A 54,238-nucleotide genomic window follows, 5' to 3' on the forward strand; every position below is an offset into this window, starting at 1 on the left:
CAGCCGCAGAACGACGTCCGCGGCGAAGCCGAGGAAATAGGCCACGGCCGCCCGGGTGTTCCCCGCGCCCAGCATCAGCGCCGCGATCACATAAAGACCCACAGCTCCGGCCCACAGCGTCCACACCGGCAGGAAGCCGAACAGGTCTCCTCCCGCCGAGGCCTCGGCCCCCACGCGCGCCGCCGCCGCATCCGGCGCGGCGCCCTCGATCAACGGGGAGATAAACGGCCAGGCCAGCCACCCGGCGTAACCGAGCACGGCCAACATCACCATCAGACGCAACAGCTTCATTTCGAGCCTCCCAACCCGCGTTAACCTTACACCGGTCTGTGGAACCGGCGAAAGAGGGGCGCGAGTCAGCGCGCGCTGGGCAGGGTGATGGAGACTTCGGCGCCTTCGCCCGGGGCGCTGTCGATGGACAGGACGCCGCCCGACTGGCGCGAGAAGGCATAGGCCTGCGACAGGCCCAGCCCCGCCGCGCCCTCGCGGGTGGTGAAGAAGGGCTCGACCGCCCGGGCGGCCAGTTCGCGGTCCATGCCCGGACCGCTGTCGCGGACGCTCAGACGGACCCCGCCCTCCAGCAGGGCCTCAAGCCGCACCGCCACCGAGCCCTGGCCCGCCACGGCGTCGACGGCGTTGCGCGTCAGGCCGGCGACCGCGCCCTCGAAGGCGACGGGATCAAGCCGTACCGGTGCGTCGGTGGACGGTCCCTCGATCATCAGGTCCACGCCTGGCCCGGCCATGGCCCGCAGCCGCGTCTCCATGCCGCGCAACAGCACGCCGGCGTCGAGAACGCGCAGCACGGGCTCGTCATCCCCCTGCGAGAAGGCGGTCAGACGGCGCGTCAGCAGTTCGCCCTTCTGTCCGGCGGCCAGCGCGGCCTGGCCGATGCGGCGCACGCGGACCGGGTCGTCGGCCTGACGCAGCATCATGTCCAGGGCCCCGGTCATGACGCCCAGCAGGGCGTTGAAGTCATGCGCCAGCCCGCCGGTCAGGCGGCCGACATTCTCCATACGGCGGCCGCCCTGGAGCTGGAACTCGGCATCCTGTCCGGCTTTCAGCGCCGCGGCGCGCGCGGCCTCGGCCTCCTCGCGGGCGGCGGCGGCGGCGGCCAGCGCCTCTTCGGCCTGAAGCCGCGCTGCGACGGTCTCGGCGCGCAGGGCTTCGACCTCGGCCGCAGGATCGGCCGCGACGACCTCGGCGACGGGCGTGCCGACATCGTCCGCCTCCGGCGCCGCGCCGGCGCGCTCGCCGGCCAGCAGCAGGGCGTCGACGGCCCCCTCCGCATTGGTCAGCGGCAGGATGGACCAGCGGACTCCCTCGGCGCCGCCTGTTCGCGGAACGATCGCCCCCGCCTCCTCCGCGGGAGCGGACAGGGCGGCCCGCAGCGTTTGCCGGCCTTCGACCCGCTCGCCTTCGGCCAGGAACAGATCGACGAAGTCCCCGGCTGCCTCGTCGCGGCCCAGCAGCAGCAGGGCGGTTTGGTTGGCCTCGCGCACCTGTCCGTCGGTTCCGACAACGACGAGAGCGCTGGAGGCGGCGTCGAACACCCGGCGGGTGAGGGCGTCGGACCGCGCAGCCGGTGCGGGGGCCGCCTCGGGCAGGATGATTTCGGGCGTCTGCAGGCCTTCGCTCTCGACGAGGGCGGCGGTCGAGCCGGTGATCTGGCCCAGCTCGTTCTCGATCGGCATGGCCGTCACCGAGACCAGCATCTTGCGGCGCGAGGCCGGATTGGCCAGCAGATGCTGGAAGCCCTTCACCGTCTGGCCCCGCAAGGCCCGGGCGCTGGGCAGCAGGTCGGGCGGCACCGGGCGACCGTCGGGGAAGGTGATGCCCCAGGTCGCCGAATGGAACCGCAGGCCGATCAGTTCGGCGTCCTTGCGACCCAGCAGCTGGTGCGCGGCGCGGTTGGCGAAGACGAATTTGCCCTGTTTGTCGGTCTCGACCAGGGCGACGGGAATGGCGTTCAGGGTCTCGAACAGCCGCTTCTGCGAATCCTCGGCCATGCGCTGTATCAGATCGAGCTGGTCCGAGGCGCTGCCGTGCTGGGTGCTCTTGCGCAGGGCGAAGAAGATCGCGACCACGGCCGCGAGCCAGCCGAGGCCGGCGAGCGCGGCCCACACCCACATCCAGTTGACCTGGCCTTCGAGAAACATGCGACCCGACTGTCCCGTTCTGGCGCCCCGCGCGCCCTTTCGGGAGACACCCTGCAAACGGCGAACCGGACTGGCCCGCTTTCGCCCCCAAGGCGACTAGCGGGGCTTGATGCCGCGGTCCAGTGGCAGGTGATCAGCAACCGGCCGCGTCCACGAAACGTCGCGCCCCGCGCCGGCCGGCGCTCAGGCCGGCGTCGCCGCGCTGTCAGGGAGCAGAAGGATCCGGCGAACGATGTCTGCGCACCCCAGCATGGGCAGCGGCTGGCCGAACCTGGCTCTCCACTCGCGGTCCAGTTCGACCTCCTCGGCTGTCATCGGTGCATGGATCATGGGGCCGGAAAGACGCAACGCGACGATCTGTTCCGCACGGCGGGAGGTGTTTTTCCAGGATGGCGAACTCACGCCGCCCGGGCGGAAATTGAAAAAGGCCCGATCTGGCGACCGGGCCTCTTCAATCGACTGGAGCGGGCGAAGAGATTCGAACTCTCGACCCCAACCTTGGCAAGGTTGTGCTCTACCACTGAGCTACGCCCGCACTTCAGTCGGAGGCGGGCGTATAGCGGAGCGCCCGCTCTTCTCGCAAGCCCCTCCGATAAAATTACCCCAAAACGCGCTCAGGCAGCGAGCCGCCGCGCGGCGAGCGGTAGCGCCCCGCTCTGCGCGTCAGCGGGGCGCCAGCCGAATGGCGCCGTCGAGGCGGATGCATTCGCCGTTGATGTAGACGTTGCGGACCAGCTCCAGGACCAGGGAGGCGTAATCCGCGGGCGTGCCCAGGCGGCTGGGGAAGGGGATGGCGGCGGCCAGGGCGTCCTGGATCTTCTGGTCCATGCCGGCCATCATCGGCGTCCACATGATGCCGGGCAGGATGGTGTTGCAGCGGATGCCTTCCTGGGCGAGATCGCGGGCGACGGGGAGGGTCATGGCGTAGACGCCGCCCTTGGAGGCCGAATAGGCCGCCTGGCCGATCTGGCCATCCTGCGCCGCCACCGAGGCGGTGTTGACGATCAGGCCGCGTTCGCCGTCGGCCATCGGCTCCAGCGTCACCATGCCCGCCGCCGACTGCGACAGGACGCGGAAGGTGCCGAACAGATTGACCCGCACGGTGCGCTCGAACTGGGCCATGTCGTGGGCGCGGATCTCGCCGGTGTCCTTCTTGCGGCTGACCGTCTTCTGGCCCGTGGCGATGCCGGCGCAATTCACGGTCAGGCGCTCCTGGCCGTGGGCGGCGCGGGCCTTTTCGAAGCCGGCGGCGACCGAGGCGTCGTCGGTCACGTCGACCAGGCAGAAGACGCCGCCGATCTCCCTTGCGATCGCCTCGCCCTTTTCCGCATTCATGTCGAACAGGGCGACCCTGGCGCCCGTGGCCGCGATGGCCCGAGCCGTTCCCTCGCCCAGACCCGAGGCCCCGCCCGTCACCACCGCCGCGATCGAACTGTCGAGTTTCATGGCCGCAGCCCCTATGTTGTGTGAACCTTGAGATTGCCGCGGGGTTTAGCCGCCATGTCCGCCAAAGCCAAACCGATCACGCCCGACGAGGCCCTGGACCCGTCGCGCGCCCTCGTGCCCTCGATCCAGCGGGTCAACGAGGTGCGGGTGCAGAAGGGCTTCTGGCCCAAGATCCGGCGCACGGCCTCGCGCATCCCCTTCGCCGGACAGGCCCTGTCGGTCTGGTTCGCCGCCCGCGATCCCGAGACGCCGACGGCGGCCAAGGGTGTCATGGTCGGGGCGCTGGCCTATTTCGTCCTGCCCTTCGACGCCATTCCCGACATCTTCGCCGGCATCGGCTTCACCGACGACGCGGCGGTGATCGCGGCCCTGATCGCCACCCTCGGCGCCAATATCAAACGCCGGCACAAGGACCAGGCCACGTCCGCGCTGGAGCGGCTGCGCGACGGCTAGCTCTCCACCGTCACCACCACCTTGCCCATCACCGACCGGTCGCCCAGTGCCTTGATGGCCTCATGGGCGCGTTCCAGCGGGAAGGTCTGGCTGACGCGCGGGCGAATCCTGCCGTCCTCCCAGAAGCGCAGCAGGTCGGCCATGTTGGCGGCGTGGGCCGCCGGGTCGCGCATCACCGCCGCGCCCCAGAACACCCCGATCACCGACACCGACTTGAGCAGGGTCAGGTTCAGCGGCAGCGAGGGAATGCCGGCCGGGAAACCGACCACCAGATAGCGGCCGTTCCAGTCCATCGAGCGGATGGCCGGCTCGCAATAGTCGCCGCCGACGGCGTCATAGACCACGTCCGGCCCGTCGCGGCCCGAGGCCAGTTTCAGCTCGCCCGACAGCTCCTTCTGCGCCGCCTTGTCCATCTTGCCCGACGGATAGATCAGGCCGTTGTCGGCCCCGGCCTCCAGCGCGAACTGCACCTTGTCGTTGGTCGAGGCGGCGGCGATGACGTGCGCCCCCATGGCCTTGCCCAGCTCGACCGCGGCGACGCCGACCCCGCCCGCGGCCCCCAGCACCAGCAGGCTCTCGCCCGCCTTCAGCTGGGCCCGGTCCTTCAGCGCGTAATAGGATGTGCCGTAGGTCATCACCAGGGCGGCGGCGGTGTTGAAATCCATGGCGTCGGGGATCTTCATCACCGAGGCGGCCGGAACCGCCAGTCGCTCGACCATGCCGCCCCAGCCGGGAACGGCGATGACGCGGTCGCCCTTGCGGACGCTGGTGACGCCCTCGCCGATCGCCTCGACCACGCCCGCCACCTCGCCGCCCGGCGAGAAGGGGCGGGTCGGCTTGAACTGATACCGGTCCTCGATGATCAGGGTGTCGGGGAAGTTGACCCCGATCGCCCGCACCTCGATCACCACCTCGCCCTTCATCGGCCGGGGGTCCATGACCTCCTCGACCACGAGGGTTTCGGGACCGCCGGGAGCCTTGGACAGGACAGCGCGCATGGGGGAGGTCTTTCGCAAAGGCGTCCCGCCCCGGTGGCGCGCGCGTCGGCTTGAGGCTAATCAGCGCCACGCCCGTTTGAAAGGGGCGATCCGGAGACGACCCTGAATGACGGCCCTCATCCTTCACGGCGGCGCGGGCGCGCGGCGCGAGCGCAACTACGACCGCGAGGTCGCCCACATGCGCGAGGTGGTGGCGGCGATGAAGGTCCGGCTGGACGCGGGCGCCAGCGCCCTGGACGTCGCGGTCAAGACGACGGTGCTGCTGGAGGACTCGGGCCTCTATGTCGCCGGACGCGGCGCCTCGCCCAACCTCGCGGGGGCCTATGAGCTGGACGCCAGCCTGATGGACGGCGCGACCCGCAAGGCCGGCGCCGTCGCCGCCCTGCAGGGCTTCCGCAACCCCGTCGTGGCCGCCCGCGCGGTGATGGACCGCACGCCGCATGTCATGCTGGCCGGCGAGGGCGCCGCCCTGTTCGCCCTCGACCAGGGCCTGGAGATGATCGGCGACGAGGACGCCTGGTTCACCCGGGCCGGCCAGGGCGAGGACAACCACCCGCCCGGCACGCTGAGCCACGGCACCGTCGGCTGCTGCGTTCTGGACGACCAGGGCCGGCTGGCGGCCGCCACCTCGACGGCGGGCGTGTTCGGCAAGATGCCGGGCCGCGTCGGCGACACCCCCATCCCCGGCGCCGGCAGCTGGGCCGACGGCCGCGTCGCCGTCTCGGGCACCGGGCAGGGCGAATATTTCATCCGCGTCGCCGCCTGCGCCCAGGTCAGCTGGCGCGTTGGCGCGGGCCAGACCCTGGCCGAGGCCGGCCGCGCGGTGATCGACGAGATCGGCGGCATGGGCGGCGACGGCGGCCTGATCGCCCTCGACCGCGACGGAAACATCGCCCACCCCTTCAACAGCCAAGGCATGAAGCGCGCCTGGCTGACGCCCGGCGGCGACATCGGGGTCGAGGTGTTCGGCCTCTGAACCGGTAGACGCCGCGCTGGAAAAAACACCGTCTGAATCGTCCAGCTCGTCTGCCGTTTCCATCTAACCGCATGATTTTGCTGAGGGGCGCGCGGTAGACTGCGTCCAAGGCGTCCGACGCATCCCCGACGCGCAACAGTCTGGCGGACGGCGACGTCAGATTCGGACGCACGGGGCGACCGGGCGCGAATTACAGAGATTTCATCCGCGGGCGAACGCGGTTCATCCGGCGTTCACCGCCTGCTACGCTAAAGCTTGGCGACACACCGGGAGCCTCCAATGAAGTCCGCCGCCGTCCTCGCCGCCGCCGTCCTGCTGACCACCGCCGCCTGCGCGCCCGTCGTCCAGGGCGGCCCGCCCATCGGCCTGCCGCCGGGTCTGCAGGAAACGGCGCAGGTCGGCAGCATCACCCTGTCCAGCGAATGGCTGAACGCCGGGGACGATTTCGCCGAAACCTTCTCCGACGAGGTCCACGAGGAACTGAGGCGCTGCATGTGGGGCACGGCCCCCATCGACGTCCGCGTCCACATCGACCGGATGCAGCGCGCCGGCCGGCTCGAAACCCTGCTGAACGGCGACGGCGTCCACACCCTGTCCGGCACGGTGGAGTTCGTCGATCCCTCGCACGGAAACCGCATCGTCGGCCGCTTTCCCGTGTCCGTGGCGACCAGCGCCCAGGGGCCGTTGGGCGGCGTTCTCGGTGACCGTCAGATGATGGTTTCGGAAGAATTCGGCCGCGCCGTCTGCGACCAGGCCTTCGGCCGCAACCCGCGCGATCGCGGCCCGCACAACGCCACGGTCGGCTGACGCGAAAACGGGCCGGCGTCTCCTTCCCGCGCAGTGGCTGCTGGAAGAGGCGGGCTATGGCGGGTTCGGACTGCGGGACCGCCCTGGCGCTCGAGCCCCGGGGAGGCCGCGACGTGGCGGAGGCCATCGCCCGCACCGTGGCCGACCGCTCCGTGACTTCCTGTCGGCAACCAAAGGCGCGGCAAAGCTTTGCGGAATCAGGCCTGGCTGTTCGATCGGACTCAATGGAAACCTTTCTGCTGTTCCTGGTCGTCGGCGTGCTGGCGCAATCGGTCGATGGGGCCCTGGGCATGGCCTATGGCGTGATCTCGTCGTCGGTGCTGCTGGCCTTCGGCGTGCCGCCGGCCATGGCCTCGGCCAGCGTGCACGGGGCCGAGGTCTTCACCACCGCCGCCTCGGCCGGCAGCCACGTCGCGCACCGCAATGTGGACTGGCGGCTGCTGCTGCCGCTGGCCATCGCCGGGGTGATCGGCGGCTGCGTCGGAGCCTATGTGCTGACGGGCATAGACGGGGACGTCATCAAGCCCTTCATCGTCACCTATCTGGGGCTGATGGGGGTCTACATCCTGTGGCGGGCCGGCCATGACATTCTGCTCCGCCATATCCCGTCGTGGGCGGCCTGGCCGCTGGGGCTGGTCGGCGGCTTTCTCGATGCGGTCGGCGGCGGGGGCTGGGGACCGACGGTGTCCTCGACCCTGGTCGGGGCCGGACAGGAGCCGCGCCGCGCCATCGGCACGGCCAATACCGCCGAGTTCTTTCTGACCGTGGCCGTCAGCGCCACCTTCGTCTGGGCCCTGATTTCGGGCCACTGGGCCGACGCCGGAGCCCTGGAGCACCACGCGGCGGCCGTCGGGGGGTTGATCGTCGGAGGTCTGGCGGCGGCGCCGTTCGCGGGGCTGATCGCCAAGCGCGTGCCGCGCAAGCCCATGACCTATGCGGTCGGCGCCACCTTGCTGCTGCTGGCCGGATTCCAGGCGATGCAACTGGCCGGCGTGATCGCCTGATACGAAAAGGGCGGCGGGTTCGGCCCGCCGCGCCATCGTCCCGCGGCTCAACCAGGCCGGGTTTCCGCGAAGCTGGGCCGGGCCTCGATCGCCTCGTGCAGGGCGACCAGACGCGGACGTCCTGCGCGCCAGTCGAAGCCGGGGTGGCGGAAACCGATCCAGGCCACGGCGACGCCGGCGGTGATGACGCCCATGTCGAGCCGGGCGGCGTCGGGACGGGCGGCCTCGAGGGCGTCCAGCGCGCGGCCCATGTTCTCGGTCCAGCGGGCGATCCACGACGGCGAGCGTTCGCTTTCGGGGCGGCGGAGTTCGAGCAGCAGCTTGACCCCCATCTCCAGGGCGGCGTTCGCCTGGGTCTCCATCCGCCGCACGGCGAGGCGTTCAGGCCCGTCGGCGGGCATCAGGCGGGGCCCGGAGCCGAGCGCGTCGAGGTATTCGCAGATCACGGGACTGTCGTTGATCGGCAGGCCGTCCTCGGCGATCAGGGTCGGGACCTGGACGATCGGGTTGGACGCCAGCAGTTCGGGGGCATTGGCGTAGGGGTCGACGGCGACCTCCTCGATCCGGTCGATCAGGCCCTTTTCACGGGCGACGATGCGGCATTTGCGGGCGAAGGGTGACGGGCCGGTGATGTAGAGCTTCATGTCGACGGGCGGCTTTCCAGCGGGACGGCGGATTATTCGGCAGGTTCGAGGACCGGCGGGGCGGCCTGCAGCGCCCGCGCGGCGTCCAGTTCGGCGGCCTTCTGTTCGACCAGCTCGACGATCTGGTCGATCATGCCGTCATTGGCCTGTTTGAACGCCATCTTGCCGTTCAGATAGACCATGCCTGACCCGGCCCCGCCGCCGGTGAAGCCAACGTCCGTATACAGAGCTTCGCCCGGTCCGTTGACGACGCAGCCGATGATCGACAGCGACATCGGCGTGGTCACATGGGCCAGCTTCTCTTCCAGGATGCCGACGGTCTCGATGACGTTGAAGCCCTGACGCGCGCAGGACGGGCAGGCGATGATGTTGACGCCCCGGTGCCGCAGACCCAACGATTTGAGGATGTCGAAGCCGACCTTGATCTCCTCCACCGGATCGGCGGCCAGGGAGACGCGGATGGTGTCGCCGATGCCGGCCCACAGCATGTTCCCCATGCCGATGGCCGACTTGATCGTGCCCGAGCGCAGCGGGCCCGCCTCGGTGACGCCGAGGTGCAGCGGGCAGTCGATGGCCTCGGCCAGCTGCTGATAGGCGGCGACGGTCAGGAAGGGGTCGGAGGCCTTCACCGAAATCTTGAATTCGTGGAAGTCGTGATCCTGCAGGATGCGGGCGTGGTTGAGGGCGCTCTCGACCATGGCCTCGGGGCAGGGCTCGCCGTATTTCTCGAGCAGGTCGCGCTCCAGAGAGCCGGCGTTGACGCCGATGCGCATCGAGCAGCCGTGGTCCTTGGCGGCCTGGATGACCTCGCGGACCCGGTCGGGCGAGCCGATGTTGCCGGGATTGATGCGCAGGCAGGCGGCGCCGGCCCGGGCGGCCTCGATGCCGCGCCTGTAGTGGAAATGGATATCGGCGACGAGCGGGACCTTCGCCTCGCGGGCGATGGTGCGGAAGGCGGCGGTCGAGTCCTCGTCGGGGCAGGAGACGCGGACGATGTCGGCCCCGGCCTCTTCCAGCTGGCGGATCTGGTCGATCGTCGCCGCCGCGTCCGAGGTCGGCGTATTGGTCATCGACTGGACGCTGATCGGCGCATCGCCGCCCACGGGCACGGCGCCGACCATGATCTGGCGGCTCTTGCGGCGTTCGATGTGACGCCAGGGACGGATATGCGAATGGTCAGCGCTCATGACGGGCGCAACATAGGCGTTCGATTGCGGCAAGGCCACGACAAGCGCTGTCGCAATCAGCCCCCGGCGGCCGTGACCATGGCGGACTGGACGCTGGCGGCGCGGGTCTGGGCCTCCGCCTGGGCGGCCTGGGTGCGGGCGGCGACCTCGGCGGCGGCCTGACGGGCCAGGGCCTGGGCCCGGACGTTCAGCTGGCCCAGAGGCGTCAGGGCGGCGTCCAGCGCGCCCCCATGCTCGCCGTTCAGATAGACGTCAAAGGCGGTCGGGTCCGAGACGTCGACCGTGGCGGCGACGCCGACCGGCGCGCGCCAGGCGTCTCCGGCGGAGAGCTGGCGGGCGAACAGCACCCGGCCGTCGGCCATCCGGACGACCAGGCTGGCGGCCTTGCGGGCCTGGATCACCACCTGTGAGGCGCTGGCGGAGGCGCCGTAGATGGCGCCGCGCGGATTGAAGGCCCGCTGGACCGGAGACGCCGAGGCGGCGGCCGCCGCGGCCAGACCTTCGGGCGAAGCCGGATCGACGCCGGTCAGCTCGGCCTCGAGGCCGGGCGTGATGTAGAGAGCCGGAATGGTCTGGTCCGGCGGCGCGGGCTGGGGCGCGGACAGCCGCAAGGGGCTCTGGCCCGGGACGGCGCCCAGGGTCCAGCTTTCGGGGACCGCGGCGATGTCGGAGGGCTGGGGCGCGCGCATCAGGCTGACGCGCTGGAAGACATTCCAGCCGATCACGGCCAGGACGAGAGCCAGACCGGCGGCGATCAGGCGCGGCGAATAGCGGCGGACATCCTCGAAGGCCACGCCGACGGGCGCCTGGAGCGGCACGGAAGGATCGGGGGTCTCGCGCTTGAACCGCTCCACCGCCAGCTGTTCGTCCAGGCCCAGGGCGTCGGCGTAGGCGCGGACATAGCCGATCGAGAAGACGCGGTTGGGCAGGGTCGAGAAGTCGTTCTGCTCGAGCGCGGTCAGATAGCGGACGGGCACGCGGGTGACGGCGGACAATTCGGCGAGGGACCGGCCCGACTGCTCGCGGGCCAGTCGCAGGCCGTCGCCGAGCGTCAGCGCGTCCGTGATCGACGGAACGACGTCCTTCCATTCGGGATCAGTCCGGAATTCGTCGGACCTGTTCCCCGTATCCAGCGCCATAGATCCTGACCCCACGCTCGGTTCGCATGGGGTGTCCCCATGCGACGCCGTACTCGAACTCGGGGCCTGTACCATATCGGGATGACAGTTCGGGCCTGCCCCCGCAGACCACCCGGTTCCGGCTTGTGGATAACTCATTTGAGCTGACCGATCAACGATTTGTTAGGCGTGCCGGCCAATTCGGGCGCGGGACGATCAGATCGTGACGTTCAATTTCCGGGCCAGGGATTCCAGCTCGCCGCGGATCGATCCGGCCGAGGAGCCGAGCAGGTTGGTCATGCTCCGCCGCGCCGCGGTCAGGTCGGCCGACAGGATCATCCGCTTGACCGGCCCCACGCCGCCGGCAGGGGCCGACAGCCGGGTGAAGCCCAGCGTCAGCAGGGCGAAAGCCTCGAGCGGGCGGCCGGCCATTTCGCCGCACACCGAGACGGGCGTTCCGGTGTCGGCGCATCGCTTCTGAATCTCGGCCAGGGCGCGCAGGGCCGGCGGCGACAGCGGATCGTAGCGATCGGACACCAGCGGATTGGTGCGGTCGGCGGCGAACATGTACTGGAACAGATCGTTGGTGCCGATCGAGACGAAGTCCGTCAGCGGCAGCAGGGCGTCGAGGTGCCACAGCAGGCTGGGGCATTCGATCATGGCTCCGACACGCAGCAGGGCGGGCAGGGCCCGGCCCCGGCGTTTGGCCCAGGCGCATTCGACGTCGACCAGTTCGCGGGCGGCGCGGAACTCGTCCACGGTGGCGATCATCGGGAACATGACGCGCAGCTCGCGCCCGGCGGCGGCGGTGAGCAGGGCCCGCAGCTGCAGCCTCAGCAGGCCGGGGCGGTCGAGGCCCAGGCGGATGGCGCGGCGCCCGAGCGCCGGGTTCTCCTCCCGCTCGGTCTCCAGATAGGGCAGGACCTTGTCGCCGCCGATATCGAGGGTGCGGAAGATGACGGGCCGGTCGCCGGCGGTGTCGAGGACGAGTTTGTAGAGGGCCGTCTGGGTGGTCAGCCGGGGCAGTTCCTCCGACACCATGAACTGGAATTCGGTGCGGAACAGGCCGATGCCCTCAGCCCCCGTGGCGTCGAGGTTCTCCAGGTCCACCGCCAGGCCGGCGTTGGTCAGGACGGTGATGCGGGTCCCGTCCAGGGTGACGGCGGGCACGTCGCGCAGCTTGGCGAACTCGGCCTGGCGTTCGCTGCGCACCAGCATGCGCGACTGGACGGCGGCCAGCATGTCGGGCCGGGGGCGCAGATAGGTCTCGCCGGTCTCGCCGTCGACGATGACGAGATCGCCCTCGGACAGGCGGTCGCGCAGGCCCATGACGCGGCCGACGCAGGGAATCTGCAGCGCACGGGCGACGATGGCGGCGTGGCTGGCGGCCGAGCCCTCCTCGAGCAGCAGGCCTCTCAGCTTGTGGCGCGGATACTCCAGCAGGTCGGCGGGGCCGAGGTTGCGGGCCACCAGGATGGCGTCGTCAGGCAGGTCGCGATGGCCGGGGTTGTCGCCGGCCAGGACCCGCAGCAGCCGGTTGGCCAGATCCTCGAAGTCGTGCAGCCGCTCCTTGATGTAGGGGTCGCGGGCCTGGGCGAAGCGGGCGCGGTGCTCGTTGCGGACGCGGTCGACGGCGGCCTCGGCGGTCAGGCCGGTGCGCACGGCCTCCTCCAGCGACCGGTTCCAGCCGCGATCGTCGGCGAACATGCGATAGGTTTCCAGCACCTCGAACGAGGCCCCGGCCAGCTTGCCCTGCCCGCCCTCGAGCATGGAATCGATATTGGCCTTGAGGGCGATGAGAGCCTCGCGCAGCCGGATCTCCTCGACCGCAGGATCCTCGGCCAGCAGGTTCTCGGGCGGGATCGGCGCCTCGTGCAGCACGACATGGCCGTAGGCGAGGCCCTCGGCGAAGCGCTGACCCTTGATCCGCTCGGGCCGGTGCGGCGCCACCTCGATGTCGCGCAGTTCGTCCTGGGCCAGCAGTTCGCCCGAGGCCACGGTCTCGGCCAGGACCATGGCGATGGTCTGGATGTCCTCGACCTCCTCCTCGTCATAGCGCCGCTCGGAGCGGTTCTGGACGACCAGCACGCCGATGGCGCGGCCGCCGCGCAGCAGGGGCGCGCCGAGGAAGGCGTGGTAGGGGTCCTCCCCCGTTTCCGGCCGGTAGGCGAAGCTGGGATGGGCGGGCGCGTTCGACAGGCTGATCGGCTCGGCCAGACGCGCCACCTCGCCGACCAGGCCCTCGCCGGGGCGCAGCCGGGTCTTGTGCACCGCTTCGGGATTCAGGCCCTGGGTGGCGAACAGCTCCAGCTCGCCCGAGGCGCGGCGCAGATAGATGGAGCAGACCTCGGCCACCATCGACCGGGCGATGGTGCGCACGACCATGTCGAGCCGGTCCTGGGCCGGCGCCGCGCCGGCCATGGCCTCGCGGATCTGGCGAAGGAGGTTGCGCGGCCCCCTCGTCGTCAATCCGCCAACCGGCATGCCGTCGCCCTACAGTCTGACGCCGACGCGCGCTGCGACGGCTACGGTTACACCATACAGAACTACCGTCAGCGCGCACCCGGCGAGGAGCGCGGGCCAGAAGCCGACGCCCCGCCGCAGCAGCGCGGGGATCAGCAGGAACATGGGCAGGGAGGGGAGCACATACCAGAAGGTCGCCTGCGCATGATCGGCCAGGCGGTCGGCGTCACGGGTGTCGCGCCACAGCCAGATCATGCCCAGCACGGAAACAAGCGGCAAGGAGGCGAACAGGGCGCCGAGCGCGGCGTTGCGGCGCGCGGTCTCGGACACCAGCCCCACCAGCAGGCCGGAGATCAGGGCCTTGATGACCCCGTACAGCATCAGACGGTCTCGAGACCGTAGGCGGCATGCAGGGCGCGAACGGCCAGTTCCGCATAGGCCGCATCGATCAGGACGCTGATCTTGATCTCGGAGGTCGAGATGGCCTGGAATTTCACGCCCTTGTCGGCCAGCGCCCGGAACATGGTCTGGGCGACGCCCGCGTGGCTGCGCATGCCGACGCCGACGACCGAGACCTTGGCCACGTCCTCGTCGACGCGCAGCTCCTCGAAGCCGATCTCGTGCTGGGCCGCGCGCATCAGCTCGGCGGCGCGGGCGGCGTCGCGGCGGCCGGTGGTGAAGGTCAGGTTGACCGCCCCCTCGCTGCGCGCCTGCGACTGGACGATCATGTCGACGTTCACATTGGCCTCGGCCAAGCGGGTGAAGACGTCGGCGGGGGCCTCGACCCGGTCGGACAGGCCCAGCAGGGTGATGCGGGCCTCGTCGCGGCTCATGGTGACGCCGGACACGATGCGTTTTTCCACGATTTCCTCCTCGTCGCAGATCAGGGTGCCGGCGTTGGCGGGCAGGGCCCCGTTCTCGTCGGGTTCGATGAAGCTTGATAGCACGCGCAGCGGCACCTGTTTGGCCATGGCCAGTTCGACCGAGCGGGTCTGCAGCACCTTGGCCCCGAGAGAGGCCATCTCCAGCATCTCCTCGTAGGAGATCTTCTCGAGGCGGCGGGCGCGGCTCTCGATGCGGGGATCGGTGGTGTAGACGCCGTCGACGTCGGTGTAGATGTCGCACGGGCAGTTCAGGGCCGCGGCCACGGCCACGGCGGAGGTGTCCGAGCCGCCCCGGCCCAGGGTGGTGATCCGGCCCGAGCGGCTGACGCCCTGGAAGCCGGGGACGACGGCGATCTCGCCCTTGTCCATGGCGGCGCCGAGCACCTCGCCCGGGACGTCCTCGATGCGGGCGCGGCCGTGGGCGTCGTCGGTCAGGATCGGAATCTGCCAGCCCATCCAGGTCCGCGCGTTCAGCCCCATGTTGCGCAGCGTCAGCGCCAGCAGGCCGGCGGTGACCTGTTCGCCCGAGGCGACGACGACGTCGTATTCGTCGTCGGACGGTTCGATCCCCTGGCCCGGGCGGCCGGCGCCGTCGGTCCAGGCGACCAGCTCATTGGTCTTGCCGGCCATGGCTGAGACGACGACGGCGACCTGTTTGCCGGCGGCGGCCTCGGCGGCGACGATACGGGCGGCGCGGCGGATCCGCTCGAGGTCGCCCATCGAGGTGCCGCCGAACTTCATCACCAGTCGCGTCGTGTCTGGCCGCGTCATCGTGGCGGATCGCCCCATCTTGCGTGGAAGGCCGCGCGGGTTCATCCCTCGGCCCATGGCCGCTTCTAACGACACGGTATCTGCGCGCAAACCCCAAAGCCGCCCGGATTTCAACGATCCGGCGCAGGGGCCGTCGATCGACCCCGCCGACGTGGCGCGCTTTTCGGCCCAGGCGGCGGAATGGTGGGACGCGCGCGGGCCGTTCGCGCCGCTGCACAAATTCAATCCGGCGCGGCTGGCCTTCGTCCGCGACCGGGCGGCGGAGCGGTTCGGGCGCGATCCCGGGACGCGCGCGCCGTTCGCCGGCCTGACCCTGCTGGACGTCGGCTGCGGCGGCGGGCTGATCGCCGAGCCGATGCGGCGGATGGGGTTCGCGGTCACCGCCATCGACGCCTCGGCCGAGAACATCGGCACCGCCCGGACCCATGCGGAACAGCAGGGGCTGGACATCGCCTACCGCGCCGCGACGGTGGAGCAGATGGAGGCCGGGGGGGCGGGGCCGTTCGACGTGGTCCTGACCATGGAGGTGATCGAGCATGTCGCCGATCCCGAGGCCTTCATCCGCGCCTGTTCGCGGCTGGTGAAGCCGGGCGGGATGATGGTCGTGGCCACCCTGAACCGGACGCTGAAGTCGCTGGCGCTCGGCAAGATCGCGGCGGAATACGTCCTGCGCTGGGTGCCGGCGGGGACGCACGACTGGAACCAGTTCCTCAAGCCCGACGAGATCCGGCTGATGCTGTCGGCCGAGCCGGTCGCGGTGACCGGACCCTTCGGTCTCGCTTATGATCCGTTCACGGATCGCTGGAGCGAAACGACGGACGCCGGGATCAACTACATGATGGTCGCCACGCGCGACTGACGCGGCCTTACGGCGAATTCATCCACCTTTCGGGGATGTAACGGGACAGGCGAAGCTTCGCGGTGGGATGAGGATTTATCCCCGAAACGGAGCCCCGTGATGAAACGCCTTCTGATCCTTTCCGCCGTGTCCGCCACCCTGATGACCTCGGCCTGCGTCACCGTGATCGACGCCTCCGACGACGCGGACCTGGCCTGGCACGGCGAGAACGCCCAGCCGTTCGACGCCGCGCGCGACGCCTGCCGCGCCTCGACCGGCCACGGCCAGCGCAGCGACGCCTTCCGCGACTGCATGGCCGCCAGGGGCGGGACCCGCAGCTAGGCCTTGAGGTCCCGGACCATGTAGCGGGCGTCCGAGCCGTAGCCGGCGAGTTTCGCTGTCATGGCCGGAGTGTCGACGACAGTGAAGCCGCGCCTTTCCCAGAAGGGCGCGGCGTCGTTGACCGCCACCAGCGCCAGGGCCGGCCACCCCGCGGCGCGCGCCTGACCGGCGAGCCGCTCGACGATCTCGCGCGACCAGCCGCCGCCGCGGACCGCGGGGTGCAGGGCGAGGTCGTGCAGATACATCACCGAGGCGTCCGCCGGGATGGCCTCGATCAGGGTGTTCAGCGCCGGCGCGGCCTCGGCCCGCCACGGATAGGCGACCAGATAGCCTCGGGCTTCGCCGTCACCGCCGGCGAGGACGAAACAGCCGTCCGGGTTGAGCGCCAGCCGGTTCTGGAAACAGTCCCGGCCCTCGAAATGGTCGGGGAAGCCGATGAGGGCGATGTCAGCGACGGCGTCCAGATCGGCCGCCGTCATCGGCCGCCAATTCAGGCCGGGCATCGGGTGTTGAGCGGGACCGCCCTGAAACTCCATTCCATGCTCCGCGGCTGTCCGCCGACCTCGCCCTCGATCCGGGCCCTGAGGGCGTCTCCGGCGCGTTCATAGATCACCCGCGTCGGAAAGTCGTTTTCAGCATTGGCGAACACCACCCGCCCCGGCCCACTCCCGGCGAGGACGAAGACGGTGGGCGGCGCGCCGCCGGGCTGGGCGACATAGGCGAAGCCCTGCGGCGTCGGGCCGATGTGCGAGACTTCGAACGAGGCGTGGCCGTCCTCGACGGTGACGGCGTGGCCGACGCTGAGGCCGGCGCGCGGATCGCTCCAGGTTTCGGACGCCTCGCGCCCGTTGGAACAGTCGAGCCAGTAGCCGGCCATCCACGACAGATCGGGCGGTGCGACGGGCGCGGTCTGGGCCAGGATGGCGGCGAGCAGGGCGGTCAGCATGGAAAATCCCTTCGGACGGGCTGTGGCGACCGGACCCTAGTGCGGCGACAGCGGCCCGGGCTTGTAGGATTGCGACGCGATGCTCCGCGCCAGGCCGACCTGATCCCGGGCCCATTCGGTGGCGGTGCAGCCGAGAAAGCGGCGGAAGTCGCGGGCCAGCTGCGGCTGGTCGAAATACCCCGCTTCCAGACCCGCCTCGAGCCAGCCGAGGGCCTCCGGGCCCTGGGCGTGATCGAAGACCCGCCGGAAGCGCAGGATCGAGCGCAACATGCGGGGCGACACGCCGACGCGCTCCTGGAAGTGGCGCTGAAGGGCGCGCTGCTCGCCAGGTGAACGGGCAGGCGGCCTGTCGCCTTCGGCGGCCTCGATTTCGGCGCGCACCGCCGGGTCCAGCGACCAGGCGTTGCGACGGCGGTGGTCGTCCAGAATGCGCACCATGATCTCGACCTGTGCGGCCGGGTCGCCCGCCGGGGCGGTTACGCCGTCGAGGCGCGCCGTCATGTCCAGACGGCGGTCGGTGGCCTGGGCCGCGGCATGGCCCAGCCAGTCGCGGGCGCCGTCGGGCTCGAAGCGGACGGCGACCAGCTCGACCGGGCCGACCGGACGCAGGGCCAGCGGCCGGGTCATCTGGCCGGCGAACAGGGCCGGGGGCTGGAGGCGGAAGACGCCGTCCTCGCCCCGTTCCTCATAGGGCGAGCCGATGTCGAGGATCAGTTCGGGGCAGCCGTCCGGCGCGATGCGCTGCACCGTCGGCTCGGGCGCGGGCGCGGCATAGGTCCAGAGGGTGCGGACGAAGGGGCGGAGGGCCGCCGGCGGATCGAACTCCTGATAGCGATCCCCCTGGTCCACGCGTCAGTGCGCCTTGGCCGGATCGGGCGGCAGCGGGGGCAGGGGCGCGCAGGGCACGCCGTCCTCCCTGAGCTTCTTCACCTCGGCCGGGGTGGCCTCGCCGTAGATTTCACGTTTCTCGGAGCGGCCTTCGTGGATGTCCCGGGCCTCGCGGGCGAAGCCGTCGCCGACGTAGTCGAAATTCTGCTCCACATGGCGGCGCACCTCGCGCGCGGCCTGCGTCATCAGGGTCTGCATGCGGGCCATGTCGGACTGGAAGACGGCCTTCTTCGTGCCGGTCACGGCGGGCGACATGATCTGTTTGGAGATGTCGCGCGAGCCGCAGAGCGGGCATTCGACGAGGCCGCGGGCGACCTGGTCGTCATAGTCGCCGGAGGCCCCGAACCAGGCCTCGAAGGCGTGTTCGTGCTGGCATCTGAGAGCGTAGCGGATCATCGCGGCCCCGCGAATTCGCGGTCGTGGGCCAGTTGGGGGATGGCGGCGCGGGCGCGGTCGACGGCGTCGAAATCCAGCGTGGCGAACAGCACGCCCGGCAGGTCGTGGTCCAGTTTCGCGGCCACCTCGCCCCACGGCGCGACGACGGTCGAGCGGCCCCAGGTGCGTCGGCCATCCTCATGGGCGCCGGCCTGGGCGGGCGCCAGGATCCAGCAGCCGGTTTCGATGGCGCGCGCCCGCAGCAGGGTCTCCCAGTGGGCCTCGCCGGTCGGAACAGTGAAGGCGGCGGGCACGGCGATCATCACCGCCCCGGCTTTCGCCAGGGCGCGGTACAGCTGGGGGAAGCGGATGTCGTAGCAGATGGTCAGGCCCAGACGGCCCCACGGCGTGTCGGCGACGACGGCTTCCTCGCCCGGCCGGATGGTGGCGCTTTCGCGCCAGCGTTCTCCGGTCGGCAGATCGACGTCGAAGACATGCAGCTTGTCATAGGCCGCGGCGATCCCGCCCCGGTCGTCGATCAGCAGGGAGCGGTTGGCGGCGCGGTCGTCCCCCTGATGGCCGGACCGGACGATGGCCGAGCCGATCAGCAGCCAGACGCCCAATTCCCGGGCCAGGTCGCGCAGTCTTGCGACCGTCTCGTCCTGATCGTGGGTGGTCAGGACGGCGTCGCGCCGATCCTTGTCCCTGATCAGGAAATTGGTCGCCTCCGGCGTCAGGATCAGTTTCGCCCCGCCCGCCGCGGCCTCGCGGATCAGCGGCTCGACATGGGCGAAGGAAGCCGCCGGCGAGGCCGGGGTGCGGGTCTGGATCAGGGCGATCGGAAGCGGGGCCATCAGGCCTCCAGCAATGCGTCCAGCGCGCCTTTCCGGTCAAGCGCGTGCAGGTCGTCGGAGCCCCCGATGTGTTTTCCGTCGATGAAGATCTGCGGGAAGGTCATCCGGCCGCCGGACTTCTGGATCATCTCCTGCTTCTTCGCGGGGTCGCTGGAGGCGACGATCTCGGTGTAGTCGGCGCCCTTTTCATCGAGCAGGGCCTTGGCGGCGTGGCAGTAGCCGCAGCCGGGCTTGGTGTAGATGATGATGTCGGCCACGCGGCACTCCTGAAAAACTGTTCCGCCTACATAGGCAGTTCGCGGGCGGTTCGCACCCGGGCCACGACCGCGAGATCGACGGCCCGCGCCCCGGCGTCTAGCAGGGCGCGGGCGCAGGCCTCTGCGGTGGCGCCAGTGGTCAACACGTCGTCGACCAGAAGGATGCGGCGGCCCTTGATCCGACGGCGGCCCTCGACCGAGACCGCGAAAGCCTTTTTGACGTTCAGGCGGCGGCCCCGGGCCGACTTGCCGCCCTGGCTGGTGGTGTGGGTCTGGCGGATCAGGGCGTCGGGCAGATAGTCGAGGCCGGCGTCCCGGGCGAGGGGGCGGGCGATCTCGGCCGCCTGGTTGAAGCGGCGCGACAGCAGGCGAAGGCGGTGCAGGGGCACGGGGGCGACGGCGTCGGCCTCGGCCAGCAGGGGCGCGGCCGAGCGGCTGACCCAGCGGGCGAACAGGGGGGCGTACGGCTGGTGGTCGCCGTGCTTGAATTTCAGGATCAGCCCGCGCGAGGCGGCGTCATAGACGCAGGCCGCCCGGGCCCGGTCGAAAGCGTAGGGTTGGGCCACGCAGGCGGCGCAGCGCGGCGATGCGAAGGCGCCGCCGTCCATCCCGAAGGCCGCGCCGCAGCCGTCGCAGACCGGATCCTCCAGAAAGACCACGCGGCTCCAGGCGTCGGGCGTCAGGCCGGCCGAGGCGGCGGCCTCGGGGCTGTCCCAGGCGAGGGGCGGCAGCAGCAGATCGGTCACGCCGCGCCCCAGCGACCGCGCGCCGCGCGCGATCTGCAGCCCGCCCGCTTTCAATCGGTCGCGCCAGCCCCCATCCTGCAGGCCCATGAACGCCTCCTCCGGTACCCCCCGCATCTTCGACGTTCCGCGCCGTACGGCAAGGCTTGCGCGCAGCGAGACGACGATCGCCAGCGCCGACTTCCTGCACGCCCGCGCCGCCGACAACGCGGTGGGCAGTCTCGAGGCCCTGATGCGAGACTGGCCGACGGTGCTGGACCTGTCGGCCCATCCCGGGGCCTTCGCCGCCGCCCTGAAGGGCAGCGCCGCCCAGGGGCGGGTCGGGCCGGTTGTCGAAGCGGGGGACCGCGCGGCCCGGGCCGGCCCGGGCATGGCGGCGCTGGGCGTTCCAGACGAGTCTCAGGACCTGATCGTCTCGCTCATGAGCCTGCACTGGGCCAATGATCTGCCCGGGGCCCTCGCCCAGATCCGGCGGGCCCTGAAGCCGGACGGCCTGTTTCTGGGGACGTTGCTGGGGGCGGGGACATTGAAGGAGCTGCGCGCGGTCCTGACCGAGGCCGAGCTGGAGGCGCGCGGCGGAGCCCAGGCGCGGGTGTCCCCCTTCGCCGACGGCTTCGACGGCGCGGCCCTGCTGCAGCGGGCCGGCTTCGCCCTGCCGGTGGCCGACGTCGACCGGGTGACGGTGCGTTATCCGGACCTGTTCGCCCTGGTCCGGGACCTCCGGGCCATGGGCGAGACCAATGTGCTCGCCGGCCCCCTGCGGCCGCTGACGCGCGGGGTCGCGGGCCGGGCGGCGCAGCTGTACGCCGAGCGGTTCGGCGAGGCCGACGGGCGGATTCCGGCGACGTTCGAGATCGTCCATCTGGCCGGCTGGGCCCCGCACGAGAGCCAGCAGAAGCCGCTGCCAAGGGGTTCTGCGAAGATGCGGCTGGCGGATGCGCTGGGCGTCAGGGAGCAGACCGGCGAGGACTGACGGCCTCGGGCAGCCGAAGGATCAGCCGCCCATCGCGCTGCGCAGGGCGTTCATCGTCCGCTGGAACAGGCCGTCCGCGGTCGCGCCGAAGGCGTGCAGCGCGCCGATGATGACGAGGAACATCAGCGCCAGGATCATGCCGTATTCGATGGCCGTGGCCCCGCTTTCGTCGCGGCGGAACCGGGAAAGGAAGCGTCGCAGCATCGGCCCCCTCCTTCCGGCGGCTAGAGCAGGTCGCGCAGCCAGGCGACCAGGGGTTCGTCGGCCGGCGGCATGGGCCAGTCCGAAAGCTGGTTCGGCCTCACCCATTTCAGCGCCGCGTGCTCGCGGTTCTGCACCTGCCCCGACCAGCGTCGGCATAGCCAGAGTGGCATCAACAGGTGAAAGGATTCGTAAGCGTGGCTGGTAAACACGAACGGGGCCAGGCAGGCCTCGTTGACGTCGATGCCCAGCTCTTCCTTCAGCTCGCGGATCAGGGCCGCCTCGGGCCGTTCGCCGGGCTCGACCTTGCCGCCCGGGAATTCCCACAGCCCGGCCAGCTGTTTGCCTTCCGGCCGCTGGGCGATCAGCACCCGGCCGTCGGCGTCGATCAGGGCCACGGCGACGACGAGGACGGTGGGGAGGCTTTCTGTCAGGGAAGAGCCGGCGCTCACGAGCGATAGTCGCCGTTGATCTCGACGTAGCGTTTGGTCAGGTCGCAGGTCCAGACCGTGGCCGAGGCGCGGCCCGAGCCGACGTCGACGGTGATGTCGATCTCGGCGTTCTTCATATAGGCGCTCATCTTCGCCTCGTCGTAGGTAGGGGACGGCGCGCCGTCGACGGCGGCGACGTGGGGGCCGAAGCGGATGGCCAGGCGGTCGCGGTCGACCGGCTCGTCCGTCTTGCCCACGGCCATGACCACGCGGCCCCAGTTGGCGTCCTCGCCGGCCAGGGCGGTCTTGACCAGGGGACTGTCGGCGATCGACTTGGCCAGCTTGCGGGCCGAGCCGGGCGAGGCCGCGCCCTCGACGGTGACGCGGACGAATTTGGTCGCGCCCTCGCCGTCGCGGACCAGCTGGTGGGCGAGGTCGAGCATGACCTTGTCCAGGGCGGCCGAGAATTCCTTCAGCCGGCGGTCGCCGACCCGGCCGATGCGCGGGGCGCCCGAGGAGCCGGTGGCGAACAGCAGGCAGGTGTCATTGGTCGAGGTGTCGCCATCGACCGTGACGCTGTTGAAGGTGGTGCGGACGTGCAGGCCCAGCAGGGCGCGCAGCACCGGCGGGGCGATGGCCGCGTCGGTGACGATGAAGGCCAGCATGGTGGCCATGTCCGGCGCGATCATGCCCGACCCCTTGGCGATGCCGGCGATGCGCACGGTATGGCCGTCGATCCGGCACTCGGCCCAGGCGCCCTTCGGGAAGGTGTCGGTGGTCATGATGCCCAGACCGGCCCGCGCCCATTGCTCGGTCGGGGGCATGTCGCCGTCGAGGGCGGTCTCGATCTCGTTCAGACGGGCGGTGATCTTGCGGTCGTCCAGCACGACGCCGATCACCCCGGTCGAGGCCAGCATGACGTCGCGCTGACGGCAGCCGAAGCGTTTGGCCAGCTCGGAGGCGGTGCGCCGGGCGGCGTCGGCCCCGGCCTTGCCGGTGAAGGCGTTGGCGCAGCCCGCGTTGACGACCAGGCCGCGGACATCGTTCCCGCCCTCGGTCCCGTCCAGATGCCGCTTGCACCAGTCGACCGGCGCCGAGCCGATCTTGTGCCGGGTGAAGACGCCGGCGCAGGTGGTCCCGCGGGCGAAGCGGAACACCACCAGGTCATCGCGCTCATGTTTGTAGAAGCCGGCGCGGGCGGTGGCGATCCCGACGCCGCCGATGGGCGGAATGATCGGGAAGGGCACGGCCAGCGGCGAGATTTCGAGACCGGGCTTGCCGGGCGCGGCTGGCTTCGACGCCGGCGTGGTGGCGCGCTTCAGCGCCGTGGCCAGCGGGTCCAGCGCCTTTTCCAGCGCCTGTTCGAACTTCTGGCCGGTCGAGGCGCGGCTCTCGGGTGGACGGCTCATGACTTCTTCGCAGGGGCAGCGGGGACGGGCGCAGGCCCTGCGGTCGCAGCCGGGGCCGCCGGGGCGGGGGCCACGGCCGAACGGGGGGCCGAAGCCGGTTCCTGGGTCCGGGCCGCGTCGCCCTCCAGCAGGATGTCCACCTTCGCCTTGCCGCGCAGCTGCTCCAGCAGCTGGCGCACGCCTTCATAGGTCAGATAGCGGACGATCTGCGGCCGGGCCTGTTCCAGCGTCGGCGGCGTCTCGCGGCGGCGGTCCTCGACCCGCAGCACGGCCCAGCCGCCCTCGGTCTGGAACGGTCCGACGGTCGAGCCGGCGGGCTTGTCGCGCAGGGCGTTGGCGTAGGCCTCGGGCATGACGTCCAGCGTCCGGTAGCCCAGATCGCCCCCGGAATAGCGGGTGGCGTCGTCGATCGAGCTTTCGGCGGCCACGGCCTCGAAGGCCGCGCCCTGCGCCAGTATGCCGATGACGGCGTCGGCCTCGGGCCGGGTCCGCGACAGGATCAGGCGGACGCGGATTTCCTCGGATGTCTGCGCCAGCCGGACCTGCTCCTGGTAGATGGTCTCGACCGCGCGGTCGGAGATGGTCCCGTTGACCACCGTCTCCACCAGCATGTCGCCGAGGATGCGTTCGCGGGTCGCCTCCAGTCGGCGCTGGGCGAGGGCGGAGTTGTCCAGACCGCGGCGGTCGGCCTCCGCGGCCAGCAGCTTCTGGTCGATCACCTCGTCCAGCACGCGTCGGAACAGGTCGCTGGTGACGTCCAGCGGCTCGCCCTCGCCCACCAGCCCCTGCGCCACCGCCTCGCGCTTGACGTCGGAGGCCCAGATGGTCTGGTCCTGGACCTTCGCCACGGCCCGGTCGCCCGGCTCGGGCGGACGGTCGGCGCCGGCGCCCCGGCCACAGGCCGCCACGCCGAGCGACAGCGCCATGCAGACGGCGATCAGGACGGGTGCGAAGGGGGTGGAAAGCCTCATCGGGGGCGCGCTCCGTCACGGGGCGGGAAAGGCCCTCGCGTTGACAGGGATAAGGTCGGTGCTTAAGTCCCGCCTGCGCCCAAGTCGAGGGGTTTTCGAACGTTCGCGCGGCCCTCGCGCGCGCCTGTGTAGCAGGGCGCCGGGCCGACGACGCCGGAGACCTCCGGGCCAAGTCGTCGCCGCTCCTTCGAGACCTTCCAGTACCAGAGCCCCTGTCGCTCGCCCGCCTTCGGATCATCCATGCTCGGCATCGCCAAGAAGTTTTTCGGCTCCTCCAATGACCGCAAGGTCAAGGACTTCATGGGCCGGGTCCAGAAGATCAACGCGCTGGAGCCGAAGTACGCGGCGCTCAGCGACGACGAACTCCGGATGATGACCGACGCCTTCCGCGACCGGCTGGCGGCGGGCGAGACCCTCGACAAGATCATGAACGAGGCCTTCGCGGTCGCCCGCGAGGCGTCCAAGCGGGTGCTGGGCCAGCGTCAGTACGACGTCCAGCTGGCCGGCGGCATGATCCTGCACGACGGCGGCATCGCCGAGATGCGCACCGGCGAGGGCAAGACCCTGGTCGCCGTGGCGGCCGTTTATCTGAACGCCCTGTCCGGCAAGGGCGTGCACGTCATCACCGTCAACGACTATCTGGCGCGGCGCGACGCCGAATGGATGGGCCGGGTCTACCGCTTCCTCGGCATGGAGGTCGGCGTCATCGTCAACGGCCTGTCGTCGGGCCAGCGCCAGGCGGCCTATGCGGCCGACATCACCTACGGCACCAACAACGAATTCGGCTTCGACTACCTGCGCGACAACCTGGTCTATGACCGCAAGGAGATGGTGCAGCGCCCGCACCATTTCGCCATCGTCGACGAGGTCGACTCCATCCTGATCGACGAGGCGCGCACGCCGCTGATCATCTCGGGTCCGACCGAGGACCGCTCGGACCTGTATCTGATCGTCGACGGCATCATCAAGGAACTGATCCAGGACAAGACGACCTTCGATCTCGACGAGAAGCAGCGTCAGGCGCTGCTGACCGAGGAGGGCTCCGAGAAGATCGAACAGATCATGGAGGAGCGCGAGCTGTTCGCGCCCGACACCACTGGCCTGTACGACGCCGCCAACATCACCCTGGTCCACCACATCAACCAGGCCCTGCGCGCCAACACCCTGTACCAGAGGGACAAGGACTACATCATCAAGGCCGGCGAGGTCATGCTGATCGATGAGTTCACGGGCCGGATGATGACCGGGCGGCGCCTGTCCGAAGGCCTCCACCAGGCCATCGAGGCCAAGGAGGGCGTGAAGATCATGCCCGAGAACCAGACCCTGGCCTCGGTCACGATCCAGAATTATTTCCGCCTCTACGAAAAGCTGTCCGGCATGACCGGCACGGCCGCGACCGAGGCGCAGGAGTTCCTCGACATCTACAAGATGGACGTGCTGGAGGTGCCGACCAACCGGCCCGTCAAACGCATCGACCACGACGACGAGATCTTCCGCACCGAGGCCGAGAAGAACCTGGCCATCGCGGGCCTGATCGCCGAATGCCACGTCAAGGGCCAGCCCATCCTGGTCGGCACCGTCTCGATCGAGAAGTCCGAGACCCTGTCCGAATTGCTCAAGACCCACGAGTACGAGGTCACGCTCAAGACGCTGAAGCCGCAGCACGCCCATCTGATGGAGATGGTCGTCAGCGAGGACGACAAGGTCCGTCGCGACGCCAAGAAGGCCTACGCCGCGCTGAAGGACGAGGACTTCGACATCGAGGTCAAGCGCGGCAAGGGCATCCCGCACAGCGTGCTGAACGCCCGCCAGCACGAGCAGGAAGCCTATATCGTCGCCGACGCCGGCCTGCCCGGCGTGGTCACCATCGCCACCAACATGGCCGGCCGCGGCACCGACATCCAGCTGGGCGGCAACCTGGAAATGCGGCTGCAGAAGTGGCGCCAGGAAAACCGCAACATGGCCGTCGAGGTCACGCCGGAGATGGAGGCCGCCGAGGAGGCCCGTCTGAAGGCCGACATCGCCGTGCAGCGGCAGAAGTCCCTGGCCGCCGGCGGGCTGTTCGTGCTCGGCACCGAACGCCACGAAAGCCGCCGCATCGACAACCAGCTGCGCGGCCGCACCGGCCGTCAGGGCGACCCGGGCACCTCGAAATTCTTCCTGTCGTGCGAGGACGACCTGCTGCGCATCTTCGCCGGCGATCGTCTCGACGCCATCATGCGCAGCTTCGGCGTCGCCGAGGGCGAGGCCATCTCGCACCCGTGGCTGAACCGCGCCGTCGAGACCGCCCAGAAGCGCGTCGAGACCCGCAACTACGACATCCGCAAGAACCTGCTGAAGTACGACGACGTCGTGAACGACCAGCGCAAGGCCGTGTTCGAGCAGCGCCAGGAGTTCATGGACTCCGAGGACCTGTCCGAACTGGTCGGCGAGTTCCGCAACGACGTGATCTCGGACCTGATCGAAAAGCACATGCCGCCCAAGGCCTATGCCGAGCAGTGGGACATGGACGGGCTGGACGAGAAGATCCGCTCGACCCTGGGCCTGGAGCTGCCGCTGCATGACTGGGCCGCCGAGGAAGGCGTGTCGAACGAGGAGATCGAGGAGCGGGTCATCGCCGCCGCCGACGCCCGCGCCGCCGAGCGGATGGAGCAGATCGGCGCCGACCAGACGCGCGGTCTGGAGAAGCAGTTCCTGCTGCAGATGATCGACATGCAGTGGCGCGAGCACCTGGTCCATCTGGACCATCTGCGCGGCGTCATCGGCCTGCGCGGCTACGGCCAGCGCGATCCGCTGAACGAGTACAAGACCGAGGCCTTCAATCTGTTCGAGACGCTGCTGTACGAGCTGCGCCACAACGTCACCCGCTGGCTGATGACCGTGGAGTTTCGCTTCGAACAGCCGGCTCCGATGGAAATGCCCGAGTTCGAGGAAATCCACCTGAACCCCGGCACCGGCGAGAACGAGATGGCCAATCCGCTGGCGCAGAACCCGGAAGGTCAGCTGACCGGCGACGACCGCGCCCGCCTGCCGGTCGATCTTCTGCCGGGCGGCTGGGAGCGCACGCCGCGCAATTCGAACTGCCCCTGCGGCTCGGGCCGCAAGTTCAAACACTGCCACGGCAGCCTGATTTAAGGGCGCTATCGTTCGCGACGCGGTCGCTCGCTGCCTGAGCGCAGAGGGTGATACTTCGTCGAGGAATTCGACGACGGTTTCGGCTGTGACTTCGGATACGAACGAGACAGTGAAGACGAGGGCCGCAGGAGGGTCGATATGAGCCGCAAGGACCTGTTCTCCCGCGCCCTGTCGCTGGATCCCGACCGGCTGCACTTCGCCGCGCACAGCCATCATCTTTGGCCCGACGCCAGCTTCGACGGACAGGTTCAGGCCTGGGTCGAGGCCAACCGGTTCGCGGACCGGAAATGGGACCTGATCTTCGGCGAAGTCGTGCCGAGGGCGCAAGGCGAGGTGGCGCGCGAGCTGAACCTGCCCGATCCGAACACCGTGGTGTTCGCGCCCAACACCCACGACCTGCTGCTGCGGATCGTCTCCGGCGTGGGCCGGAAGCCGGTCCGCATCCTGTCGACCGACGGGGAATTCCACTCGTTCCGGCGCCAGGCCGAGCGCTGGGAAGAGGCCGGCGAGGCCCTGGTCACCCGCGTGCCGCTCGAGCCGTTCGACACCTTCGACGCCCGGTTCGTGGCGGCCGCGCGGGCCGGCGGCTTCGACCTGATCGTCGTCAGCCAGGTCTTCTTCCGCACCGGTCAGGTGTTCGGCGGCGTCGCCGATCTGGCGGCCCTGGCCGACCCCGCCGGGCCCTGGGTGGTGATCGACGGCTATCACGGCTTCATGGCCACGCCGACCGATCTGGGGGCCGTGGCGGACCGGGTCTTCTATCTGGCCGGAGGCTACAAATACGCCATGTCGGGCGAGGGAGCCTGCTTCCTGCACGCCCCGGACGGCTACTGCCCGCGTCCGGTGATCACGGGCTGGTTCGCCGAGTTCGGCGACCTGTCGGGACCGCCGGGCGGGGTGCAATATCGCGGCGACGCCGGCCGCTTCTGGGGCGCGACCTTCGACGTGTCGCCCCTGTACCGGTTCAACGCCGTGCGCGGGATGCTGGACGAGGCCGGACTGACCACGGCCGACGTCGCCGCCCATGCCCGGGCGCTGATGCAGCGGTTCCAGACCGCGGTCGCGGACGGCGAGGCGGGCAGGCTGTCCGAGGCCGAACTGATCAACCCCGTGACCGATGACGCCGCCCGGGCGCGCTTCCTCGCCTTCCGCCATGACCGGGCCGCCGCCTGGAAGGCGCGTCTGCTGGATGCGGGGGTCGTCACCGACGTGCGCGACGACGTCATCCGCTTCGGCTTCGGCCTGTACCAGGACGCGGCAGACGTCGAAGGGCTGATCGCCGCCTGCAAGCGGGCGCTTTAGGACTCTCTGCCGGGATGCGCGGTGGGCAGGCGCCCGCCTAGAAGAAGGTCGTGTCGTCCGCCTGCTTCGGTTCCGGGGCCTTGCGCGGCACGGGCGGTGTCGCCGGCCGGGGGGCGATCGGAGCGGTTCCCGGGGCCGGAGTCGGGGCCTGAACGCCCCCTGCGGCCGGCGGAGTCGCCGGCACGTTCGGATAGGGCAGGCTCTCCGGACTTCCGTCGCCGGGATAGGTCACGGGTGCGGCCGGATCGCCCGGCGCGATCCCGGGCGACTCGATCCGGTCCGGCGCGTCGAGGTCGTCGCGGATGAAGGCCCACGACCGCGCATCAGAACAGGCGCAGGCCTTCATGAAGCCCTCGCGGTCGCGCCAGATGACCAGCGGATAGCCGGCCTGCAGGCCTTCCTCGTGCAGTTTTTCCGCCAGGCTGGCGACGAAGATCCGCCCGGCCTCGACCACGGCGCCGCGGGCCAGATTGCCGTCGGCGGCGGGAATGCCCGCCGCGGTCCAGTTGCGCACAGGGGTGGCGGTCCAGCGTTGGTACAGGGTCCAGTCGCGCGTCAGCCACAGCTCGGCCACCGTGGCGCGTTCCGCGGCCGTGGACTGGGTCAGACCCTCGCGGTCCGGACGGGCGAACAGGATGATTCGGGCCTCGACGCCCGCGGCGCGCAGCTTGGGGACCTCCTCCCGCTCATAACGCTGCATGGCGGCCGAGTCGCGATAGCCCACGATGTAGAGGGGCTGGCCGCCGCCGCCGGCCGAAATCCACGAGGATTCGTCCAGCAGGCGCTGGATCGAGGCCTGGTTGCGCTGCACCGTCACCGGCTGGAAGCGGGCGTAGAAATGCTGGTAGGCCCAGAAGCCGCCGATGGCGATGACCAGGCCAATGACAGCCGCCAGGGCTGACCAGACGAAAAATCGACGCATGCGGACGGGCGCTCCAGCTTCACTGTTCAGACAGCATAACGCCTATCACCGAAATGCGATGCCGCGAACGCGCCCCGCGCGAACCGTCACCCCATGGTCGGGATGACGAAGCTCGAATCCGCGTGTTCCAGATCGCTGTCGGGCCAGCGGGCGGTGACGGTCTTGACCTTGGTCCAGAACTTGACGCCTTCCATGCCGTGCTGGTTGGTGTCGCCGAAGGCCGAACGCTTCCAGCCGCCGAAGGTGTGATAGGCGACCGGCACCGGGATCGGGACGTTGATCCCGACCATGCCGACATTGACCCGGGCGGCGAAGTCGCGGGCCGCGCGGCCGTTCTGGGTGAAGATGGCGACGCCGTTGCCGTACTGGTGTTTCGACGGCAGGTGCAGCGCCTCCTCGAAGCTGGCGGCGCGGACGATCTGCAGCACCGGGCCGAAGATCTCCTCCTTGTAGGATTCCATCTCCGGGGTGACGTGGTCGAACAGCGACGGGCCGATGAAATAGCCCTTCTCATGCCCCTGCAGGGAGAAGCCGCGGCCGTCGACGACCAGTTCGGCCCCCTCCTGCACGCCCTTCTCGATCCAGCCCTCGACCCGGGCCTTGTGCTGGGCGGTGACGACCGGGCCGTAGTGGGCGCCGGCGTCGGTCGAGACGCCGACCCGCATGGTCGGGATCTCGGCGACCATGCGCTCGCGCAGCTCGTCGGCGGTCTTCTTGCCGACGGGGACCACGACCGGCAGGGCCATGCAGCGTTCGCCGGCCGAGCCGTAGGCCGCGCCGGACAGGTCCTTGATCACCTGGTCCATGTCGGCGTCGGGCAGGACGATGCCGTGGTTCTTGGCCCCGCCCATGGCCTGGACGCGTTTCCCGTGCGTCGCGCCCGTCTGGTAGACATAGTTGGCGATGTCGGACGAGCCGACGAAGCTGATGGCGTGCACCAGCGGATGGGTCAGGATGGCGTCGACCGCGACCTTGTCGCCGTGGACGACGTTCAGCACGCCGGCCGGGGCCCCGGCCTCCATCATCAGCTCGGCGAGACGGACCGGCACCGACGGATCGCGCTCCGAGGGCTTGAGGATGAAGGTGTTGCCGACGGCGATGGCGACGCCGAACATCCACATCGGGATCATGGCCGGGAAGTTGAACGGGGTGATGCCCGAGACCACGCCCAGCGGCTGGCGCATCGAATAGACGTCGATGCCCGGCCCGGCCCCCCAGGTGTATTCGCCCTTCAGGGCATGGGGGATGCCGCAGGCGAATTCGATCACCTCGAGCCCGCGCTGGATGTCGCCTTTCGAGTCGGCGATCACCTTGCCGTGCTCGGCCGACAGCAGCTCGGCCAGGTCGTTGATGTTGGCCTCAACCAGCCGCTTGAACTCGAACATCACCCGCGCGCGGCGCTGGGGGTTGGTCGAGGACCAGCCGTCGAAGGCGTTGCGGGCGGCCTGGACGGCGTGGTCCATCTCGGAGACCGAGGCCAGCTGCACCCGGGCCTGGACCTCGCCGGTGTTGGGGTTGAAGACGTCCGAGAACCGGCCCGAGGCGCCCGTGAAGCTGGCGCCGTCGATGAAGTGATGGATGTCGCGCATGGTCGGAAACGGTCCTGCAAAACTGTAAGCGGCTATCGGATGGGCAGCGGTTTAGCCGTTGACCCGCCCGGGCGCCAGCGCCTCTAGATCGCCGCGTCGAACAGGGCGTCGCGGGCGACATCGGCCTTGAGCATGGGGAAGAAGTGGGTGCCGCCGGGAACGGTCTCGACCGTGACATGGGGGAGGCCGCGCGGGGTCCCGGTCAGGTGGCAGGTCGAACCGGTTTCGGCCCTGAGGATGCGGACGGGCCGGTCCAGGCGTTTGAGGGCGCGCCACGGGTTGTGGCCCTGGGCCGCATAGTTGGAGGCCTCCCAGGCCGGATCGCAGGCCAGGGCGAAACCCTCCGCCGTCTCGACCAGGCCGTCGGCCAGATAGTCCGCCAGCACCATCTCGGGCCAGCCCCGGAAGGCCCCGCGTCCGGCGTAGGCGGCGAGGGCCTGTTCGCGGCTGTCGAAGACGGCGCGGCGGCGCAGGGCGTTGCGGACCAGGGGAATGCGCGCGGCGAGGCGGTCGAAGACCGGCAGCTGGAAGGCCGCGACCGCCAGCCGGCTCCAGATCACCGGATCGAACAGGACGAGGCCGGCGACCCGTTCCGGGCGTTCGGCGCCGGCCAGCAGCGCCGAGGTGCCGCCCATGGAGTGGCCGGCCAGGACGACGGGCGGTCCGTCCAGGGTCTCCAGCAGGGCGATCAGGTCGTCACGGTGGTCATGCCAGCGCCGGCGGCCCGCGACCTCGGTCGGCAGGGTGGTCGAACCATGGCCGCGCAGGTCGGGCGCCCAGATGCGCAGGCTGCCGGACAGCGGGGCCAGCAGGGTGCGGTAGGTCAGGGCGTTGAAGCCGTTGGCGTGGACGAAGACCAGATCGACAGGCCGTTTCGGGTCGCCGAAATCCAGCACGCCCATGCGTCCCTCGCCCCAGCGGTTCGACACCGGAAGGCTCAGGCGACGGGGCGGGGAGAGCCGGATCGCGTCCATGCAGGGCAGATAGGGGGTTGGCGGGGGTCGCGCCAGATCACCCGAGGGAAGGCTCAGCCCGCGACGCAGGCGGAACAGCGGCCGTGGGCCTCGATCGTGGTGCGGACGATGGCGTAGCCGGCGGCCTCGGCGGCGCGGCCCAGATCGCCGGCGACGGGGGCCGAAACCTCCTGGGTGGCGCCGCAGCAGTCGCAGATCAGGAAGGCGGCGGCGTGGTCGATGCCGCCCGAGGTGCAGGCGACATAGGCGCTGATGGAGGCGATGCGATGGGCCAGGCCCTTGCGCTCGAGGAACTCCAGCGCGCGGTAGACGGTCGGCGGCTTGGCCGGCTGGCCGTCGTCGCCGAACCGGGCGATCAGGTCATAGGCCTTCACCGGCTCGCCCGCGGCCAGCAGCAGTTCCAGCACGCGCAGGCGGGCCGCGGTCATCCGCTCGCCCTCGGCGGTCAGGCGGCGGTCGGCCTCGCCCATGGCGCGGGCGACATCGGCGGCGGCGGGCGGACCGTCATCGTGATGGTGGTGGCAGTGCTCGCTCATGCGCCAGAGCTAGGCGCTCGCCGCCGCCCCCGCAACAGGATGGCTTGACGTTCTGTGATGTTATCTCGTAACACCAAAGGCACACCCCTGTACCGGATGCCTTCATGTCACTGTCCCTCGTGTCCCGCGCCGTCCTGACCGCCGCCCTCGGATGGGGCGCCCTGGCCGCCCCGGCGGCGGCCCAGTCGACCGTCCCGGGCGCCCGGGAGCCGGAGGCGGTGCTGGACGACGTCATCGTCACCGGCGCGCCCTATGGCATCAGCGCCCGCGCCACGACCATCGCCACCACGGTGATCGACGCGGAGGCCCTGGCCACGGCGCCGGCCGCCTCGCTGGGCGATCTGGTCGCCGGCCTGCCGGGCATGCGATCGACCGACTTCGCACCCGGCGCCAGCCGCCCGGTGATCCGCGGCCTGTCGGGTCCGCGCGTGCAGGTGCTGACCAACGGCATCGGCCTGATCGACGCCAGTTCGGTGTCGCCCGACCACCAGGTCGCGACCGATCCCGCCGAGGCCAGCCGCATCGAGATCGTGCGCGGCCCGGCGACCCTGGCCTATGGCGGCACCGCCATCGGCGGCGTGGTCAATGTTCTCGACAATCGTATCCCGACGGAGATGCCCGACGGCGTCGACGGCATGGTTTCGGCCCAGACTTCCAGCGTCGACCAGGGCTGGTCGACCTCCGCCCGCGCCACCTTCGGCCTCGGCCCGATCGCCATCAGCATCGACGCGGTGAAGAAGGAGGCCGACGACTACGACATTCCCTCGCCCGCCGTTTCGCAGCGGCTGGCCGATGCCGAAGGGATCGCGCGCGGGCCGGGCGGGAGCCAGCCCAACAGTTTCTCGGAACTGGAAAGCCGGGGGGTCGGCGCCGCGTGGATCGGATCGCGCGGCTTCATCGGCGCGTCCTACAAGGACCTGTCCAGCACCTATGGCACGGTGGCCGAGCCGGACGTCTTCATCCAGCTGGAACAGACCCGCGAGGACCTGCGCGGCGAGCTGCGCTTCGACGGCGGGCCGTTCCAGAAGCTGACCGGCTCGTACGGACACGCCGACTACACCCACACCGAGTTCGAGGGCCCCGGCAATCCCGGCACCGTCTTCCAGTCGAACGGCCAGGAGGCCCGGGCCGATCTGGTGCAGCGGACGCGGGACGGCTGGAACGGGGCCGTCGGCGTGCAGGCGCTGTCGCGGACCTTCGAGGCCATCGGCGCCGAGGCCTTCGTACCGAGCAGCGAGATCGAGGAGGCGGGAATCTACACCGTCCAGCGCCTGGACCGCGCCGCCTGGGGACTGGAGGGCGGCCTGCGCTACGACCGGCGCACGGTGACGGCTGCGCCGCTGTCGGGCGGACCGGAGATCGAGCGCGACTTCGGCAACTGGTCGGGTTCGGCGGCGGCCTTCATCAAGCCCACGGCCAACCTGTTCCTGGGCCTGAGCCTGGCCCACAACGAACGCGCGCCGTCCGAGGTCGAACTGTTCTCCGACGGCCTGCACGTCGCGACCGGCGTCTATGAGCGCGGCGACACGACGCTGGACAATGAGAAGGTGACGACGCTGGAGGGCACGGTCCACTACGCCGTCGGCCGGTTCCAGGGCGACCTGCACGTCTATGCCTCGAAATACGACGGCTTCATCGACGAGCGCGACACGGGCGCGGTGTTCGTGGACGGCGGCGAGAGCTTCCCGATCTTCCAGTTCGTCCAGACGGGGGCGGACTTCCGCGGCTTCGAGGTCGAGGGCGAATACGATCTGTGGACCAGCGGAGACCGCTCGCTGAGCCTCGAGGGCGCCGCCGACTTCGTCGATGCGCAAACCGACCAGGGCCCGGCCGCGCGCATTCCGCCGTGGAGCCTGACCGGCCGGCTGGCCTGGACCTCGGCGCCGTTCGACGCCTCGCTCGAGGTCCGGCGCGTCGGCGAGCAGGACGAACTGGCGGCCTATGAACTGGGCACGGACGGCTACACCATGGTGAACCTGTCGGCCTCGTGGCGGCCGTTCGCCGACAAGGCCGTCACCGTGTTCGCCGAGGGCCACAACCTGACCGACGCCGAGGCGCGGGAACACGTCAGCTTCCTCAAGGATGTCGCTCCCCTGCCGGGCCGAAATCTCCGGGTCGGCGTCAGCTACCGGTTCTGAGGCGGGCCGTTAACCGCGTCGGACGCCCCGCGAGCGAGCGCGTTTGCGGCGGTGTGGCGACTACGCTAGAAGCGCGCTTCCCCTATTTCAGAGCCCGATCGCGTTCATGACCGACACCACCGCCGCCTCGCCCCTGTCGGGCAACGTCCTGTTCTACGCCCAGCCCGAGCCGCTGTCCGTCGAGACCCACGGCGCGCTGGGGGTCGACGCGGTCGACAAGCCCTACGCCTTCGTCGCCCAGACCAATCTGGTGCCGGTGATGGTGACGGAGTTCGCCCCGGCGGCCCTGTCGTATCCCGTGATCTTCGTCGGCGAGAACAAGCAGCCGGTCGCGGTGATGGCGCTGCGCGCCGGTGAGAACCTGTTCGTCAGCGACGACGGCGAATTCCGCGCCGAGGCCTATATCCCGGCCTATGTCCGGCGCTATCCGTTCGTCTTCGCCAACGACGACACGCAGAACCGCCTGATCCTGTGCGTCGACCGCGCTGCGCCGTTCATCAAGGAAGGCGGCGCCACGCCGTTGTTCGTCGACGGCCAGCCCTCGCCCTACACCCAGCAGGCGATGGAGTTCTGCAACAATTTCGAACAGGAGCGCCTGCGCACCGAGGCCTTCCTGAAACTGCTGAAGGACCTCGACCTGCTGGACACGCGCGAAGCCATCTTCACGCCGCGCAATCCGGACGGCACGGCCGCCGAGCCGCAGAAGATCGCCGAATATTTCGCCGTCTCGGAAGACAGGCTGAAGGCCCTGCCGGCCGAGAAGCTGGCCGAACTGCGCGACAACGGCGCCCTGGGCCAGATCTACGCCCATCTGGTGTCGCTGCTGGGCTGGGATCGTCTGATCGCCATGGCCTTCCAGAAGGCCGCCGCCTCGCAGCCGGTGGCCGGCAACGCGTAAAGAGCGGCTGGTGGCTGGTAAGGCCTGCGCCGCCCGCTTCCAGATCGAACAGGAACAAGCCCCGCCCGGTTCGTCCAGGCGGGGCTTTTCCTTGCGTACGACGCCGGGGCCCGACACCAGCCACTGGCCGCCAGCCCCTACCTCCGCGCCAGCAGGGCCCGCGTCAGGCACGAGAAGACCAGCCGCCCCGCCTCGTCGAGCAGGTCGTGCTGGGCGATGACGATGCCCTTTTCGTCGCCGACCGGATCCTTGCCCATCACCGTCATGCGGCCGCGCATCAGCTCGCCGGCCGGGGGGTTGCGCATGAAGCGCAGGCCGTCCACCGCCAGCACCTTGGACTGGGCCCAGCCCGAGGCCTTGTCGGCGAAGATGCGGCTCCACAGGGCGTAGACCATGGCGTCGGGCGCGCCGTAGGAGGCGTCCCAGCCGGGCGAGAACCGCTCGATGAAAACCTCCAGGGCCGCCGCATCGACCATGCAGGCGCCCAGGGAGATGACTTCGCCGACGCCCAGGTCTTCGAAATGGACGTGCAGGGGTTCAGTCATGTCGAGGTCCCGTCAGCCCGCCGGTTCTTCGGATACGCGGACCAGCAGCTTGCCGTCATGGTCGCCGGTGAACAAGCGGTTCAACGAACCCACGGCGCCCTCCAGCCCGTCGTCGACGTGCACCTTCCACTTCACCGTGCCGTCCGCTAGCCAAGGGCCCATTTCGGCGACCATTTCGCGGCCGCGGTGGGCGTAGTCCAGCACGAGGAAGCCCTGGATGTTCAGGCGGTGGGTGATGATGCGCGCGAAATTCGGCGACGGCGGCATTTTCGTCGCGTTGTAGGCCGAGATCAGGCCGCAGACGGCCATGCGGCCGTGGGTCTTCAGCCGGTTGTAGACGGCGATCATGATGTCGCCGCCGACGTTCTCGAAATTCAGGTCGACGCCGTCCGGGGCCAGGCGGTCCAGCGCCTCGCCCACGTCCTCGTTCTTGTAGTCGATGGCGGCGTCGAACCCGAGCTCCTCGGTCAGCCAGCGGCATTTGTCGGGACCGCCGGCGATGCCGATGACGCGGCAGCCGCGCGCTTTCGCGACCTGGCCCGCGATGGAGCCGACCGCGCCGGCGGCCGCGGAGATGACGATGGTCTCGCCGGCCTTGGCCTTCAGCACGTCGGTGACGCCGAAATAGGCGGTCATGCCGGTCATGCCGAGGACGCTGAGATTGGCGGTCAGGGGCATGCCGGTGGCGCGATGCACCGGACGCAGCTCCATCTCGTTGACCACGGCATAGTCGGACCAGCCGCCCGACAGGGGGGTGACCACGTCGCCGGCGCGGAAGCGGGTTGAGCGGCTTTCCTCGACCACGCCCAGGGTCAGGCCGCGCATGACGCCGCCGATCGGCACCGGCGGCAGATAGCCCTCGGAGTCGTTCATCCAGGTGCGGTTGGTCGGGTCCAGCGACAGATAGACGGTGCGGACCAGAACCTGGGATTCCTTCAGCGCCGGAACCGGCGCCTCGACCAGCTCCAGGTCGCCCGGCTTGACCAGGCCCTTGGGCCGCTGGCGCAGCACCCACTGACGATTGACGCGAGCCATGGCGATCTCCGGGTTTTCTTTCTGGACCCGCCCATAGTCAGCAAGCAGGGCCGCCTGTCCAGCCGGACAAGGAAAAAGGCGGACCGTTTCCGGTCCGCCATCAGGTCGCATCATCGAGAATGAGTCGCGGAGGCGACAGACTGACTTTCGTCAGTCTCAAGTCGGGGGGGCGTCGCCGCCTCCGCCTCTCGATAACGGGGCGCCTCGCCATGGGTTCCAACCGTCGGAGGCATTTTTTCGCCCCGGAGGCGAGGCCGGAACGGCAACGCTGGACGGCGCGTTCATCAGGCTGATCCAACGCCTCGACGGAGCCGAGCCATGACCCATGAATCCCCGCACGACAAGGCCGCCGACGCCGTGCACGAGGGCAGGCCCGTCGAGGCCCAATATGTTCGCGGCGGCCGCGGCGGCGTGCGCATCCTGACCCTGCTGGTCATCTCCCTGGCGGCTGTGGCCGTCCTGCTGCTGGGCATGTGGTTCGTCAGCCAGGGCGGCTTCGCCAACACCAACGCCAACAGCGGCCAGCAGGCGGTCGACGTGCAGGCCTTCCAGGGCGAGGCGGCCCCCTCGCCGACGGCCGACGCCCCGACGGCTCAGGGCGGCCGGCCCGCCACCCCGCCGGCCGGCGATACGGCCAACGTCAATGCGCCGACGGTCCCTTCGACGGCGGCCAACTAGCGATCGCGGACAACAAAAAAGCCCCGGTCCTGCGACCGGGGCTTTTCCTTGTTCGGGGAAGAAGGCTTACGCCGCCGCCTTCTGGCGCGACGGATGGAAGAACAGCGCCTGGCTGATCGCCGCCTTCACCGTTTCGGGCTGGAACGGCTTGGTGATCAGGAAGGTCGGTTCGGGCCGCTCGCCGGTCAGCAGCCGCTCCGGGAAGGCGGTGATGAAGATGACCGGCACGTCGATCCGCTTGAGGATGTCCTTGACCGCGTCGATGCCCGACGAGCCGTCGGCCAGCTGGATGTCGGCCAGGACCAGGCCCGGGCGGTGACGGGCGACGGCGTCGACGGCCTCGTCGTGGGTCGTGGCGGTGCCGGTCACGCGGTGACCGAGCTCCTTCACCAGGCTTTCGATATCGGCCGAGATGATGGCCTCGTCCTCGATGATCAGGACGTCGGTGGCCAGTTCGGCGTCGATGTCCGACTGGGCTTCCGAGATCAGGCGTTCGACGTCGATGGCGTCGGCGTCGAGGATCTGGGCCGCTTCGGAGGGGGTGAACCCTTCAAGCGCCGTCAGCAGGAAGGCCTGGCGCGAGCGCGGGGCTATGCGCATCAGGCGGCGCGAGGCGTCGTCGCCACGCCCTTCGAGACCGCTCTTGTCCTCCAGCTGCGCGCCGGTGGTGGCCCAGATGGCGTGGAAGACATGATAGAGGGCGACCCGCGGCGTCATCTCGGCGGGCAGTTGCCGTTCGCCGGCGGCCAGCGCCTCAAGCGCGACGCGGACGTAATTGTCCCCGGTGGTCTGGTCGCCGGTCAGCGCGCGCGCATAGCGGCGGACATAGGGCAGGTGCGGCGCAAGGCGGGCCAGCAGGCTCATATAATAAAATCCCCGACAGACTGGTTCCGTCCATTGGAACCTCAGCAGCTTCCGACAACGTATCAAATCGGCCACGGTTCCCATCCGGACGCAAAGCTTCAGCATTAATCCGCGGTAACCTAGGAACCGCCCCTGCTGAGTGGCGTTTGGCCAGTCGCAACAAGTCTTTCGTCAGGGTGGCGGCCGTTTTTTCAATGACAGACAATTCCAATCCACCGGGCAAGGGTCCGCCCAAGGGCGGCGCAAGCCTGGAGGAAGCGCGACTTCGCCAGCAGGCGATCGGCGTCAAGCTGCGCCATATGTTCGACGAGGTCGTCAACGAACAGGTTCCGGACGAGTTCCTGGACATCCTGCGTCGCGCCGACGAGCGGTCGTCGGGCGGGGGCGGCGCATGAGCGGTGCGACGAATCCGCCGCCCAAGCCTCCCTCAGCCGACGACGACGCCTTCAAACGGGAGCTCGTCGCGCTGATCCCGCATCTTCGCGCGTTCGCCCGCACCCTGACGGGCGACCCGACGGCCGCCGACGATCTGGCGCAGGACGCCATGATGAAGGCGTGGGACGCCCGCGCCAGCTATCAGATGGGCACCAACATGAAGGCCTGGACCTTCATGATCCTGCGCAACCAGTTCTATTCCGAGAAGCGCCGTTCCTGGCGGCAGTCGCAGCTCGATCAGGAGGCGGCCGAGCGCACCCTGGTGGCCGTCGACGATCCGGAATCGCCGGTGGCGCTGGACGAACTGCGGCTGGCCCTGGCCACCCTGCCGGAAGAGCAGCGCGAGGCGCTGATCCTCGTCGGCGCCGGCGGCTTCGCCTATGAAGAGGCCGCCGAGATCTGCCAGTGCGCGGTCGGCACGGTGAAAAGCCGCGTGTCCCGCGCCCGCAAGGCCCTGCAGGCCACGCTCGAAAAGGGCGGCTACGCCCGGGACGGGCGCGCCGCGGGCGACGCCATGCGCTCCATCCTCGCCGCCGCTGATCGCCTGAGCAGCGTCCGGCAGGACTGACCGGGTGGTCCGGATAGGACGACTGCTGGGCAGGCGGGGGGGCCGAAACATGGCCCCGCCCCGATTCCGAGGCATCCGCTTCCGCCTCGGATCGGCCATGGCCGTCGCCCTGCTGCCGATCCTGATGCTGGGAGCCTTCCAGGCCCAGTCCGCCTTCCGGGCGCAGGATGTCGAGCGGCGCTCGGATCTGCAACTGGCCGCCGAACGCACCGCGGCCAACGCCAAATCCCATCTCGACAGCACCGGCGTGCTGCTTCAGGCCCTGCGGCCAGAGGCGCTGGAGGTGTTCTGCGAACCCCGCCTGACCGATCTGGTGGCGCGGCTCGAGAATCTCGACGGACTGGCGCGGCTGAGCGCGACCGGCGTCACCGCCTGCGCCTCGCGCGGCCTCAGCCAGACCGCGCCGGCCTGGCTGGCGCAGGCCCGCGACAGTCCCTGGTTTCTGAGGCTGAAGGGCGGGGAGGGTATGGTGCTGGCGCGGGCGCCCGCCGTCGCCGGCCGATCTCCGGGCCTGATCGTGGCCATCCGGCTGGAGCGACCCCTGGGCGCCTTCGACGGCGCCATGGTGGCTCTGATTCCCCTGACCAGCCTGCAGCCCGACGTTGACGACCCGGCCCTTCCCGAAGGGTCGCAGGCGGCCCTGACCGACGGCGACGGGCGGCTGCTGACGGCCAGCGAGGCCGACGCTTTCATCCTGTCGGGCGGCGACACCCTGACCGGCTGGGTCGGCCGCGCGCGCTCCGGCGCCTCCGCCATCTTCGAGGCCGACGACGCCCAGGGCCGCCATCGCGTCTACGCCGGCGCCGCCCTGGCCGGGCGCGACGTCTATGCGCTGCTGTCCGCACCCGCCCCCGGCCTGCTGTCCTGGGCCCGGCTGAACCCGGTCGGCGCCCTGATCGTGCCGTTGCTGGCCTGGTTCATCGCCTTCGGGGCGGTGATGCTGGTCAGCGAGCGGATCGTCATCCGCTGGCTGGATTATCTCGAGCGGATCGCCGCCATCTACGCCCGCGGGCGGTTCAATGTGCGGCCGCTGCAGGCCATGAACGCGCCGGCGGAGATCCGCGTGCTGGCCCGGACGCTCGACGAACTGGCCGAGTCCATCGTCGCCCGCGACAGCGCCCTGACCGCCTCGCTGGCCGAGAAGGACGCGCTGATGCGCGAGATCCATCACCGGGTGAAGAACAATCTGCAGATCATCTCGTCGCTGCTGTCGATGCAGCAGAGGGCCCTGACCGATCCGGCGTCCAAGGCCGCGGTGGGCGACACGCGCCAGCGTATCTCGGCCCTGGCCCTGATCTACCGCACCCTCTACCAGAGCGATGACCTGCGTTACGCCGACGCCCGCATCTTCCTGACCGAACTGGTCGGCCAGCTGGTGGCCAGCGAGTCCGGGCGAGGGATCCTGGTGACCTCGTCGGTCGAGGCCGATTCCCTGGTGGTCGATCCGGACAAGCTGGCGCCGCTGGCCCTGTGGCTGGTCGAGGCGGTGACCAACGCCCAGAAACACGCTTTCGCCGGCCGGGGCGGCGACCTCAAGGTCCGCTTCCACGTCCGCGGCGACAAGAGCATTCTGGAGGTCCAGGACGACGGTCCGGGCGTCAGCGAGACCTTCCGCGCCGGCGTCGGCCGCACCCTGATGGGCGCCTTCGCCAAACAGCTGAGGGGCGAGGTGGAGATGGTTCCCGCGCCCGGCGGCGGCACGATCGCGCGTCTGGTCTTCGCCACGCCGGAAGCCGTCGTGCCGACGGATCCGGCCGATCTTGGAACCGTAGCGGGGCCGCCACGTTGATACGGCAGACGCCTCCCCGGCCTCACGGAGTTTTTCCCATGCGCAAGCTGTTCGTCCTGTTCGCCGCCGCCGCCGCCCTGACCACCGCGGCCTGCAACACCGTTTCGGGCGTGGGCCGTGACGCCTCGGCCGCCGGCACCGCCGTCGCCAACTGTGCGGACGGCAAGACCTGCTGATTTAGACCGGCGGTCAATCGCCGACGTTTCAGTTCCCGACCGCGCTTCCCCCCCGACCCGCGGATCGGTTGAAGAGAGCCCGTCAGCATCCCCCCGCTGGCGGGCTTTCGCTTGTCCGGGCCCCGCGCGGAGCGTGGGCTATTTGCGCGCCGGCCGCGGGCGTCTAGCATCCCCGCACAGGCGTCCGCAGAGACGCCGGATCGAAATGCGGGGAGCGATCGATGACGGATGCGACGGAGGCCCGGGCGGAACCGGGCCTGAAGACGGTGGTGGTCGCTTCGGCGGCGGGGACCGCGTTCGAATGGTATGACTTCTTCGTCTTCGGTTCGCTGACCACCATCATCGCCCGGCATTTCTTCGCCGACGCCGGCGAGACCGTCGCCTACATCATGGCCCTGCTGACCTTCGGTCTCGGCTTCGTGGTGCGACCCCTGGGCGCTCTGGTGTTCGGCTGGTTCGGCGACCGCACGGGGCGCAAGACCACCTTCCTCGTCACCATCACCCTGATGGGTCTGGCGACGGTGGCCATCGGTCTGTTGCCGGACTACGGCCAGATCGGCCTGGCGGCCCCGATCCTGCTGCTGATCATGCGGATGCTGCAGGGCTTCGCCCTGGGCGGGGAGTACGGCGGAGCGGCCATTTATGTGGCCGAGCACTCGCCGCAGAAGAAGCGCGGCCTGCTGACCGGCTGGATCCAGACGACGGCCGCCTTCGGCCTGATCGGAGCGCTGTCGGTCATCCTGATCACCCGCAGGATCGTGGGCGTCGAGGCCTTCGACGAATGGGGCTGGCGCATCCCCTTCCTGCTGTCGGCCCTGCTGCTGGCCGTCTCCCTGTGGATCCGGCTGAGGCTCAACGAAAGCCCCGCCTACCGGCGCATGGAGGCCGAGGCGTCGGACAGCGATCACCGCGCGCCTTACAAGGAGGCCTTCTTCCAGTGGGGCAACGGCCGGTTCGTGCTGATCGCCCTGTTCGGCATCATGATCGCCCAGGGGGCGGTCTGGTACTGCGGCTATTTCTACACCCGCTTCTTCATGGAGCGGGTGCTGAAGGTCGACACCAACACCGTCGACCAGCTGGTGCTGGCCGTGACGGTGGCCTCGGCCGGCCTGTATGTCTTCTTCGGCTGGCTGTCGGACAGGCTCGGGCGCAAGCCGGTGATGCTGTTCGGCATGATACTGGCCCTGGTCGCCTTCTTCCCCGGCTTCCACGCCCTGACCCGCGCCGCCAATCCGGCCCTGGCCGAGGCCCAGGCCTCGGCGCCGGTGACGGTGATCGCCGATCCGGCGACCTGCGCCCTGCAGTTCGATCCGATCGGCAAGGCGGCGTTCGCCAGTTCCTGCGACATCGCCAAGAGCGTCCTGTCCAACGCCGGCGTCTCCTACGGCAACGCCGCGGCGATCGCCGGTTCGGTCGCCAGCGTCCGCATCGGCGCAACCGAGGTGGCTTCGGTCGAGGGCGGGGGCCTGAATCCCGCGGACCTGAAAGCGGCGCGCGCCGGGGTCGAGACCCGGATCAAGGCGGCCCTGGCCGAGGCTGGCTATCCGGCGAAGGCGGATCCGGCGCGCATCAACATGCCGCTGGTGTTCGGCATCCTGATGATCTTCATGGTCGCGGCCACGGCCCTTTACGGACCGCAGGCGGCGGCGCTGGTGGAGCTGTTCCCGACCCGGGTGCGCTACACGGCGATGAGCCTGCCCTACAACATCGGCACGGGCTGGGTGGGCGGCCTGCTGCCGGCCGCCAGCTTCGCCCTGGTGGCCTGGTCGGGTAACATCTATTTCGGCCTGTGGTACTCGGTCGGCTTCACCGTCGTGGCGGTGATCGTCAGCCTGCTGTGGCTGCCCGAGACCCGGGGACGCGACCTCGACAGGATCTAGACCCGGGTCAGCCGCCGTAGCCCCGGCCGCCGCCGCCGAAGCCGCCGCGCGAGACGACGGTGGTGCGGCTCTGCACCCGCGCCGGGGCCTGCCGCGCCGCGGGCGTATGCTCCCGGGCGTTGGTGACCATCCGCCCGGTGCGATAGTCGCGGGACAGATAGCCGCCGCCATAGCCGTTGGAGTATTGGCCCTCGCGGTCCCGATACAGCGGACCGCCGCCGCGATAGCCGCCGCCGCTCATCAGCTGGCCGATGATGAAGCCGGTCGCCAGCGGGCCGAAGAAGGAGCCTCCGCCCGTGTTCAGCGGCCGGCACTGCTCCGGCCCCCACTGTCCCTCGCATTCCTCGCGGGTGGCGTATCGGGGGGCGGTCTCGGCCGCCTGCTGGCCCGCCACGTTTGAGGCCACGACGCATTCCTCGTCGGGAATATCGTCGGCCGCGCGGCATTCGTCGAGCGACGTATAGGCCAGGGCGGGAACGGCCGGCTCTGCCGGCAGGCTCGATCCGGGCGAGCCGCAGGCCGCCATGGAGAAGCTGACGGTGGCCATCAGGCTGGTCACCTGGAGCGACCGCGACCGCTTGAGCCGGCGCATGGTGGTGGTCTGGGGCAGGGTGTCGTCGGTCATGATGCGCCTCAGGCCGTCATGCAGGCGGCGTTAAGCAGGCCGACGCCGATGGAGATGGAAGCCAGGTAGATGCCCGCCGCGATTTCACCCGCCTCGATGCGAGCCGCCAGCGCCTTGTAGAGGACCCGGCTGACGACGATGAAGGCGATGATCTGGATCACGCCCGCCAGCAGGGCCCAGGCCGCGAACTCCGGCAGGCTGACCGTCTGCGACAGGGCCGACGCCAGCGGCAGGACATAGCCGATCAACGCCCCGCCCAGCGCGATGGCGGCGGCCGCGTTGCCCTGACGGATCAGATCCCGCTCATGATAGGGCGTCACCAGCTGGTAGAGGAATTTGAAGGCGCCGAAGAAGAGCACCGCCGCGGCGAAGGCGATGACGAACGAGATCGCCCCTTGCTGAAACCCGAACCAGTCAAACATCGTCTATCTCCCATGCGCCTCAGGCGCGGAACTCGGCCATTTCCAGCGGAATGCCGATCATGATTTCGTGGCTGACGTCGCCGCCCTCGGGCTCCTGCTCGAGCGCGAGCATCAGTTCGCGCCCGGCCCCCAGGTCCCGCGCGTACAGCATGCAGGTCTGGAAGATTTTCGCATAGGGGGCCGTCCCGGCCCGGTCGTCGTAGATCGTCTCCCACAGGGTGACCGGAGGCTGGCGATCCTCGCTGTCGGCGAACCAGAAGCGCGGATACTCGGGCAGACCCTCGGGCGCGCCCCTGAAGCGCGGTTCCGAGAGCCGGTCGCGCCACAGCCGGCGCTCGCGTTCGCCCGGCGGATAGGCCGAGGACCAGGGCGTGAACAGGCTGAAATCGTAGGACGATGCGCCGGCCGCATCATCGCTCATGGCCTGAAGCATGACGTGGTCGTCGGTGTAGAAGCGGTGCACGAAGGTCCCGCCGTCGAGCGCCACCACCCCCTGGGCGGTGATCTCCAGCGCGTCGCGGTCCAGGGTGAAATGCGTCTCATCGCCCAGGCGCCGCCAGGCCAGGGGGTCCAGCGCCACCGTCCGGCCCACGGTGATGTTGCGCACCTCGGCCAGAGCCGCCGCCGGCGGGAGACTGTCTCTTGAACCGAAGAGGCGTTTGAACATCGCGACAGTCTAGCCCGCCAGCACCGCGGCAGCGAGCCGGCCCGCGGCGACGAAGGGCGGCTGGCCGCCGCCCGGATAGGCCAAGCTCTTCGCAGAGCGCTGGCCAAAGTCAAGCGTTCCTGTTACGCGTTACATGAAACATGCGTAATCCAGCCCCTCGCCCCTTGCCCTCGGCCAACGAACGTATACGTGCTTGGCGCAAGGCCCGGCGCGAGGCGGGCATGGTCAAGCTGGAGTTCTGGGTGCCGGACACCGCCAGGGACGATGTGAGGGCGGCGGTCCACGCCATCGTCACCGAGTCCACGCGCGGACCTGATCTTGTCCGGCGGCCGCGTCGAAACCTCTTTCCCGATCCTTCTGGAGCAACCCACACCATGGACGCCGTGATCGAAACCGCCTGGACCGTCCCCGCCATCAAGGCCGCGCTGGACGCCTCCGAGCTTGTCCGCGAGGGTGAGATGACCAGCCGCGTGCTGGAAGGCGCCGAGCCCGTGCTGCTGGTCACCATGCATGAGTATGGCGACCTGCCGATCTATCTGAGCGTCGGCGGGGCTCAGATCGTCTGCTCCGTCCTGTTGTGGCCGGTGGCCGAGCAGGAGGACCGGCACGCCTTCAACGAATTCCTGCTGAAGGCCCAGCGGATCGTGCCCCTGTCCAACTTCGCCATCACCAGGGTGAACGAGGAGGATGTCTACGAACTGATGGGCGAACTGTCGTGCAAGACGACGCTTCAGACCATACTGATCGAGTTGCGGACCCTCGGCGAGAACGCCATCGACGCGACCCAGCTGCGTGAAACCTTCGGCGCCGAAGCGGCGGCCTGATCCCCGGAACGGAGACCTGCCATGTCCATGCTCGCCAAACTGTCCGCCCTGTTCCGCGGCACGGCCCACGACACCGCCCAGTCGGTGGTCGACGCCAACGCCCTGAAGATCCTCGATCAGGAGATCCGCGACGCCGACAACAACCAGGGCAAGGCCCGGGACGACCTGGCGGGCCTGGTGGCGCGCCGGCGGATGGCCGAAACCGAGCTGAAGAGCTTCCAGGACCAGATCTCCAAATATGAGAACTCGGCCCGCACCGCCCTGGACCGCGGTCAGAACGATCTGGCGCTGGAAGTCGCCGGCCGGATCGCCGAGCTGGAAACCGAGATCGGCAACCGCGGGCCGCTGATCGAGAACATGAAGGCGGCCGAGGTTCGCCTGCGCACGGCCATCGCCACGACCGACCAGAAGATCGAGACCCTGCGCCGCGAGATCGACATCGTGAAGGTCAACGATTCCGTCCAGAAGGCCCAGACCTCGGTCGCCCTGCAGTCGGCCGGCGCCCAGTCGCGCATCGGCTCGGCGGCGGACAGCCTGCAGCGCATCAAGCAGCGCCAGGCGGTCAACGAGGAGAAGCTGATCGCGGGCCAGGAGCTGGAGGACAGGCGCACCGGCGCCGACCTCGACGCCAAGCTGAAGGCCGCGGGCATCCTGCCGGGGCAGAGCTCGGCCAACGACGTCCTCGCCCGGCTGACCGCGCGCGAGATCAAGGTGGTGACGCCGTTGATTGAACAGGGCGCGCCGGTGCACAAGGACCCCGCCTAGTCCCATCGGGGGAGGAATGGAGCCCCTCATGGAACGCATAAGCCTCGAGCCGCGTCCCGACTGGCAGGCCCGCGCGGAAGCCGTCGGCTTCACCTGGCATCACGACAGCGGCGAACGCTACTGGGACGAAACCGCGGCCTACGCCTTCTCGCTCGAGCAGATCGAGGAGGGGATAGAGGCGCCGACCGCCGAACTGCATCAGATGTGTCTGGACCTCGTCGCCGAGGCGGTGACGTCGGAACGGCTGATGGGCCTGCTCGAGATACCGGAGGGCTTGCGGGACTATGTCGCCGACAGCTGGAAGCGGGGCGAGCCGTCGCTGTATGGCCGGTTCGACTTCGCCTATGACGGCCGGGGCCCGGCCAAGCTGTACGAATACAACGCCGACACCCCGACCAGCGTGTTCGAGACCGCCGTGTTCCAGTGGCTCTGGCTGGAGGACCGCATCGCGGACGGAACGCTGCCCGCCGAGGCCGACCAGTTCAACAGCCTGCACGAAAAGCTGGTCGCGCGGTTCCGGACGATCTTTCCCGACGGCGGCTTCGTGCATTTCTCGTCCGACGCCGATTTCGTCGAGGACCGGCAGACCGTGCGGTTCCTTGAGGACCTGGCGAAACAGGCCGGCCTGGACCCGAAATTCATCGCCATCGACCGGATCGGGCTGAACGCCGACGGCCGCTTCGTCGATGACGAGAACTGGCTGATCCAGGCCATGTTCAAACTGTATCCGTGGGAACATATGCTGCGGGACGACTATGCCGAGCCCTTGCCCGACGCCGACATCACGGTGCTGGAGCCGGCCTGGAAGGCGCTGCTGTCGAACAAGGGCATACTGCCGCTGCTGTGGGAGCGGCACCCCGGCCATCCCAATCTGCTGGAAAGCTGGTTCGAGAGCGATCCCGGCCATGAGGCCCTCGGCGCCGCATATGTGCGCAAGCCGCTGTTCTCGCGAGAGGGCGCCAATATCGCCATCGTCGAGGCGGGCGTCCGCGAGGAGGGCCTGGACGCCGGCTACGGCCAGGGCTCCCATATCCGCCAGGCCCTGCATGCTCCGCCCCGGTTCGACGGCCGCCATGTGATCGTCGGATCGTGGCTGGTCGGGGACGAACCCGCCGGCCTGGCCTTGAGGGAGGACGAAGGGAGGATCACCCGCAACACCTCCCGCTTCGTGCCGCATTTCATCCGCTGAGGAGAGATCGATGAACACCCCGAACCGCGACGCCGGCCTCGCCCTTATGCGTCAGCACGCCCTGATCGCCGGTGAGCCGGTCGCCGCGAACGGCCAGGGCATCGCCGTCGACGACCCAGCGACCGGCGAGGTCATCGGCTGGATCCCGGACCTCGGCGCGGCCGAGACCGAACGCGCGATCGCCGCCGCCGTGGAGGCCTTCCCCGACTGGTCGCGGTCGGACCCGCACAGGCGCGCGGCCTTCCTGCGCGAATGGGCCCGGCTGGTCGACGAGAACAACGAGGGGCTGGGAGCCCTGATGGCGCTGGAGAACGGCAAGCCGCTCGAGGAGGCCCGGGGAGAGGTCGCCTACGCCAGCAGCTTCCTCAAATGGTTCGCCGGCGAGGCGGAGCGGCTGATCGGCGAAACCCAGGACAGCCCGCTGGGTCACGTCATCCTCACCTTCCGCGAGGCGATCGGCCCCTGCGCCCTGATCACGCCGTGGAATTTCCCGACCGCCATGCTGACGAGGAAGCTCGGCCCCGCCTTCGCCGCCGGCTGCACCGCGGTGGTCAAGCCGGCCAGCCAGACGCCGTTCTCGGCCATCGCCCTGGCCGAGCTGGCGTACAGGGCGGGTCTGCCCAAGGGCGCGCTGAGCATCGTCACCGGCGACGCCGCGACCATCGGCGGAGTCCTGACGGCCTCGCCGGCGATCAGAAAGCTCAGCTTCACCGGCTCGACGCCCGTCGGCAGGAAGCTGGCGGAACAATGCGCCCCGACCCTGAAGCGGGTGTCGATGGAGCTGGGCGGCGCCGCGCCGCTGATCGTCTTCGCCGACGCCGATCTGGACCTCGCCGTGGCCGAAACCATCCGGGGCAAGTTCCGCAACTCGGGCCAGACCTGCGTCTGTCCCAACCGCGTCTATGTCGAGGCTTCGGTCGCCGAGGCCTATGCGAAGAAGCTGGCCGCCGAGGTCGCGAAAATTCCGGTCGGACCGGCGTTCGAGGAGGGGGTGAAGGTCGGGCCCCTGATCGAGGACAAGGCGATCGCCAAGGTCGAGGCCCACCTCGAAAAGGTGAAGGCGTCCGGCGGCAGGGTCCTGACGGGCGGCGCGCGGCATGCGCTGGGCGGGCGCTTCTTCCAGCCGACCGTGACCCTCGGCGGCGACGACAAGCTGTTCCGCGATGAGGAGACCTTCGGCCCCCTGATCCCGGTCTTCCCGTTCGACAGCGAGGCCGAGGTGCTGGGCAAGGCCAATGATTCCGAGTTCGGCCTGGCCTCCTATGTCTTCACCCGCGACCTCGACCGGGCCTTCCGCATGGGCCGGGGCATCGAGGCGGGGATGTGCGGCGTCAACACCGGCATCATCTCGACGGCGGCCGCCCCGTTCGGCGGGGTGAAGGCCTCGGGCTATGGCCGCGAGGGCTCGGTCCACGGAATCGACGAATACGTCGACATCAAACAGGTGACCCTGGCCTTGCGATGAACCGCGGTCACCCCTCGGCCGCGGCCTTCCAGCTCTCGGCGACGGCGTCGACGGCATGGCGCAGGCGGGCGCGGTGTTTGTCGAAGAACATCTCGCCGCGCAGCCCCGAGAAGATGAAGCCGTTGGCGGCGATGCAGGCGTTGGGCTCGTCCAGCGCCTGGATTTCGAAATAGCGCACCGAGCGCGACCACAGGCCCCGGTTCTCGGTCCAGACCAACTGGGCCTCGGGCTGCCAGTCGCCGACGCGGACCGCGGCGCGACGCTCCGGCAGGCCCTCGATCCCCTCGGTCAGGGCGATGCCGGCCCCGAAGGCGATGGCCCCCTCAAGTCCCGACTCGACAGGGTTCCAGCGGTCCCAGCCGGGCAGGTCGGCGATCAGGGCCCAGAGCTGTTCGGGCGTGGCGCGGACGCCGATGCGGCGTTCGATACGGGCGGTTTCCATGGCTCCGATCTGACACGGCTTTCCGACGGAGAAAAGGCCCCCGATCCCCGGTCAGCGGTTGCCCTCGGGACCGGGCTGGGAGGCGGGCGGCGTGTCGGACGAAGGGGTCTCGTCACGGTCCGGCAGGTCGGGCGGGCCCGTGCGCAGCCGCGTGCTGGCGAAACACAGGGCCGTGGCGGCGGCCAGCAGGATGGCGTTACCGATGAACGGGCCCGGCTCGGCCAGTTCATACAGGGCCACGCCGATCACCGGCGGGCCGAGGAAGCTGAGACCCGCCAGCGACATCATCAGCCCGGCGACCGCCCCCTGTTCGTGCGGCCCGACCGACAGGGACGAGCCGGCGGTGAAGCCCGGCCGGGCGAAGCCGACGCCCATCGACACCACGGCGTAGCCGACCACCACGCCATAGTAGCCGGGCGAGGCGATGCTCATCAGATTGCCGACCAGCGCCAGCCCCGCGCCCCAGCGCATCAGGTCGCGCGGCTGCAGCTTCAGCAGCGGGATCAGGCCCCACTGCGCCATCAGGGTCGCCGCGGCGCCGGCCAGCATGGCGATGCCGATGAAGGGCTGGGCGTCGCGCGCCGCCATGCCGGTCGCGCCCAGTTCGTCGATGATGTGGAAGCCCAGCACCGAGATGTTCACCGCCTGGGCGCCGGTGACCAGCAGGCCGTACAGCAGATAGTCCCGCACGCGCGGGTCCTTCCACAACCCCTTGCCGGCCTCGCCGCGATGGCCGCCGGGCGAGGGCGTGCGCACCACCTCGCCGCTGGGCAGCTTGCGCCAGACGATGACGAGAACGACCGCGCCGAACAGGGCGAAGGCGTACATCGGCCCCGCCAGCCCCACGAGCGGCAGGACGAAGAAGGGCGCCAGCGCCGGCCCTACCACCGTGCCCAGCCCCTGGGCCGAGGCCAGCAGCGACATGGCCTGGGTCCGCTGCTCCGGCGAGGTCCGGTCGGCGACATAGGCCTGGGATGCGATCGGCGCGGCCGAGCCGAACACGCCATAGATGGTGCGCGCCACCGCCATCAGGGTGAAGGCGAGGCCCGCGCCCAGCCACTGCTCCAGCCCCGAGGTCGCGGCCAGGCCGAAACCGCTCATGGAGACGACGAAACCGGACAGGCCGATCAGTATGACCCGCTTGCGCCCGAGGGTGTCGGACAGCCGCGCCCAGAACGGCGAGGCGATGGTCCACATCAGGGCCGAGATGGCGAAGGCGCCGGCGACGAGTGTGTCTGACAGGCGGAACTCGCGCCCGATCGCCGGCAGGACCGACTGCAGCGCCATGTTTCCCGCCGCCGCGATCAGGCTGACGGAGAAAAGCATGGCGAAGGCGGGCGAGCGCAGGTTCATCGGGCCATCCTGGACCGGCATTTCCGCCCGGTCACTCTTCGCCGACCAGCTTCAGCGACGGCTTGAGCCGGCGACCGTCGTCCAGGCCGAGGCGGGCCTTGACCTCGAACAGGTCGGCCCCGGCGGGCACGATCAGCAGGGCCTTGGGGTTGGCCGCGTTGACGGCGATGACCGCATTCTTCGGGCAGATGTCGAAACAGTTGGTCTCCTTGACCACCAGCTCGGCCTTCTTGCCCTTGCCCGCCTTCAGATATTTGCGCAGCGCCTTCTTCAGCGTCCTGTCGCCGTCGGGGCCGAAGCCCTTGCCGTCCAGCTTCCTCGAGCATTTGCGGCAGACCAGCACCACGTCGCGCCACTGGGTCTTTGCGGTCTTGATGGCCATGACGATCCAGATCGCCCGCCGGACGCCCTTGCGCAAGGGCGGCGGCTTTGCGCACCTTGCGGCCTCAAGACATCGGGGACGCCATGACCATCCGCCGCCTGCTCGCCGCCTCCAGCCTCGCGTTGGTCCTGTCCGCCGGCCTGGCCCATGCGCAGCCGGCGCCTGTCGCGCTGGAGCGGGTCGAGGCGGCGGTCGCGGCCGAAACGCCCCGCGTCGTCGCCTGGCGGCGCGACATCCACGCCCATCCCGAGCTCGGCTTCGCCGAAACCCGCACCGCCGCCCTGGTGGCGGAGCATCTGCGCGCCCTCGGGATGGAGGTCCGCACCGGCGTCGGCAAGACCGGCGTCGTCGGCGTGCTGCGCGGCGGCCGGCCGGGCCGGACCGTGGCCCTGCGCGCCGACATGGACGCCCTGCCGGTGCTGGAGGCGACCGGCCTGCCCTTCGCCTCGACCGCGACCGGGACCTATCAGGGCAATACGGTGCCCGTGGCCCACGCCTGCGGCCACGACGCCCACATCGCCATGCTGATGGGCGCCGCCGAGGTCCTGGCCGGCATGAGGGCCGACATCGCCGGGACCGTCGTCTTCATCTTCCAGCCGGCCGAGGAGGGGGCGCCTCCGGGCGAGCCCAAGGGCGGCGCGGCCCTGATGATCGAGGAGGGCGCGCTGGAGAATCCGAGGCCCGACGCCATCTTCGGCCTGCACGTCGTGCCGGGGCGGCCCGGCACGGTCTTCTACCGGCCGCAGGGATTCATGGCGGCCTCGGACCGGATCGACATCGTCCTCCATGGCCGCCAGACCCACGGCGCCTGGCCGTGGAAGGGCGTCGACGTCATCGCCGTGGCGGCCCAGATCATCCAGACGGTCAACACCCTGACCGCCCGCACCGTCGACCCGACCACGACGCCGACGGTCTTCACCATCGCCACCGTGGACGCGGGCGTCCGCTACAACATCATCCCGGACGAGGCGACGCTGTCGGGCACCCTGCGCACCTTCGACATCGCCCAGCGCGACGATCTGGTGCGGCGCGCGGGCGTGGCCATCGACAATGTCGCCGAAACCTTCGGCGCGACGGCCGAGTTCTCGGTCCGCCAGAACGCAGCCCTGGTTTACAACAACGAGGCGCTGTCGGCCTGGCTGGCCCCGGTCCTGACCGAGGCGGCCGGCGCCGGCGCCGTCAACGCCGCCAGCCCGCCGACGACGGTGGCCGAGGACTTCAGCTACCTGTCGCAGGTCGTGCCGGGCGTCTTCTATCACCTCGGCGCCTCGAAGGACGGGGCCGATCCCAACACATCGCCGCCGAACCATTCGCCCGGCTTCGACGTCAATGAATCGATCCTGCCCCTGGGCGTGAAGACCCATGTCCTCAGCGCCCTGCGGTTCCTGGAGCGGCCGTGACCTTATCCGGGCGCGAGGCTGTCACCCGCTGAACCCCGGTCAGGCCCGGTCGAAAAACGTCCCTATCACCCGGCGATAGACCTCGGCCAGGGCCTCGATCTCGGCCACCGGCGCGCGCTCGTCGATCTGGTGCATGGTCTGGCCGACCAGCCCCAGTTCCAGCACCGGACACATGGCGCGGATGAAGCGGGCGTCGGAGGTGCCGCCGGTGGTCGACGCCTCGGGCCGCCGGCCGGTCGCGGCCTCGACGGCGTCCCGCACGCCCTCGATGAAGGGGCCGGGGCCGGTCAGGAAGGCGTCGCCCGAGCACAGATGCTCCAGCTCGATGCGCAGGCCGGATGCGGCCTGGGCCTCGCCCGCCATGGCGTTCAGCCAGGCGATCAGGTCGTCGCCGGTGTGGCTGGGGTTGAAGCGGATGTTGAGCCGCGCCTTCGCCTCGGCCGGAATGATGTTGGTCGCCGGATTGCCGATGTCGATCGTGGTGATCTCGAGGTTCGACGGGGGGAATTCCGGATAGCCGTGATCCAGCCTGTGGTCGTCCAGCCGGGCCAGCAGCTTCGCCAGCACCGGCGCGGGATTGGCGGCGCGGTCCGGATAGGCGACGTGCCCCTGCTTGCCGTGGACGGTGATCCAGGTGTTCAGCGAGCCGCGCCGCCCGACCTTGATCATGTCGCCCAGAACCTGCGACGACGACGGCTCCCCGACCACGCAGGCGTCGATGACCTCGCCCTCGGCCATCAGGGTTTCGACCACCCGTCTGGTGCCGTGCAGGGCGGGGCCTTCCTCGTCGCCGGTGATCAGGAAGGACAGGCTGCCCGGAACCTCGCCCCCGGCCAGAACCTGAGAGACCGCCGCCACCCAGGCCGCGATGCCGCCCTTCATGTCGACCGCGCCCCGGCCGTAGAGGACGCCGTCCCTGACCTCGGCCTCGAACGGGCCGGACGACCACGCCTGTTCCGAACCGGTCGGCACCACATCGGTGTGCCCCGCGAAGCAGAGATTGGGGCTGGCCGTCCCGCGCCGGGCATAGAGGTTCTCGATCCCCTCGAACGGCATGCGCCGGCAGTGGAAGCCGAGACCGGTCAGGGCGCGTTCCAGCACGTCC

General features: G+C 69.9%; 57 protein-coding genes and 1 tRNA gene (2 of these 58 cut by a window edge). 22 read left to right on the forward strand and 36 right to left on the reverse strand.

Annotated features, from left to right (window positions below; translation table 11 throughout):
* From ASD59_RS11200 to ASD59_RS11215, 4 genes are all read right to left on the reverse strand, one after another.
* Positions 1 to 291, reverse strand: the 5' portion of a protein-coding gene (locus ASD59_RS11200) for a hypothetical protein (RefSeq protein ID WP_055831713.1). It extends 195 nt beyond the left edge of the window; only the first 291 of its 486 coding nucleotides appear in the window; the start codon lies at positions 289 to 291; the stop codon falls past the left edge of the window.
* Between the two features lie 65 nt (positions 292 to 356).
* Entirely contained in the window at positions 357 to 2,156 is a 1,800-nt protein-coding gene (locus ASD59_RS11205) for a PAS domain-containing sensor histidine kinase (RefSeq protein WP_055831714.1), read from the reverse strand.
* Positions 2,157 to 2,616: 460 nt separating this feature from the next.
* A tRNA-Gly gene (locus ASD59_RS11210) sits at positions 2,617 to 2,691 on the reverse strand.
* A gap of 128 nt (positions 2,692 to 2,819) precedes the next feature.
* Complete coding sequence (locus ASD59_RS11215; RefSeq protein ID WP_055831715.1) at positions 2,820 to 3,602, reverse strand: SDR family NAD(P)-dependent oxidoreductase; 783 nt, start codon at positions 3,600 to 3,602, stop codon at positions 2,820 to 2,822.
* Between the two features lie 54 nt (positions 3,603 to 3,656).
* Between ASD59_RS11215 and ASD59_RS11220 the strand changes: the two genes are divergently transcribed.
* Positions 3,657 to 4,055 carry a YkvA family protein gene (locus ASD59_RS11220; protein ID WP_055831716.1) on the forward strand — a complete coding sequence of 133 codons (399 nt, stop codon included), beginning with the start codon at positions 3,657 to 3,659 and terminating at the stop codon, positions 4,053 to 4,055.
* On the opposite strand, the gene ASD59_RS11225 is transcribed toward ASD59_RS11220, so the two are convergent.
* Positions 4,052 to 5,053 carry an NADPH:quinone oxidoreductase family protein gene (locus tag ASD59_RS11225; RefSeq protein WP_055831717.1) on the reverse strand — a complete coding sequence of 334 codons (1,002 nt, stop codon included), beginning with the start codon at positions 5,051 to 5,053 and terminating at the stop codon, positions 4,052 to 4,054. The two genes, ASD59_RS11220 and ASD59_RS11225, sit on opposite strands and share 4 nt — an antisense overlap.
* Before the next feature lie 106 nt (positions 5,054 to 5,159).
* On the opposite strand from ASD59_RS11225, the gene ASD59_RS11230 reads away from it, so the two are divergent.
* From ASD59_RS11230 to ASD59_RS11240, 3 genes are all read left to right on the forward strand, one after another.
* Positions 5,160 to 6,029, forward strand: a complete 870-nt coding sequence (locus ASD59_RS11230) for an isoaspartyl peptidase/L-asparaginase family protein (protein ID WP_055831718.1) — start codon at positions 5,160 to 5,162, stop codon at positions 6,027 to 6,029.
* Between the two features lie 279 nt (positions 6,030 to 6,308).
* Positions 6,309 to 6,836 (forward strand): hypothetical protein, encoded by a 528-nt coding sequence (locus ASD59_RS11235; RefSeq protein ID WP_055831719.1) that lies wholly within the window; start codon positions 6,309 to 6,311, stop codon positions 6,834 to 6,836.
* A 224-nt stretch (positions 6,837 to 7,060) separates the two neighbouring features.
* Positions 7,061 to 7,840: a sulfite exporter TauE/SafE family protein gene (locus ASD59_RS11240; RefSeq protein WP_055831720.1), complete on the forward strand. Its 780-nt coding sequence runs from the start codon at positions 7,061 to 7,063 to the stop codon at positions 7,838 to 7,840.
* 47 nt (positions 7,841 to 7,887) lie between these two features.
* Here ASD59_RS11240 and ASD59_RS11245 read toward each other — a convergent pair whose 3' ends face one another.
* The 6 genes from ASD59_RS11245 to ASD59_RS11270 form a co-directional block, all read right to left on the reverse strand.
* Positions 7,888 to 8,484 carry a glutathione S-transferase family protein gene (locus ASD59_RS11245; protein ID WP_055831721.1) on the reverse strand — a complete coding sequence of 199 codons (597 nt, stop codon included), beginning with the start codon at positions 8,482 to 8,484 and terminating at the stop codon, positions 7,888 to 7,890.
* A gap of 32 nt (positions 8,485 to 8,516) precedes the next feature.
* Positions 8,517 to 9,671 (reverse strand): flavodoxin-dependent (E)-4-hydroxy-3-methylbut-2-enyl-diphosphate synthase, encoded by a 1,155-nt coding sequence (gene ispG / locus ASD59_RS11250; RefSeq protein ID WP_055831722.1) that lies wholly within the window; start codon positions 9,669 to 9,671, stop codon positions 8,517 to 8,519.
* 56 nt (positions 9,672 to 9,727) lie between these two features.
* The gene (locus tag ASD59_RS11255) at positions 9,728 to 10,810 is read right to left on the reverse strand and encodes a helix-turn-helix domain-containing protein (protein WP_055831723.1); all 1,083 of its coding nucleotides are present in this window, start codon (positions 10,808 to 10,810) and stop codon (positions 9,728 to 9,730) included.
* 195 nt (positions 10,811 to 11,005) lie between these two features.
* Positions 11,006 to 13,210 carry a phosphoenolpyruvate--protein phosphotransferase gene (gene ptsP / locus ASD59_RS11260; protein WP_442854277.1) on the reverse strand — a complete coding sequence of 735 codons (2,205 nt, stop codon included), beginning with the start codon at positions 13,208 to 13,210 and terminating at the stop codon, positions 11,006 to 11,008.
* Positions 13,211 to 13,282: 72 nt separating this feature from the next.
* A complete protein-coding gene (locus ASD59_RS11265; RefSeq protein WP_055831725.1) occupies positions 13,283 to 13,633 on the reverse strand; it encodes a DUF3147 family protein in 351 nt (116 codons plus the stop codon).
* Entirely contained in the window at positions 13,633 to 14,907 is a 1,275-nt protein-coding gene (locus ASD59_RS11270) for an aspartate kinase (protein ID WP_055831784.1), read from the reverse strand. The genes ASD59_RS11265 and ASD59_RS11270 overlap by 1 nt, the downstream gene beginning before the upstream one ends.
* A gap of 55 nt (positions 14,908 to 14,962) precedes the next feature.
* Here ASD59_RS11270 and ubiG point away from each other — a divergent pair, with 55 nt between their 5' ends.
* Both ubiG and ASD59_RS11280 read left to right on the forward strand, forming a co-directional pair.
* A complete protein-coding gene (ubiG, locus tag ASD59_RS11275; protein ID WP_082560170.1) occupies positions 14,963 to 15,766 on the forward strand; it encodes a bifunctional 2-polyprenyl-6-hydroxyphenol methylase/3-demethylubiquinol 3-O-methyltransferase UbiG in 804 nt (267 codons plus the stop codon).
* Positions 15,767 to 15,865: 99 nt separating this feature from the next.
* The gene (locus ASD59_RS11280) at positions 15,866 to 16,087 is read left to right on the forward strand and encodes a hypothetical protein (RefSeq protein WP_055831726.1); all 222 of its coding nucleotides are present in this window, start codon (positions 15,866 to 15,868) and stop codon (positions 16,085 to 16,087) included.
* On the opposite strand, the gene ASD59_RS11285 is transcribed toward ASD59_RS11280, so the two are convergent.
* From ASD59_RS11285 to ASD59_RS11315, 7 genes are read right to left on the reverse strand one after another with little or no spacing between them, the layout of a single operon-like run.
* Positions 16,084 to 16,590, reverse strand: coding sequence for a GNAT family N-acetyltransferase (locus ASD59_RS11285; protein WP_055831727.1), 507 nt, complete (start codon positions 16,588 to 16,590; stop codon positions 16,084 to 16,086). The genes ASD59_RS11280 and ASD59_RS11285 overlap by 4 nt on opposite strands.
* On the reverse strand, positions 16,578 to 17,033 hold the full coding sequence (locus ASD59_RS11290; protein ID WP_055831728.1) for a DUF6265 family protein: 456 nt from the start codon (positions 17,031 to 17,033) through the stop codon (positions 16,578 to 16,580). The genes ASD59_RS11285 and ASD59_RS11290 overlap by 13 nt, the downstream gene beginning before the upstream one ends.
* 36 nt (positions 17,034 to 17,069) lie before the next feature.
* The gene (locus tag ASD59_RS11295) at positions 17,070 to 17,882 is read right to left on the reverse strand and encodes an AraC family transcriptional regulator (protein ID WP_055831729.1); all 813 of its coding nucleotides are present in this window, start codon (positions 17,880 to 17,882) and stop codon (positions 17,070 to 17,072) included.
* Between the two features lie 3 nt (positions 17,883 to 17,885).
* The gene (locus ASD59_RS11300) at positions 17,886 to 18,317 is read right to left on the reverse strand and encodes a DUF1178 family protein (RefSeq protein ID WP_055831730.1); all 432 of its coding nucleotides are present in this window, start codon (positions 18,315 to 18,317) and stop codon (positions 17,886 to 17,888) included.
* Entirely contained in the window at positions 18,314 to 19,150 is an 837-nt protein-coding gene (locus ASD59_RS11305) for a carbon-nitrogen hydrolase family protein (RefSeq protein WP_055831731.1), read from the reverse strand. The genes ASD59_RS11300 and ASD59_RS11305 overlap by 4 nt, the downstream gene beginning before the upstream one ends.
* Positions 19,150 to 19,407 (reverse strand): glutaredoxin 3, encoded by a 258-nt coding sequence (gene grxC / locus ASD59_RS11310; protein ID WP_055831732.1) that lies wholly within the window; start codon positions 19,405 to 19,407, stop codon positions 19,150 to 19,152. Before grxC ends, ASD59_RS11305 begins: the two co-directional genes overlap by 1 nt.
* Positions 19,408 to 19,433: 26 nt before the next feature.
* Positions 19,434 to 20,240, reverse strand: a complete 807-nt coding sequence (locus tag ASD59_RS11315) for a ComF family protein (protein WP_055831733.1) — start codon at positions 20,238 to 20,240, stop codon at positions 19,434 to 19,436.
* Between ASD59_RS11315 and ASD59_RS11320 the strand changes: the two genes are divergently transcribed.
* On the forward strand, positions 20,239 to 21,123 hold the full coding sequence (locus ASD59_RS11320; protein ID WP_055831734.1) for a methyltransferase domain-containing protein: 885 nt from the start codon (positions 20,239 to 20,241) through the stop codon (positions 21,121 to 21,123). The two genes, ASD59_RS11315 and ASD59_RS11320, sit on opposite strands and share 2 nt — an antisense overlap.
* Positions 21,124 to 21,144: 21 nt before the next feature.
* On the opposite strand, the gene ASD59_RS11325 is transcribed toward ASD59_RS11320, so the two are convergent.
* The 4 genes from ASD59_RS11325 to ASD59_RS11340 are packed head-to-tail and all read right to left on the reverse strand — an operon-like array spanning position 21,145 to position 24,135.
* A complete protein-coding gene (locus tag ASD59_RS11325; protein WP_055831735.1) occupies positions 21,145 to 21,327 on the reverse strand; it encodes a Flp family type IVb pilin in 183 nt (60 codons plus the stop codon).
* A 20-nt stretch (positions 21,328 to 21,347) separates the two neighbouring features.
* The gene (locus ASD59_RS11330; protein WP_055831788.1) at positions 21,348 to 21,758 is read right to left on the reverse strand and encodes a (deoxy)nucleoside triphosphate pyrophosphohydrolase; all 411 of its coding nucleotides are present in this window, start codon (positions 21,756 to 21,758) and stop codon (positions 21,348 to 21,350) included.
* 14 nt (positions 21,759 to 21,772) lie between these two features.
* Complete coding sequence (argJ, locus tag ASD59_RS11335; RefSeq protein WP_055831736.1) at positions 21,773 to 23,164, reverse strand: bifunctional glutamate N-acetyltransferase/amino-acid acetyltransferase ArgJ; 1,392 nt, start codon at positions 23,162 to 23,164, stop codon at positions 21,773 to 21,775.
* Positions 23,161 to 24,135, reverse strand: a complete 975-nt coding sequence (locus ASD59_RS11340; RefSeq protein ID WP_055831737.1) for a peptidylprolyl isomerase — start codon at positions 24,133 to 24,135, stop codon at positions 23,161 to 23,163. Before ASD59_RS11340 ends, argJ begins: the two co-directional genes overlap by 4 nt.
* 240 nt (positions 24,136 to 24,375) lie before the next feature.
* On the opposite strand from ASD59_RS11340, the gene secA reads away from it, so the two are divergent.
* Together secA and ASD59_RS11350 are read left to right on the forward strand one after the other, a co-directional pair.
* A complete protein-coding gene (gene secA / locus ASD59_RS11345) occupies positions 24,376 to 27,270 on the forward strand; it encodes a preprotein translocase subunit SecA (RefSeq protein WP_055831738.1) in 2,895 nt (964 codons plus the stop codon).
* A 138-nt stretch (positions 27,271 to 27,408) separates the two neighbouring features.
* Entirely contained in the window at positions 27,409 to 28,572 is a 1,164-nt protein-coding gene (locus ASD59_RS11350; RefSeq protein ID WP_055831739.1) for a kynureninase/PvdN C-terminal domain-containing protein, read from the forward strand.
* Positions 28,573 to 28,609: 37 nt separating this feature from the next.
* Here ASD59_RS11350 and ASD59_RS14705 read toward each other — a convergent pair whose 3' ends face one another.
* From ASD59_RS14705 to ASD59_RS11370, 4 genes are all read right to left on the reverse strand, one after another.
* Positions 28,610 to 29,494, reverse strand: coding sequence for a hypothetical protein (locus ASD59_RS14705; protein WP_055831740.1), 885 nt, complete (start codon positions 29,492 to 29,494; stop codon positions 28,610 to 28,612).
* A gap of 86 nt (positions 29,495 to 29,580) precedes the next feature.
* Positions 29,581 to 31,083: a CoA-acylating methylmalonate-semialdehyde dehydrogenase gene (locus ASD59_RS11360; RefSeq protein WP_055831741.1), complete on the reverse strand. Its 1,503-nt coding sequence runs from the start codon at positions 31,081 to 31,083 to the stop codon at positions 29,581 to 29,583.
* An 83-nt stretch (positions 31,084 to 31,166) separates the two neighbouring features.
* Entirely contained in the window at positions 31,167 to 32,057 is an 891-nt protein-coding gene (locus ASD59_RS11365) for an alpha/beta fold hydrolase (RefSeq protein ID WP_055831742.1), read from the reverse strand.
* A 53-nt stretch (positions 32,058 to 32,110) separates the two neighbouring features.
* Positions 32,111 to 32,593 (reverse strand): Fur family transcriptional regulator, encoded by a 483-nt coding sequence (locus ASD59_RS11370; protein ID WP_055831743.1) that lies wholly within the window; start codon positions 32,591 to 32,593, stop codon positions 32,111 to 32,113.
* Between the two features lie 104 nt (positions 32,594 to 32,697).
* Between ASD59_RS11370 and ASD59_RS11375 the strand changes: the two genes are divergently transcribed.
* Together ASD59_RS11375 and ASD59_RS11380 are read left to right on the forward strand one after the other, a co-directional pair.
* Positions 32,698 to 34,731: a TonB-dependent receptor gene (locus ASD59_RS11375; RefSeq protein WP_055831744.1), complete on the forward strand. Its 2,034-nt coding sequence runs from the start codon at positions 32,698 to 32,700 to the stop codon at positions 34,729 to 34,731.
* A 106-nt stretch (positions 34,732 to 34,837) separates the two neighbouring features.
* Positions 34,838 to 35,629, forward strand: a complete 792-nt coding sequence (locus ASD59_RS11380; RefSeq protein ID WP_055831745.1) for a SapC family protein — start codon at positions 34,838 to 34,840, stop codon at positions 35,627 to 35,629.
* 137 nt (positions 35,630 to 35,766) lie between these two features.
* On the opposite strand, the gene ASD59_RS11385 is transcribed toward ASD59_RS11380, so the two are convergent.
* Positions 35,767 to 36,174, reverse strand: a complete 408-nt coding sequence (locus tag ASD59_RS11385; RefSeq protein ID WP_055831746.1) for a hypothetical protein — start codon at positions 36,172 to 36,174, stop codon at positions 35,767 to 35,769.
* Positions 36,175 to 36,186: 12 nt separating this feature from the next.
* A complete protein-coding gene (locus ASD59_RS11390; RefSeq protein ID WP_055831747.1) occupies positions 36,187 to 37,209 on the reverse strand; it encodes an NADP-dependent oxidoreductase in 1,023 nt (340 codons plus the stop codon).
* 318 nt (positions 37,210 to 37,527) lie between these two features.
* Here ASD59_RS11390 and ASD59_RS11395 point away from each other — a divergent pair, with 318 nt between their 5' ends.
* Positions 37,528 to 37,887: a hypothetical protein gene (locus ASD59_RS11395; RefSeq protein WP_055831748.1), complete on the forward strand. Its 360-nt coding sequence runs from the start codon at positions 37,528 to 37,530 to the stop codon at positions 37,885 to 37,887.
* A gap of 66 nt (positions 37,888 to 37,953) precedes the next feature.
* Here the strand turns inward: ASD59_RS11395 and phyR are convergent, their stop codons facing one another.
* A complete protein-coding gene (gene phyR, locus ASD59_RS11400) occupies positions 37,954 to 38,751 on the reverse strand; it encodes an anti-anti sigma factor/receiver protein PhyR (RefSeq protein WP_055831749.1) in 798 nt (265 codons plus the stop codon).
* 194 nt (positions 38,752 to 38,945) lie between these two features.
* Between phyR and nepR the strand changes: the two genes are divergently transcribed.
* The 5 genes from nepR to ASD59_RS11425 all read left to right on the forward strand — a co-directional run bounded on the left by nepR (position 38,946) and on the right by ASD59_RS11425 (position 43,599).
* A complete protein-coding gene (gene nepR, locus ASD59_RS11405) occupies positions 38,946 to 39,146 on the forward strand; it encodes an anti-sigma T factor NepR (protein WP_055831790.1) in 201 nt (66 codons plus the stop codon).
* Positions 39,143 to 39,754: a sigma-70 family RNA polymerase sigma factor gene (locus tag ASD59_RS11410; RefSeq protein WP_055831750.1), complete on the forward strand. Its 612-nt coding sequence runs from the start codon at positions 39,143 to 39,145 to the stop codon at positions 39,752 to 39,754. Before nepR ends, ASD59_RS11410 begins: the two co-directional genes overlap by 4 nt.
* Before the next feature lie 97 nt (positions 39,755 to 39,851).
* Positions 39,852 to 41,543, forward strand: a complete 1,692-nt coding sequence (gene phyK / locus ASD59_RS11415) for a sensor histidine kinase PhyK (protein ID WP_235561808.1) — start codon at positions 39,852 to 39,854, stop codon at positions 41,541 to 41,543.
* A gap of 38 nt (positions 41,544 to 41,581) precedes the next feature.
* Positions 41,582 to 41,719 carry a hypothetical protein gene (locus tag ASD59_RS11420; RefSeq protein WP_055831752.1) on the forward strand — a complete coding sequence of 46 codons (138 nt, stop codon included), beginning with the start codon at positions 41,582 to 41,584 and terminating at the stop codon, positions 41,717 to 41,719.
* Between the two features lie 221 nt (positions 41,720 to 41,940).
* Positions 41,941 to 43,599, forward strand: coding sequence for an MFS transporter (locus ASD59_RS11425; RefSeq protein ID WP_055831753.1), 1,659 nt, complete (start codon positions 41,941 to 41,943; stop codon positions 43,597 to 43,599).
* A gap of 7 nt (positions 43,600 to 43,606) precedes the next feature.
* On the opposite strand, the gene ASD59_RS11430 is transcribed toward ASD59_RS11425, so the two are convergent.
* The 3 genes from ASD59_RS11430 to ASD59_RS11440 are packed head-to-tail and all read right to left on the reverse strand — an operon-like array spanning position 43,607 to position 45,313.
* Positions 43,607 to 44,224 carry a DUF1190 domain-containing protein gene (locus ASD59_RS11430; RefSeq protein ID WP_055831754.1) on the reverse strand — a complete coding sequence of 206 codons (618 nt, stop codon included), beginning with the start codon at positions 44,222 to 44,224 and terminating at the stop codon, positions 43,607 to 43,609.
* 8 nt (positions 44,225 to 44,232) lie between these two features.
* Positions 44,233 to 44,646, reverse strand: a complete 414-nt coding sequence (locus ASD59_RS11435) for a DUF350 domain-containing protein (protein ID WP_055831755.1) — start codon at positions 44,644 to 44,646, stop codon at positions 44,233 to 44,235.
* A 19-nt stretch (positions 44,647 to 44,665) separates the two neighbouring features.
* A complete protein-coding gene (locus ASD59_RS11440) occupies positions 44,666 to 45,313 on the reverse strand; it encodes a YjfK family protein (protein ID WP_055831756.1) in 648 nt (215 codons plus the stop codon).
* Positions 45,314 to 45,453: 140 nt separating this feature from the next.
* Between ASD59_RS11440 and ASD59_RS11445 the strand changes: the two genes are divergently transcribed.
* The 4 genes from ASD59_RS11445 to ASD59_RS11460 are packed head-to-tail and all read left to right on the forward strand — an operon-like array spanning position 45,454 to position 49,556.
* Positions 45,454 to 46,137: a DUF2170 family protein gene (locus tag ASD59_RS11445; protein WP_055831757.1), complete on the forward strand. Its 684-nt coding sequence runs from the start codon at positions 45,454 to 45,456 to the stop codon at positions 46,135 to 46,137.
* Positions 46,138 to 46,158: 21 nt separating this feature from the next.
* Positions 46,159 to 46,902 (forward strand): PspA/IM30 family protein, encoded by a 744-nt coding sequence (locus ASD59_RS11450; protein WP_055831758.1) that lies wholly within the window; start codon positions 46,159 to 46,161, stop codon positions 46,900 to 46,902.
* Positions 46,903 to 46,930: 28 nt separating this feature from the next.
* Complete coding sequence (locus tag ASD59_RS11455; RefSeq protein ID WP_055831759.1) at positions 46,931 to 48,091, forward strand: glutathionylspermidine synthase family protein; 1,161 nt, start codon at positions 46,931 to 46,933, stop codon at positions 48,089 to 48,091.
* A 10-nt stretch (positions 48,092 to 48,101) separates the two neighbouring features.
* On the forward strand, positions 48,102 to 49,556 hold the full coding sequence (locus ASD59_RS11460; RefSeq protein ID WP_055831760.1) for an NAD-dependent succinate-semialdehyde dehydrogenase: 1,455 nt from the start codon (positions 48,102 to 48,104) through the stop codon (positions 49,554 to 49,556).
* Between the two features lie 7 nt (positions 49,557 to 49,563).
* Here ASD59_RS11460 and ASD59_RS11465 read toward each other — a convergent pair whose 3' ends face one another.
* From ASD59_RS11465 to ASD59_RS11475, 3 genes are read right to left on the reverse strand one after another with little or no spacing between them, the layout of a single operon-like run.
* Entirely contained in the window at positions 49,564 to 49,998 is a 435-nt protein-coding gene (locus ASD59_RS11465; protein ID WP_055831761.1) for an SRPBCC family protein, read from the reverse strand.
* A 51-nt stretch (positions 49,999 to 50,049) separates the two neighbouring features.
* Entirely contained in the window at positions 50,050 to 51,351 is a 1,302-nt protein-coding gene (locus ASD59_RS11470; protein ID WP_162246634.1) for an MFS transporter, read from the reverse strand.
* Between the two features lie 31 nt (positions 51,352 to 51,382).
* Entirely contained in the window at positions 51,383 to 51,769 is a 387-nt protein-coding gene (locus ASD59_RS11475) for a hypothetical protein (protein WP_235561809.1), read from the reverse strand.
* 47 nt (positions 51,770 to 51,816) lie between these two features.
* Here ASD59_RS11475 and ASD59_RS11480 point away from each other — a divergent pair, with 47 nt between their 5' ends.
* A complete protein-coding gene (locus ASD59_RS11480) occupies positions 51,817 to 53,133 on the forward strand; it encodes an amidohydrolase (protein ID WP_055831762.1) in 1,317 nt (438 codons plus the stop codon).
* Between the two features lie 39 nt (positions 53,134 to 53,172).
* On the opposite strand, the gene dapE is transcribed toward ASD59_RS11480, so the two are convergent.
* Positions 53,173 to 54,238: the 3' portion of a succinyl-diaminopimelate desuccinylase gene (gene dapE, locus ASD59_RS11485; RefSeq protein ID WP_055831763.1), read on the reverse strand. Its footprint extends 95 nt past the window's final position; only the last 1,066 of its 1,161 coding nucleotides appear in the window; the start codon falls outside the window, past its right edge — the gene reads right to left on this strand; its stop codon occupies positions 53,173 to 53,175.

Origin of the sequence: Brevundimonas sp. Root608, assembly GCF_001427825.1 — a bacterium.
GTDB lineage: Bacteria > Pseudomonadota > Alphaproteobacteria > Caulobacterales > Caulobacteraceae > Brevundimonas.

Coding starts and splice junctions, on each gene's coding strand:
- ASD59_RS11205 (WP_055831714.1), bottom strand. CDS start 2,156: ATGTTTCTCGAAGGCCAGGTCAACTGGATGTGGGTGTGGGCCGCGCTC.
- ASD59_RS11215 (WP_055831715.1), bottom strand. CDS start 3,602: ATGAAACTCGACAGTTCGATCGCGGCGGTGGTGACGGGCGGGGCCTCG.
- ASD59_RS11220 (WP_055831716.1), top strand. CDS start 3,657: ATGTCCGCCAAAGCCAAACCGATCACGCCCGACGAGGCCCTGGACCCG.
- ASD59_RS11225 (WP_055831717.1), bottom strand. CDS start 5,053: ATGCGCGCTGTCCTGTCCAAGGCTCCCGGCGGTCCCGAAACCCTCGTG.
- ASD59_RS11230 (WP_055831718.1), top strand. CDS start 5,160: ATGACGGCCCTCATCCTTCACGGCGGCGCGGGCGCGCGGCGCGAGCGC.
- ASD59_RS11235 (WP_055831719.1), top strand. CDS start 6,309: ATGAAGTCCGCCGCCGTCCTCGCCGCCGCCGTCCTGCTGACCACCGCC.
- ASD59_RS11240 (WP_055831720.1), top strand. CDS start 7,061: ATGGAAACCTTTCTGCTGTTCCTGGTCGTCGGCGTGCTGGCGCAATCG.
- ASD59_RS11245 (WP_055831721.1), bottom strand. CDS start 8,484: ATGAAGCTCTACATCACCGGCCCGTCACCCTTCGCCCGCAAATGCCGC.
- ispG (WP_055831722.1), bottom strand. CDS start 9,671: ATGAGCGCTGACCATTCGCATATCCGTCCCTGGCGTCACATCGAACGC.
- ASD59_RS11255 (WP_055831723.1), bottom strand. CDS start 10,810: ATGGCGCTGGATACGGGGAACAGGTCCGACGAATTCCGGACTGATCCC.
- ptsP (WP_442854277.1), bottom strand. CDS start 13,210: ATGGCCGGCGCGGCGCCGGCCCAGGACCGGCTCGACATGGTCGTGCGC.
- ASD59_RS11265 (WP_055831725.1), bottom strand. CDS start 13,633: ATGCTGTACGGGGTCATCAAGGCCCTGATCTCCGGCCTGCTGGTGGGG.
- ASD59_RS11270 (WP_055831784.1), bottom strand. CDS start 14,907: ATGACGCGGCCAGACACGACGCGACTGGTGATGAAGTTCGGCGGCACC.
- ubiG (WP_082560170.1), top strand. CDS start 14,963: ATGGCCGCTTCTAACGACACGGTATCTGCGCGCAAACCCCAAAGCCGC.
- ASD59_RS11280 (WP_055831726.1), top strand. CDS start 15,866: ATGAAACGCCTTCTGATCCTTTCCGCCGTGTCCGCCACCCTGATGACC.
- ASD59_RS11285 (WP_055831727.1), bottom strand. CDS start 16,590: ATGCCCGGCCTGAATTGGCGGCCGATGACGGCGGCCGATCTGGACGCC.
- ASD59_RS11290 (WP_055831728.1), bottom strand. CDS start 17,033: ATGCTGACCGCCCTGCTCGCCGCCATCCTGGCCCAGACCGCGCCCGTC.
- ASD59_RS11300 (WP_055831730.1), bottom strand. CDS start 18,317: ATGATCCGCTACGCTCTCAGATGCCAGCACGAACACGCCTTCGAGGCC.
- ASD59_RS11305 (WP_055831731.1), bottom strand. CDS start 19,150: ATGGCCCCGCTTCCGATCGCCCTGATCCAGACCCGCACCCCGGCCTCG.
- ASD59_RS11320 (WP_055831734.1), top strand. CDS start 20,239: ATGAACGCCTCCTCCGGTACCCCCCGCATCTTCGACGTTCCGCGCCGT.
- ASD59_RS11315 (WP_055831733.1), bottom strand. CDS start 20,240: ATGGGCCTGCAGGATGGGGGCTGGCGCGACCGATTGAAAGCGGGCGGG.
- ASD59_RS11325 (WP_055831735.1), bottom strand. CDS start 21,327: ATGCTGCGACGCTTCCTTTCCCGGTTCCGCCGCGACGAAAGCGGGGCC.
- argJ (WP_055831736.1), bottom strand. CDS start 23,164: ATGAGCCGTCCACCCGAGAGCCGCGCCTCGACCGGCCAGAAGTTCGAA.
- ASD59_RS11340 (WP_055831737.1), bottom strand. CDS start 24,135: ATGAGGCTTTCCACCCCCTTCGCACCCGTCCTGATCGCCGTCTGCATG.
- secA (WP_055831738.1), top strand. CDS start 24,376: ATGCTCGGCATCGCCAAGAAGTTTTTCGGCTCCTCCAATGACCGCAAG.
- ASD59_RS11350 (WP_055831739.1), top strand. CDS start 27,409: ATGAGCCGCAAGGACCTGTTCTCCCGCGCCCTGTCGCTGGATCCCGAC.
- ASD59_RS14705 (WP_055831740.1), bottom strand. CDS start 29,494: ATGCGTCGATTTTTCGTCTGGTCAGCCCTGGCGGCTGTCATTGGCCTG.
- ASD59_RS11360 (WP_055831741.1), bottom strand. CDS start 31,083: ATGCGCGACATCCATCACTTCATCGACGGCGCCAGCTTCACGGGCGCC.
- ASD59_RS11365 (WP_055831742.1), bottom strand. CDS start 32,057: ATGGACGCGATCCGGCTCTCCCCGCCCCGTCGCCTGAGCCTTCCGGTG.
- ASD59_RS11370 (WP_055831743.1), bottom strand. CDS start 32,593: ATGAGCGAGCACTGCCACCACCATCACGATGACGGTCCGCCCGCCGCC.
- ASD59_RS11375 (WP_055831744.1), top strand. CDS start 32,698: ATGTCACTGTCCCTCGTGTCCCGCGCCGTCCTGACCGCCGCCCTCGGA.
- ASD59_RS11380 (WP_055831745.1), top strand. CDS start 34,838: ATGACCGACACCACCGCCGCCTCGCCCCTGTCGGGCAACGTCCTGTTC.
- ASD59_RS11385 (WP_055831746.1), bottom strand. CDS start 36,174: ATGACTGAACCCCTGCACGTCCATTTCGAAGACCTGGGCGTCGGCGAA.
- ASD59_RS11390 (WP_055831747.1), bottom strand. CDS start 37,209: ATGGCTCGCGTCAATCGTCAGTGGGTGCTGCGCCAGCGGCCCAAGGGC.
- ASD59_RS11395 (WP_055831748.1), top strand. CDS start 37,528: ATGACCCATGAATCCCCGCACGACAAGGCCGCCGACGCCGTGCACGAG.
- phyR (WP_055831749.1), bottom strand. CDS start 38,751: ATGAGCCTGCTGGCCCGCCTTGCGCCGCACCTGCCCTATGTCCGCCGC.
- nepR (WP_055831790.1), top strand. CDS start 38,946: ATGACAGACAATTCCAATCCACCGGGCAAGGGTCCGCCCAAGGGCGGC.
- ASD59_RS11410 (WP_055831750.1), top strand. CDS start 39,143: ATGAGCGGTGCGACGAATCCGCCGCCCAAGCCTCCCTCAGCCGACGAC.
- phyK (WP_235561808.1), top strand. CDS start 39,852: ATGGCCGTCGCCCTGCTGCCGATCCTGATGCTGGGAGCCTTCCAGGCC.
- ASD59_RS11420 (WP_055831752.1), top strand. CDS start 41,582: ATGCGCAAGCTGTTCGTCCTGTTCGCCGCCGCCGCCGCCCTGACCACC.
- ASD59_RS11425 (WP_055831753.1), top strand. CDS start 41,941: ATGACGGATGCGACGGAGGCCCGGGCGGAACCGGGCCTGAAGACGGTG.
- ASD59_RS11430 (WP_055831754.1), bottom strand. CDS start 44,224: ATGACCGACGACACCCTGCCCCAGACCACCACCATGCGCCGGCTCAAG.
- ASD59_RS11435 (WP_055831755.1), bottom strand. CDS start 44,646: ATGTTTGACTGGTTCGGGTTTCAGCAAGGGGCGATCTCGTTCGTCATC.
- ASD59_RS11440 (WP_055831756.1), bottom strand. CDS start 45,313: ATGTTCAAACGCCTCTTCGGTTCAAGAGACAGTCTCCCGCCGGCGGCG.
- ASD59_RS11445 (WP_055831757.1), top strand. CDS start 45,454: ATGCGTAATCCAGCCCCTCGCCCCTTGCCCTCGGCCAACGAACGTATA.
- ASD59_RS11450 (WP_055831758.1), top strand. CDS start 46,159: ATGTCCATGCTCGCCAAACTGTCCGCCCTGTTCCGCGGCACGGCCCAC.
- ASD59_RS11455 (WP_055831759.1), top strand. CDS start 46,931: ATGGAACGCATAAGCCTCGAGCCGCGTCCCGACTGGCAGGCCCGCGCG.
- ASD59_RS11460 (WP_055831760.1), top strand. CDS start 48,102: ATGAACACCCCGAACCGCGACGCCGGCCTCGCCCTTATGCGTCAGCAC.
- ASD59_RS11465 (WP_055831761.1), bottom strand. CDS start 49,998: ATGGAAACCGCCCGTATCGAACGCCGCATCGGCGTCCGCGCCACGCCC.
- ASD59_RS11470 (WP_162246634.1), bottom strand. CDS start 51,351: ATGAACCTGCGCTCGCCCGCCTTCGCCATGCTTTTCTCCGTCAGCCTG.
- ASD59_RS11480 (WP_055831762.1), top strand. CDS start 51,817: ATGACCATCCGCCGCCTGCTCGCCGCCTCCAGCCTCGCGTTGGTCCTG.